The sequence below is a fragment of the Bacillus sp. FSL H8-0516 genome, from assembly GCF_038635285.1.
GTDB lineage: Bacteria > Bacillota > Bacilli > Bacillales > Bacillaceae > Bacillus > Bacillus safensis.
Map to the genome: position 1 here is coordinate 3276848 of NZ_CP152051.1, position 57671 is coordinate 3334518.

At 41.4% G+C, this 57671-nt stretch carries 65 protein-coding genes (1 of these 65 cut by a window edge); 19 read left to right on the forward strand and 46 right to left on the reverse strand.

Annotated features, from left to right (window positions below; translation table 11 throughout):
• Together MHB67_RS16645 and MHB67_RS16650 are read right to left on the reverse strand one after the other, a co-directional pair.
• Positions 1-462: the 5' portion of a Cof-type HAD-IIB family hydrolase gene (locus MHB67_RS16645; protein WP_342492934.1), read on the reverse strand. It extends 399 nt beyond the left edge of the window; the window shows 462 of its 861 coding nt (coding positions 1-462); the start codon lies at positions 460-462; its stop codon lies beyond the left edge, outside the window.
• A gap of 406 nt (positions 463-868) precedes the next feature.
• Complete coding sequence (locus tag MHB67_RS16650) at positions 869-1225, reverse strand: hypothetical protein (protein ID WP_034281192.1); 357 nt, start codon at positions 1223-1225, stop codon at positions 869-871.
• A 117-nt stretch (positions 1226-1342) separates the two neighbouring features.
• Between MHB67_RS16650 and MHB67_RS16655 the strand changes: the two genes are divergently transcribed.
• Positions 1343-1753 (forward strand): YwpF-like family protein, encoded by a 411-nt coding sequence (locus MHB67_RS16655; RefSeq protein WP_024423692.1) that lies wholly within the window; start codon positions 1343-1345, stop codon positions 1751-1753.
• Between the two features lie 27 nt (positions 1754-1780).
• Here MHB67_RS16655 and mscL read toward each other — a convergent pair whose 3' ends face one another.
• Both mscL and fabZ read right to left on the reverse strand, forming a co-directional pair.
• Positions 1781-2176 carry a large conductance mechanosensitive channel protein MscL gene (mscL, locus tag MHB67_RS16660; protein ID WP_024423693.1) on the reverse strand — a complete coding sequence of 132 codons (396 nt, stop codon included), beginning with the start codon at positions 2174-2176 and terminating at the stop codon, positions 1781-1783.
• Positions 2177-2303: 127 nt separating this feature from the next.
• A complete protein-coding gene (fabZ, locus tag MHB67_RS16665) occupies positions 2304-2738 on the reverse strand; it encodes a 3-hydroxyacyl-ACP dehydratase FabZ (protein ID WP_012011512.1) in 435 nt (144 codons plus the stop codon).
• A 219-nt stretch (positions 2739-2957) separates the two neighbouring features.
• On the opposite strand from fabZ, the gene MHB67_RS16670 reads away from it, so the two are divergent.
• On the forward strand, positions 2958-4013 hold the full coding sequence (locus tag MHB67_RS16670) for a tetratricopeptide repeat protein (protein WP_041108125.1): 1056 nt from the start codon (positions 2958-2960) through the stop codon (positions 4011-4013).
• A 14-nt stretch (positions 4014-4027) separates the two neighbouring features.
• Here MHB67_RS16670 and MHB67_RS16675 read toward each other — a convergent pair whose 3' ends face one another.
• The 4 genes from MHB67_RS16675 to spoIIID form a co-directional block, all read right to left on the reverse strand.
• The gene (locus MHB67_RS16675) at positions 4028-4846 is read right to left on the reverse strand and encodes a flagellar hook-basal body protein (protein WP_342492654.1); all 819 of its coding nucleotides are present in this window, start codon (positions 4844-4846) and stop codon (positions 4028-4030) included.
• A 30-nt stretch (positions 4847-4876) separates the two neighbouring features.
• Positions 4877-5716 (reverse strand): flagellar hook-basal body protein, encoded by an 840-nt coding sequence (locus MHB67_RS16680; protein ID WP_061110178.1) that lies wholly within the window; start codon positions 5714-5716, stop codon positions 4877-4879.
• Between the two features lie 124 nt (positions 5717-5840).
• Entirely contained in the window at positions 5841-6842 is a 1002-nt protein-coding gene (gene mbl / locus MHB67_RS16685) for a cell shape-determining protein Mbl (RefSeq protein WP_007497573.1), read from the reverse strand.
• 184 nt (positions 6843-7026) lie between these two features.
• Entirely contained in the window at positions 7027-7305 is a 279-nt protein-coding gene (gene spoIIID, locus MHB67_RS16690; RefSeq protein ID WP_008343327.1) for a sporulation transcriptional regulator SpoIIID, read from the reverse strand.
• Positions 7306-7652: 347 nt separating this feature from the next.
• On the opposite strand from spoIIID, the gene MHB67_RS16695 reads away from it, so the two are divergent.
• From MHB67_RS16695 to MHB67_RS16705, 3 genes are all read left to right on the forward strand, one after another.
• Complete coding sequence (locus MHB67_RS16695; protein ID WP_024423697.1) at positions 7653-8066, forward strand: MarR family transcriptional regulator; 414 nt, start codon at positions 7653-7655, stop codon at positions 8064-8066.
• 15 nt (positions 8067-8081) lie between these two features.
• Complete coding sequence (locus MHB67_RS16700) at positions 8082-9269, forward strand: MFS transporter (protein WP_073207698.1); 1188 nt, start codon at positions 8082-8084, stop codon at positions 9267-9269.
• Positions 9270-9383: 114 nt separating this feature from the next.
• Positions 9384-9983: an undecaprenyl-diphosphatase gene (locus MHB67_RS16705; RefSeq protein WP_024423699.1), complete on the forward strand. Its 600-nt coding sequence runs from the start codon at positions 9384-9386 to the stop codon at positions 9981-9983.
• 38 nt (positions 9984-10021) lie between these two features.
• On the opposite strand, the gene MHB67_RS16710 is transcribed toward MHB67_RS16705, so the two are convergent.
• Entirely contained in the window at positions 10022-11410 is a 1389-nt protein-coding gene (locus tag MHB67_RS16710; RefSeq protein WP_073207701.1) for an MFS transporter, read from the reverse strand.
• A gap of 199 nt (positions 11411-11609) precedes the next feature.
• Here MHB67_RS16710 and MHB67_RS16715 point away from each other — a divergent pair, with 199 nt between their 5' ends.
• From MHB67_RS16715 to MHB67_RS16735, 5 genes are all read left to right on the forward strand, one after another.
• Complete coding sequence (locus tag MHB67_RS16715) at positions 11610-12455, forward strand: transporter substrate-binding domain-containing protein (protein ID WP_225315515.1); 846 nt, start codon at positions 11610-11612, stop codon at positions 12453-12455.
• Between the two features lie 42 nt (positions 12456-12497).
• Complete coding sequence (locus MHB67_RS16720) at positions 12498-13175, forward strand: amino acid ABC transporter permease (RefSeq protein WP_080652918.1); 678 nt, start codon at positions 12498-12500, stop codon at positions 13173-13175.
• A 10-nt stretch (positions 13176-13185) separates the two neighbouring features.
• Positions 13186-13926: an amino acid ABC transporter ATP-binding protein gene (locus MHB67_RS16725; protein ID WP_034622553.1), complete on the forward strand. Its 741-nt coding sequence runs from the start codon at positions 13186-13188 to the stop codon at positions 13924-13926.
• A 192-nt stretch (positions 13927-14118) separates the two neighbouring features.
• Complete coding sequence (locus MHB67_RS16730; RefSeq protein ID WP_024426325.1) at positions 14119-15327, forward strand: ammonium transporter; 1209 nt, start codon at positions 14119-14121, stop codon at positions 15325-15327.
• 18 nt (positions 15328-15345) lie between these two features.
• Positions 15346-15693 (forward strand): P-II family nitrogen regulator, encoded by a 348-nt coding sequence (locus MHB67_RS16735; protein WP_024423704.1) that lies wholly within the window; start codon positions 15346-15348, stop codon positions 15691-15693.
• An 84-nt stretch (positions 15694-15777) separates the two neighbouring features.
• Here MHB67_RS16735 and MHB67_RS16740 read toward each other — a convergent pair whose 3' ends face one another.
• Complete coding sequence (locus tag MHB67_RS16740) at positions 15778-16674, reverse strand: peptidoglycan DD-metalloendopeptidase family protein (RefSeq protein WP_034281210.1); 897 nt, start codon at positions 16672-16674, stop codon at positions 15778-15780.
• A 116-nt stretch (positions 16675-16790) separates the two neighbouring features.
• Between MHB67_RS16740 and MHB67_RS16745 the strand changes: the two genes are divergently transcribed.
• From MHB67_RS16745 to rpsN, 5 genes are all read left to right on the forward strand, one after another.
• Positions 16791-17300 carry a GNAT family N-acetyltransferase gene (locus MHB67_RS16745; RefSeq protein WP_029706351.1) on the forward strand — a complete coding sequence of 170 codons (510 nt, stop codon included), beginning with the start codon at positions 16791-16793 and terminating at the stop codon, positions 17298-17300.
• Positions 17301-17463: 163 nt separating this feature from the next.
• Positions 17464-17886 carry a DUF5362 family protein gene (locus tag MHB67_RS16750; protein ID WP_024426331.1) on the forward strand — a complete coding sequence of 141 codons (423 nt, stop codon included), beginning with the start codon at positions 17464-17466 and terminating at the stop codon, positions 17884-17886.
• 144 nt (positions 17887-18030) lie between these two features.
• Positions 18031-18180, forward strand: a complete 150-nt coding sequence (gene rpmG / locus MHB67_RS16755) for a 50S ribosomal protein L33 (protein WP_024423713.1) — start codon at positions 18031-18033, stop codon at positions 18178-18180.
• Positions 18181-18262: 82 nt separating this feature from the next.
• Entirely contained in the window at positions 18263-19459 is a 1197-nt protein-coding gene (locus MHB67_RS16760) for a GTP-binding protein (protein ID WP_024423714.1), read from the forward strand.
• A gap of 16 nt (positions 19460-19475) precedes the next feature.
• Positions 19476-19745 carry a 30S ribosomal protein S14 gene (gene rpsN / locus MHB67_RS16765; protein ID WP_025093900.1) on the forward strand — a complete coding sequence of 90 codons (270 nt, stop codon included), beginning with the start codon at positions 19476-19478 and terminating at the stop codon, positions 19743-19745.
• Between the two features lie 254 nt (positions 19746-19999).
• On the opposite strand, the gene moaA is transcribed toward rpsN, so the two are convergent.
• Both moaA and fdhD read right to left on the reverse strand, forming a co-directional pair.
• Positions 20000-21007, reverse strand: coding sequence for a GTP 3',8-cyclase MoaA (gene moaA, locus MHB67_RS16770; protein ID WP_342492655.1), 1008 nt, complete (start codon positions 21005-21007; stop codon positions 20000-20002).
• Between the two features lie 10 nt (positions 21008-21017).
• On the reverse strand, positions 21018-21806 hold the full coding sequence (fdhD, locus tag MHB67_RS16775; protein WP_044330874.1) for a formate dehydrogenase accessory sulfurtransferase FdhD: 789 nt from the start codon (positions 21804-21806) through the stop codon (positions 21018-21020).
• A 134-nt stretch (positions 21807-21940) separates the two neighbouring features.
• Between fdhD and MHB67_RS16780 the strand changes: the two genes are divergently transcribed.
• A complete protein-coding gene (locus MHB67_RS16780) occupies positions 21941-23206 on the forward strand; it encodes an OFA family MFS transporter (protein WP_151039772.1) in 1266 nt (421 codons plus the stop codon).
• Between the two features lie 82 nt (positions 23207-23288).
• Complete coding sequence (locus MHB67_RS16785; protein WP_103131718.1) at positions 23289-25637, forward strand: FdhF/YdeP family oxidoreductase; 2349 nt, start codon at positions 23289-23291, stop codon at positions 25635-25637.
• Positions 25638-25688: 51 nt separating this feature from the next.
• On the opposite strand, the gene MHB67_RS16790 is transcribed toward MHB67_RS16785, so the two are convergent.
• The 6 genes from MHB67_RS16790 to MHB67_RS16815 form a co-directional block, all read right to left on the reverse strand.
• The gene (locus MHB67_RS16790) at positions 25689-26366 is read right to left on the reverse strand and encodes a VWA domain-containing protein (protein WP_103131719.1); all 678 of its coding nucleotides are present in this window, start codon (positions 26364-26366) and stop codon (positions 25689-25691) included.
• An 83-nt stretch (positions 26367-26449) separates the two neighbouring features.
• Complete coding sequence (locus MHB67_RS16795) at positions 26450-27148, reverse strand: VWA domain-containing protein (RefSeq protein WP_034622539.1); 699 nt, start codon at positions 27146-27148, stop codon at positions 26450-26452.
• Between the two features lie 321 nt (positions 27149-27469).
• On the reverse strand, positions 27470-28495 hold the full coding sequence (spoIID, locus tag MHB67_RS16800; RefSeq protein WP_212048018.1) for a stage II sporulation protein D: 1026 nt from the start codon (positions 28493-28495) through the stop codon (positions 27470-27472).
• Positions 28496-28754: 259 nt separating this feature from the next.
• A complete protein-coding gene (murA, locus tag MHB67_RS16805; RefSeq protein WP_024423722.1) occupies positions 28755-30062 on the reverse strand; it encodes a UDP-N-acetylglucosamine 1-carboxyvinyltransferase in 1308 nt (435 codons plus the stop codon).
• A gap of 32 nt (positions 30063-30094) precedes the next feature.
• Positions 30095-30829: a YwmB family TATA-box binding protein gene (locus MHB67_RS16810; RefSeq protein ID WP_024423723.1), complete on the reverse strand. Its 735-nt coding sequence runs from the start codon at positions 30827-30829 to the stop codon at positions 30095-30097.
• Between the two features lie 129 nt (positions 30830-30958).
• The gene (locus MHB67_RS16815) at positions 30959-31189 is read right to left on the reverse strand and encodes a DUF1146 family protein (RefSeq protein ID WP_024423724.1); all 231 of its coding nucleotides are present in this window, start codon (positions 31187-31189) and stop codon (positions 30959-30961) included.
• Between the two features lie 170 nt (positions 31190-31359).
• On the opposite strand from MHB67_RS16815, the gene MHB67_RS16820 reads away from it, so the two are divergent.
• Entirely contained in the window at positions 31360-31836 is a 477-nt protein-coding gene (locus MHB67_RS16820; protein WP_024423725.1) for a hypothetical protein, read from the forward strand.
• A gap of 41 nt (positions 31837-31877) precedes the next feature.
• Here the strand turns inward: MHB67_RS16820 and MHB67_RS16825 are convergent, their stop codons facing one another.
• From MHB67_RS16825 to prfA, 21 genes are all read right to left on the reverse strand, one after another.
• The gene (locus MHB67_RS16825; RefSeq protein WP_003214592.1) at positions 31878-32273 is read right to left on the reverse strand and encodes a F0F1 ATP synthase subunit epsilon; all 396 of its coding nucleotides are present in this window, start codon (positions 32271-32273) and stop codon (positions 31878-31880) included.
• 24 nt (positions 32274-32297) lie between these two features.
• The gene (gene atpD / locus MHB67_RS16830; RefSeq protein WP_008354929.1) at positions 32298-33719 is read right to left on the reverse strand and encodes a F0F1 ATP synthase subunit beta; all 1422 of its coding nucleotides are present in this window, start codon (positions 33717-33719) and stop codon (positions 32298-32300) included.
• Positions 33720-33743: 24 nt separating this feature from the next.
• Positions 33744-34610, reverse strand: a complete 867-nt coding sequence (locus MHB67_RS16835; RefSeq protein WP_024423727.1) for a F0F1 ATP synthase subunit gamma — start codon at positions 34608-34610, stop codon at positions 33744-33746.
• A gap of 88 nt (positions 34611-34698) precedes the next feature.
• On the reverse strand, positions 34699-36207 hold the full coding sequence (atpA, locus tag MHB67_RS16840) for a F0F1 ATP synthase subunit alpha (RefSeq protein WP_024423728.1): 1509 nt from the start codon (positions 36205-36207) through the stop codon (positions 34699-34701).
• Between the two features lie 16 nt (positions 36208-36223).
• Positions 36224-36769 (reverse strand): F0F1 ATP synthase subunit delta, encoded by a 546-nt coding sequence (locus tag MHB67_RS16845; RefSeq protein WP_151862824.1) that lies wholly within the window; start codon positions 36767-36769, stop codon positions 36224-36226.
• Positions 36766-37287 (reverse strand): F0F1 ATP synthase subunit B, encoded by a 522-nt coding sequence (atpF, locus tag MHB67_RS16850; protein ID WP_008354935.1) that lies wholly within the window; start codon positions 37285-37287, stop codon positions 36766-36768. Before atpF ends, MHB67_RS16845 begins: the two co-directional genes overlap by 4 nt.
• Before the next feature lie 120 nt (positions 37288-37407).
• Complete coding sequence (gene atpE, locus MHB67_RS16855; RefSeq protein ID WP_003214968.1) at positions 37408-37620, reverse strand: F0F1 ATP synthase subunit C; 213 nt, start codon at positions 37618-37620, stop codon at positions 37408-37410.
• Between the two features lie 48 nt (positions 37621-37668).
• A complete protein-coding gene (gene atpB, locus MHB67_RS16860; RefSeq protein WP_024423730.1) occupies positions 37669-38403 on the reverse strand; it encodes a F0F1 ATP synthase subunit A in 735 nt (244 codons plus the stop codon).
• Positions 38404-38410: 7 nt separating this feature from the next.
• Positions 38411-38794, reverse strand: a complete 384-nt coding sequence (locus MHB67_RS16865) for an ATP synthase subunit I (protein ID WP_024423731.1) — start codon at positions 38792-38794, stop codon at positions 38411-38413.
• Between the two features lie 497 nt (positions 38795-39291).
• The gene (upp, locus tag MHB67_RS16870; protein ID WP_003214553.1) at positions 39292-39921 is read right to left on the reverse strand and encodes a uracil phosphoribosyltransferase; all 630 of its coding nucleotides are present in this window, start codon (positions 39919-39921) and stop codon (positions 39292-39294) included.
• Between the two features lie 147 nt (positions 39922-40068).
• Positions 40069-41316, reverse strand: coding sequence for a serine hydroxymethyltransferase (gene glyA, locus MHB67_RS16875; protein ID WP_024423732.1), 1248 nt, complete (start codon positions 41314-41316; stop codon positions 40069-40071).
• Positions 41317-41493: 177 nt separating this feature from the next.
• Positions 41494-42033 carry a TIGR01440 family protein gene (locus MHB67_RS16880; protein WP_024423733.1) on the reverse strand — a complete coding sequence of 180 codons (540 nt, stop codon included), beginning with the start codon at positions 42031-42033 and terminating at the stop codon, positions 41494-41496.
• Between the two features lie 12 nt (positions 42034-42045).
• Entirely contained in the window at positions 42046-42495 is a 450-nt protein-coding gene (rpiB, locus tag MHB67_RS16885) for a ribose 5-phosphate isomerase B (RefSeq protein WP_003214714.1), read from the reverse strand.
• Positions 42496-42628: 133 nt separating this feature from the next.
• Positions 42629-43087, reverse strand: a complete 459-nt coding sequence (locus MHB67_RS16890; RefSeq protein ID WP_024423734.1) for a low molecular weight protein arginine phosphatase — start codon at positions 43085-43087, stop codon at positions 42629-42631.
• A 63-nt stretch (positions 43088-43150) separates the two neighbouring features.
• Complete coding sequence (locus MHB67_RS16895; RefSeq protein WP_342492656.1) at positions 43151-43705, reverse strand: manganese efflux pump; 555 nt, start codon at positions 43703-43705, stop codon at positions 43151-43153.
• A 60-nt stretch (positions 43706-43765) separates the two neighbouring features.
• Positions 43766-44818, reverse strand: coding sequence for an L-threonylcarbamoyladenylate synthase (locus MHB67_RS16900; RefSeq protein ID WP_133744471.1), 1053 nt, complete (start codon positions 44816-44818; stop codon positions 43766-43768).
• A 161-nt stretch (positions 44819-44979) separates the two neighbouring features.
• Positions 44980-45423, reverse strand: a complete 444-nt coding sequence (locus MHB67_RS16905; protein WP_044330897.1) for a general stress acyl- n-acyltransferase — start codon at positions 45421-45423, stop codon at positions 44980-44982.
• A 63-nt stretch (positions 45424-45486) separates the two neighbouring features.
• Entirely contained in the window at positions 45487-46143 is a 657-nt protein-coding gene (gene spoIIR, locus MHB67_RS16910; RefSeq protein ID WP_133744470.1) for a stage II sporulation protein R, read from the reverse strand.
• A 119-nt stretch (positions 46144-46262) separates the two neighbouring features.
• The gene (locus MHB67_RS16915) at positions 46263-46742 is read right to left on the reverse strand and encodes a hypothetical protein (RefSeq protein ID WP_122631700.1); all 480 of its coding nucleotides are present in this window, start codon (positions 46740-46742) and stop codon (positions 46263-46265) included.
• A 141-nt stretch (positions 46743-46883) separates the two neighbouring features.
• Complete coding sequence (prmC, locus tag MHB67_RS16920) at positions 46884-47768, reverse strand: peptide chain release factor N(5)-glutamine methyltransferase (RefSeq protein ID WP_342492657.1); 885 nt, start codon at positions 47766-47768, stop codon at positions 46884-46886.
• Positions 47758-48825 (reverse strand): peptide chain release factor 1, encoded by a 1068-nt coding sequence (gene prfA, locus MHB67_RS16925; RefSeq protein ID WP_024423741.1) that lies wholly within the window; start codon positions 48823-48825, stop codon positions 47758-47760. Before prfA ends, prmC begins: the two co-directional genes overlap by 11 nt.
• A 210-nt stretch (positions 48826-49035) precedes the next feature.
• On the opposite strand from prfA, the gene racA reads away from it, so the two are divergent.
• Complete coding sequence (gene racA, locus MHB67_RS16930) at positions 49036-49584, forward strand: chromosome-anchoring protein RacA (protein ID WP_197172997.1); 549 nt, start codon at positions 49036-49038, stop codon at positions 49582-49584.
• A gap of 35 nt (positions 49585-49619) precedes the next feature.
• On the opposite strand, the gene MHB67_RS16935 is transcribed toward racA, so the two are convergent.
• From MHB67_RS16935 to MHB67_RS16965, 7 genes are all read right to left on the reverse strand, one after another.
• The gene (locus MHB67_RS16935) at positions 49620-50576 is read right to left on the reverse strand and encodes an AEC family transporter (RefSeq protein ID WP_024423743.1); all 957 of its coding nucleotides are present in this window, start codon (positions 50574-50576) and stop codon (positions 49620-49622) included.
• Positions 50577-50666: 90 nt separating this feature from the next.
• Positions 50667-52367, reverse strand: a complete 1701-nt coding sequence (gene malS, locus MHB67_RS16940) for an oxaloacetate-decarboxylating malate dehydrogenase (protein ID WP_046312945.1) — start codon at positions 52365-52367, stop codon at positions 50667-50669.
• A 279-nt stretch (positions 52368-52646) separates the two neighbouring features.
• Complete coding sequence (locus MHB67_RS16945) at positions 52647-53249, reverse strand: thymidine kinase (RefSeq protein WP_024426350.1); 603 nt, start codon at positions 53247-53249, stop codon at positions 52647-52649.
• Positions 53250-53336: 87 nt separating this feature from the next.
• A complete protein-coding gene (gene rpmE / locus MHB67_RS16950) occupies positions 53337-53537 on the reverse strand; it encodes a 50S ribosomal protein L31 (RefSeq protein WP_003215407.1) in 201 nt (66 codons plus the stop codon).
• A 132-nt stretch (positions 53538-53669) separates the two neighbouring features.
• On the reverse strand, positions 53670-54953 hold the full coding sequence (gene rho, locus MHB67_RS16955) for a transcription termination factor Rho (protein ID WP_008354975.1): 1284 nt from the start codon (positions 54951-54953) through the stop codon (positions 53670-53672).
• Between the two features lie 365 nt (positions 54954-55318).
• Positions 55319-56284 carry a class II fructose-bisphosphatase gene (gene glpX, locus MHB67_RS16960; RefSeq protein WP_012011567.1) on the reverse strand — a complete coding sequence of 322 codons (966 nt, stop codon included), beginning with the start codon at positions 56282-56284 and terminating at the stop codon, positions 55319-55321.
• A 32-nt stretch (positions 56285-56316) separates the two neighbouring features.
• Positions 56317-57606, reverse strand: coding sequence for a UDP-N-acetylglucosamine 1-carboxyvinyltransferase (locus tag MHB67_RS16965; protein ID WP_024423746.1), 1290 nt, complete (start codon positions 57604-57606; stop codon positions 56317-56319).
• Between the last annotated feature and the right edge of the window lie 65 nt (positions 57607-57671).

The following is a 57671-nucleotide window of genomic DNA, read 5'->3' on the forward strand; positions in this document are numbered from 1 at the left end:
AATATAAGAAAAACCCGACTGGCTGTATTGAACTTCTGCCGCTTGCTTTAAGACATTCTGATCCGTTTCTGGATTTGCACTTTTTAAGCGGTCCATTTCAATCGCAAGAAGCTCTCTGCCGCGATTAGGTGTGAAAATAGCTTCGTTTGTAAAGACTTCATAATAATAATCACGTTCTTCAAGCCATGATAATATGTGTTTAGCCTTTTCTTCTTGTAAAGCAGCTGTATGGTACACTTGTCCCGTTGGATCATGAATCACAGCTCCATTGGCACTAATCACCCATGTATTCATACCAAGCTGATCAAAAATAGACCTCACATCAAAATACGCTCTCCCTGTTGACACGACAACCTCAATTCCATTCGCAGCTGCTTCCTTTAATGCCTGCTCGTTTTCCTGACTCACTTTGTGTTCACTGTTTAATAAAGTTCCATCTAAATCCGTTGCGATTAATTGAATGTTTGTCATCGTTCTCTCCTTTTTGTCTTTATTTTCAACCGACATACCGTTAACAAAATCCATCATCATTATGAAATGAGTATCCACTATTTGCAAGAGCTGATCGGTTAAACAGTGAATAAAAGGGTATCCGGCCACGCAAATATGACCGGATACACACAAAGGGGATTCACAAGGGGACACATGACCTATACAAAGAAGCATTGGTTCTATATTACGCAGTGTTCATATGCACAAGGCAGCATCTATCAGCTTTAGCTAGAGGGGGGCTGTCAGATGATAGACGTTACCTTTTGATTCGGGACTTGCCTCCTTTCCTTTCAGCTACCCCTAGTCTACGGAGAAAGGCCGTATGTGACAAAACAGGAAAATAGCAAAATAGGCCTTTAAATTCTCTATATCCTCATTAATTTCTGTTTTTTACCGCTTGCGTATAAAACATCATCTTGTTTTGTTTGATGAAATACTTATTTTTCATAAATTGATAAAAAATATCTGAATGAATCCAATTACTAGAAGGCATGTGAATATAATCAGATCCGTCCCACGCAAACCAATAAAAACAAAGCCGGCCATCATGAACCGACAGCTGAAACTCAAAGCAGTCCATTTGATCCTCGGTGACGTATTGAAACGTGAGTGACTCCCCTTCTTCCATATACACATCACAAAATGAAAGAATGTCTCCCCACGAATAAACACGTATATCACTCTTTGCCTTGTCGTCGCCAATATGAATGTTTCTCAATTGATAGGACTCCATAAAACATCTCCTTTCACTCATGTGCAGCTAGTTCTAAGCAGGCAGCGGTTTCATTTATACAGATGTTGTATGCTATAATAATACTTACGAATAATGAACGCTTGTGAGGTGATAAATATGAAAACCTTTAGGCTGATTGATTTAAAAATTGAACTTGATCCACAGCAAGATAAAATGTCCAGTATTCCCCTTCGTGACGGTTTAATCATTAATAAAGAAGACGGTGAAAATCACTGGATGATTGAAGCACTCATTCCAAAGAAACATAGACAGGTGTTTGAGGTACTCTTTCAGCAGCACACAGAAGTGAAGATTCTTGTAACGATCACTAAAGAAAACAACCGCCCTGTTCATCTATCTGTCCAAGTCAAAAACATCGTTGCCTTAGAAGAAAACATTTCTGTGTTACTCGATGGTAAAATGATTACAAATCGTTACAGAACAGAAACTGAAGAAGTATTAAAAGACCTCGTCAAAGAGGGGCTGTCAGGAGAAAAACTACTGGATGCTTTTAAACAAAACACATAAAAAAGAGCGGGATCAGCCGCTCTTTTTCTATTGCACATCTTTAGACTGGCTTTGATTTTTCAATAGATCTCTAATTTCAGTTAGCAGAACTTCCGTTTGATCCGGCGTTTCCACAACCTCTTCTTCCTCAACCTTTTTCCGTTTTAACTTATTCAAATAACGAATAAAGATAAAAATGGAAAACGAGATAATTAAGAAATCAACCACTGTTTGAATAAAGTTCCCATATAAAATTTGAGCAGCTCCGATTTTAATGGATAAACCGCTAAAATCATGCCCTCCAATAATAATACCGACAAGCGGCATGATTAAATCATTCACAAGAGAAGTGACAATTTTGCCAAATGCTCCCCCAATGATGACACCTACAGCCAAGTCAATGACATTGCCCTTGACGGCAAACTCTCTAAATTCTTTCAGCATCCTTTATCACCTTCATCTTTTTTTGTCTAATATGACGTTTTTTTGTCAAAATTGCAAGTCCTTATCCGTTCTAACTGAACGTTTCTAAATAAAAAAGCGATTCATGCTTAATGAACCGCCAGGAAAATCATGATACTTTAGGACCGATAGAAAATGTCAGTTCTGCTTCACATGCAACTTCGCCATCTACTGTCGCTACTGCCTTTCCTTTTGCAACCGGCCCGCGGAGGCGCGTCACTTCAACCTCTAAACGAAGCTGGTCACCAGGCTTGACCTGTCTTTTGAAGCGGCATCCGTCAATCCCTGCAAACAAACCAATCTTTCCTTTGTTTTCTTCCTTGCCTAACATAATCACACCAAAAACCTGTGCGAGTGCTTCTACTATAAGCACACCAGGCATGACTGGGTAACCAGGGAAATGGCCGTTAAAAAATTCTTCATTCACTGTGACATTTTTAATTCCAACCGCTCTTTTTTCTCCCTCAACCTCTAAAATACGGTCGACCAATAAGAATGGATAACGGTGTGGAATAATGTCTTGAATTTGCTGAGCATCAAGCATATCTTGATCTCTCCTTCTTTTCTATATCGCTGATCTTCATTTGATTCCTATAGAAGTATATTATGAATGCTGGCATTTTTCAATATTCGCCTTATGCATATGGTAAAAAATAGAATCTACTATTACCAATTGTCATCAAATATAATCCACACTACACTCATTGTTTTTTCACAAATATGGTAATATATATTACAACATTGATTGAATAAGAGGGTAAAAATGAATTTTATGAGCGATAAATCCATAAAAAAACTTCTCCATTCCTGGTATACAATGCTAAAGCATCGACATTTTTCGAAGGCTGAAGAAATCAAAAAAACACTGCTAAAATATAAACGCAAATTATCAAAAAAACAGGAGCTCTATTTCCATTATCAGCTGATGCTTTTCCGTCATCAGCTCTGGATGAATCAGACAGAGGACTTAGAAAAACTCAAACATGAACTGCTGCCCCACAAAGATGATATGAACGAAGAACTGCAATATTATTTTTATTTCTTTCTCGGATTATATGAATCTTTAAAAAGTGATCAAAATGATGCGATTCATTATCTCGAAAAGGCAGAGGAACGACTGCCATTACTTAACGATGAGCTGGAGGAAGCAGAGTTTCATTTCCGTACAAGCGGTGTTTATTATAACAACCGTTACTCGTTGTTATCGATTCGTCATATTCAAAAAGCCATGGATATTTTTGCAAAGCACGGAGATATCCATAGCATCTATCGGTGTAAAATTGTGCTCGCTCTTAACTATAGCGACCAAAAAAAATATAAGGAAGCGGAAGATATTTTCATTGAAATTATTGATTATGTGAAAAAGATTGATGATCAAGAGCTGCTCGGTATCGTTTACTATGATGCTGGCTTTATTCAGTCAAGACAAAACCGTCATAAGGAAGCGCTAGAATACTTCAAAAAAGCACTTCGTCTTCCAGCATACCGAAAGTCAGCACACTCCTATGTATCGTGCCTATACGAAACTGTGCGTTCCTGTTTTAAAGAAAATTTAACCGATGAAGGGATGAAATATATTCAAAAAGGACTGAAAGAAGCCGTTGCTTCCCAGTTTGATATATTAAGAATGAAGTTTCAAATCTTATCTCTTCTCTACAGCCAAACGCCAAAGGCAGATGAGCAGATCGCCACGCTCGTCACATGTCTTGAACGAAAAGAAGCCTGGATTGATCTTGAGGATCTGCTTGCTGATGTCTCAGATTTTTATAAAAAAAAGGGCGACTTTGAGCGAGCCGCCTTTTTTATCATGAGAGGCTGATACCAGCCTGCTGATTATCGAATTGTATTAATTAATCCCAGCATTTGATCGCCCATCGTAATCGTTCTTGAATTCATCTGATAGGAACGCTGTGTTGTCATGAGGTCTGTTAATTCTTTCGACATGTCCACATTTGACGTTTCCAGTGCGCCTTGCTGAAGCTGAATCGCCTCTCGGTTTGCTCCATTTAGTGCTGTTAATGCACCTTGATAGGTTCCGTCGACTGAGAACAAATTATCTCCTTCAGAGGCAAGTGCTGACGAATTATTGACTTGTACAACGCCTAGATTCACTTGCTGATTCGGTTGATTATCTCTTGAAATCGCCGTAAGCCGTCCATTTTTATCGATTGAAATATCACGGAAATTCGCATTTAAGACGATTGCATTTCCGTTTTCATCAAGAATCGGATAGCCTTCGCTCGTGACAAGCTGCACTTGGTTACGGTTATTGCCCGGCTGTAAGTAAAGTGAACCGTCTCTTGTATAACGGATATTACCGCCGGCGTTGACCTGCAAATACTGCGACGGCGCTCCGAAGGCAACATCAAGATCACGTCCTGTTTCTTTAATAGAGCCTTGCAGCGAGTTAATGGACGCATTGACCATTGTACCCGTTCCAAGCCTTAACCCATCAGGTGTCAGACGACTGTTTGCCACCTGCTCATTTTTTTCATCTACCTGATTAAACTGCTGTCTGATCAGCTCTGAGAAACGGGTATTTTTCGCGCGGTATCCTGTTGTTTCACTGTTCGCGATGTTGTTACTGATAATGTCAAGCTGCTTTTGCACTTCATTCATCGATACAGCTGCGTTTATCATCGTTCTAAGCATAAGAATCCTCCTTTCTTTTTCATTTCTTAATTAGTACACTCTGCCAATTTCATTCACTGCTTTTTCTAAGCTTTTATCATACGCCTGAACCACTTTTTGATTTGTTTCAAATGCTCGGTAGGCCGTTGTCATATCTGTATATGATTTCGTCACATCCACGTTCGACAGCTCCGATACGCCTTGGCTTAACGTATAGGACATTTGACCGTTATTGACTGCACTTGGCAGGGGCTGGTTATCAGCTGTACGGTATAAATCATTTCCTTCACGCGCTAGGTTTCTTGTATCCATCGCAACACGTACATCGATTTGACCAAGATTTTGGCCATTTTCAGACACAGTACCATCTGCATTCACTTTGAAGTTCTCACTCTGAACCGTAATCGGCTGACCCGTCACGGAAAGAAGAGCGCGGCCATTAATGGTCAGCTGATTTTGTGCGTTCAATGTAATGGAGCTGCTTTTCGTATAACGAACGCCTTCTGGTGTGTTGACCGCATAAAATAGCGCTGATTTCTGATTGGTCTCCGGATTGATCGGCACATTATTTTCAACTAGTGCTACATCTGTTGTTTGATCTGTTGTTTTTAAAGTTCCCTGTGTAAATTGAGGGATTAATTCCTGCATATATGTCCCAGTATTGATTCCACCAATCGGCGATTGCAGTGGAACACTAAAGCCTTTGCCTGAGGATGTTTGGAAACGTCCTGATTCCATTCGGCTCAGCAGCATTTCTGGAAATGCACGCATTGCCCCTTCATCCGCTTTATAGCCTGGGGTATTCGCATTTGCGATATTATTTGAAAGCATTTCTGTCCGCCGCTCTTGAGCGATCATGGCAGATGTTGCGGTGTATAGTCCTTTTAACACGTGCTCACCTCATTCAAATTCTTTCACATGACCTAAACACAATCTTCTATGAAATATATCGGCTGATTAGCAGGGTTCTTTAATAAAAATCCCCCATTCTTTCTAAAAAGAATGAGGGAAATCATTAGCTGAGTTTACGCTTTGGCAGCTTGTCCATATTATCAAGCATCACGCCCGTACCAACTGCTACACAGTCCATTGGATTTTCAGCAACGAAAACTGGTACTTTCAGCTCTTCTGCAAGCAATTGATCAAGCCCGTTTAGAAGAGCTCCGCCACCTGTAATGATGACGCCGCGATCGATAATATCAGCTGATAATTCAGGCGGTGTTCTCTCAAGAACTTGTTTCGCAGCCTGAACAATCGCAGATACAGATTCACGCAATGCTTCTTCTACTTCTTTGCTTGTGACGGTAATCGTTCTTGGTAATCCTGTCACCATGTCTCGTCCACGAATCGAAATCTCTTCGTGACGTGCGTCTGGGAATACCGTTGCAACTTGGATCTTAATATCCTCAGCCGTGCGCTCACCAATCAACAGCTTGTACTCTTTTTTAATGTAGTTTAGAATTTCCAGATCAAATTTGTCTCCAGCCATTTTAATAGAAGAGGCGGTTACAATGTCACCCATAGAGATGACAGCGATATCTGTCGTTCCGCCTCCAATATCTACGACCATGTTTCCACTTGGCTGAAAAATATCCATACCAGCACCAATCGCTGCTACTTTTGGCTCTTCTTCAAGAAATACATGCTTACCACCGCTTTTTTCAGCAGCTTCTTTGATCGCCTTCTGCTCAACAGATGTAATATTTGTCGGGCAGCAGATGAGCATACGCGGCTTAGAGAACAGCCCTTTCACATTTAATTTGTTAATAAAATGCTTGAGCATCGCTTCAGTTACTTCAAAATCAGCGATTACGCCGTCTTTTAATGGACGAATCGCAACAATATTCCCAGGCGTACGTCCAACCATACGTCTAGCCTCTTCTCCAACAGCCAAAACTTTCCCGCTGTTTTTGTCAAGAGCTACCACAGATGGTTCATTTAACACAATTCCTTTTCCTTTGACATGAATCAGTACATTTGCAGTACCAAGATCAATTCCAATATCCCTAGCAAACATCTATATATATCCTCCTTGAAAATCTGTTTCCATAGCAAATACCACATTCTGCCCTAATTATATATTCTATCATAATTTGCAGAAAAAAAGATATTTCTTTACAAAAGTCTTTACAAAATTTGTGGTTAGAAACTACCGATATGAGGAAGATATATATATCATGTTTATGAACAAAGAACTAAGCTTACTGTTTCACAGGTTCGCCTTCTAGAATTTCTTCTTTTTTATACTTTAACTTGGTGGCTTCTCCTCCTCGCAAGTGGCGGATTGATTTATGATAATCCAGTATCTCCTTCACTTCATTAGCCAGATCTGGATTAATTTCTGGCAGTCTTTCTGTTAGATCCTTGTGTACAGTACTTTTAGAGACTCCAAATTCTTTCGCAATAACACGAACGGTTTTCTTTGTCTCCACGATATACTTTCCTATCTTGATTGTTCGCTCTTTGATGTAATCGTGCACACCACTCGACCTCCCTAAAATGGATGTGAGAAGTGTGAAATGAGATCCGTATGAAGATTATCCATTTTCAGCGGCGCTTGTTCGTCGTAATTTCTCATCCATTAGGTAGTAAATGCCAAACACGATCCCTCACCTCAAACACTCTCTTTGTCAGGTTTGTAACAGTGTATTAGCATTGAATAGGGAATATGCTAAAAATGAAGATGGGACAAGGGATTTATCAGAAAAGGCAAAACAAAAAATCATTTCGGGGCGCGAAAATTTCCACTTTACAAGAAAGGGTTCAGCACGTAAAATAGAAAAGGTGAATTTATTTACCTAGCTAAATATTTAAAAAAGGTGAGCATATGGATACGTTAAATAGAGAGTGTTTACATCAAATACATCAAGGCGCACGGCTGCTGTCTAAAAAGGCGAACGAAGCGCTTGCTGCTTATGACTTGTACATGTCACAGTGGACTGTGCTTTTTTGTTTGGATACATTCGGCCCAAAAACCCAAAAAGACATCTGGACATATTTAAACGTCGAAGCACCGACCATTACCAGAACCGTCACCCGCTTAGAAGCAAACGGCTGGGTAAAACGTGTACAAGGCAAAGACAAACGTGAGAATCTGATCGTGATGACAGATGATGCAAAAGCCCGATTTGAAGAAATCAAACGCACGATGGAACAATTTGAAGAAGAATGTCTTTCAGATTTTACCTACGAAGAAAAACAACTCCTCCATACACTTTTACACAAATTATCTACTGAATAGGAAGTGACATACACCATGAACGAACGCATATGGACAAAAGATTTTATCATGATTGTCCTGGTGAATTTATTTACGTTCACCTCTTTTTATGCCCTTTTGACATTACTGCCCATTTACACAATGGATAAACTAAATGGAACAGAATCACAGGGCGGTCTCCTTGTGACGGTCTTCTTATTATCTGCTATTGTGACAAGACCTTTTTCTGGCGCCATTATTGAGAAATTCGGCAAAAAACGGATGGCGATTTTCTCTTCTACGGCCTTTGCCTTACTCACTTATTTATACATTCCGATTGATCAATTCCAAACGCTTCTTGTGCTGCGTTTCGTACAAGGAATCTTTTTTAGTATTTTGACGACAGTCGCCAGTGCCATTGCGGCTGATATGATCCCGAAACATAAACGCGGGGAAGGACTCGGATACTTTGTGATGTCCATGAACCTCGCTGTTGTCATCGGTCCGTTTATCGCACTAAACCAAGTAGGAAAAATAGGATTTCATTCCTTATTTCTTCTCTTTTCCATTATCGTGACGATCGGAGCCGCTTTTACAATGCTAATTAGACAGCCAGAGCCTGAAAACGGCGGAAGCATCGTCTTCCGATTCACGTTTTCTCACCTGTTTGAAAAAGGCGCATTAAAAACAGCGGCCGTCGGTATTATTATTTCTTTCTGTTATTCGCCGATTATTTCATTTATTTCAGTATATGCCAATTCACTCCATTTGATGGGTGCAAGCAGTTATTTCTTCATTGTGTTTGCGGCTGCAATGCTTGGATCACGTCCATTTACAGGCAGACTTTTTGACCGAGTTGGAGCTCACGTTGTGATCTATCCTTCGATTGCCCTTTTTGCTATTGGTTTATGGATGCTGACAGCGACACATTCAGCCACAATGCTTCTTCTATCAGGCGCTGTGATTGGACTTGGCTATGGTTCGCTCGTGCCATGTTTACAAACACTTGCGATTCAGCACTCACCAGCTCACCGTACGGGGTATGCGACGGCTACTTTCTTTACTCTGTATGATACAGGTATTGCTGCTGGCTCATTTGTCTTTGGACTCCTTGTCAGTTTCACAGACTTTTCAAATGTGTACCTCATTGCAGGCATTGTTGTCTTGCTGAGTATGGGCGTTTTTTATTGGAGCGAACGAAAACCCCAGGAAGCAAATGCACAAAAGGTCTCCCTTTCAGAATAAAAGGATACTATTTTAAACTTCGCCGGAAACATGCTAAAATATAGGATATTTCATATAGAGCATACAGGCTTTTTTGAAAAATAGTTGGCATTAAGCGAAAGTATAGGTGATGTTTTGAATTACGAATTGTTTAAAGTCATACACGGGATGGCTCACCATTCTGAGTTTTTAGATCAGGCCATGATCTTTATTACGAAAAAGGCCATTCTTGTGTACGCCCTTGTCTTATTGATTTGCTGGTTTTTAGGGAATCACAAATTTAAGAAGCATGTCTTCTTTTCCGGTGTAACAGGCATTGCAGCACTTATCGTCAACTTTGCCATTACATTGTTTCATTATGAAGAGCGGCCGTTTGTGGCGCATAAAGTCGACACACTCATCCCGCATTCAGCAGACGCTTCCTTCCCAAGTGACCATACAACAGGTGCATTGGCTCTTTCACTAGCCATTCGATCCCGTAATAAAAAGCTCGGCAACATATTGCTCGTCTTTGGATTACTTACAGGATTCTCCCGCATCTGGGTCGGTCATCATTATCCATTTGATGTTTTAGGCAGCTTGGTCGTATCGATTGTGGTTGTCTTTATCATGAATAAATTATGGAAGTTCTTTGACTCTCCTATCGATCGTATCGTGACATTTTACGAGACAATTGTAGGGAAAATTTTCAGAAGGAAGACAAAGGATCAGGGCTCAGACCTGTCCAATTCTTAAGCGGCCTTGCGATAACGTGATGAAGATTCTTCTCTCACTTATCGCGCCGCTTTTTTTATTGGCTGTCTCCCTCTAACCATATTTGAAAAATAAAGACTGACGCCAATGCCAATAAGAGAAATGATGATCAACGTCCAGCCTAATTGCGCAAAATGAGCACCAGCAATTTCATCCCCAAACAGCATACCAAGCACAGCAGACGACAGAATAGAACCAAGGTAGCGGCATGTTTGAAAAAGTCCAGAGGACGTGCCAATCATTTGCTGAGGGCTTGCCTTGAGCATCGCAGCTTGAAGCGCGACATTCCCAATCCCATAACTGAGCCCAAGCAGCGCCAGAACCAATCCTTTTCCCCATAATGGCGCAGGAATAAAAAAGAAAGTCATGGCAGACGCTCCAGCTAGCATCAATACAGCACTCGCTAAAACTGGATGGCGTTCATCCCCGCGATCCACCCACTTTCCTGTCAGCGGCGATACAATAATGCTCACCCCTGACATACACAGCATAAAAAGACCCGTCATCTCCACACGCCAGCCTAACTCATCCTGAAAATAACTCGGCAAACCAAAAAAGAGACAATAGAAAAAGATATTTAAAATGATAAATTGCACATACACAAGTGACAGCCGCTGCTCTTCTCTGAACATCCGTATTTGAATAAACGGTTCATCCACCTGATACTCCCACCAGATAAAAGCGCCTGCACTCAGGAGACAAAGAATGCCTTGAACATATTGAATGCCATCACCCAGTGATAATAAAAATGAAAGCAGGAGAACAATGCAGACGGTAAAAAGAAGCATCCCTGGCAAATCGAGTGTTCGCACAGTTTCGCCTATGCGCAGCTTTCTTTTTTTCTGCTCCTTCGGAAACAACAATAAACCGAGAAAGAAACTGATCAAAATAAACGGCAGATTCACTAAAAAGATAGCCGGCCAGCCGCCAATGGTCATCAGAAATCCGCCAAGCGTCGGTCCAAGCGCCGTCATCGCTGAAGCAAAAATGGATAATACCGCTAACGCCGAAGCCTGTCTTTCTTGAATATGATCCCGAATGAGTCCGACCCCAGAAGGATAAATGGCACTGCTTCCAATCGCCTGTAACAAACGGATCACAATCAGCACCGCAAACGTTGGGGCAAACGGCGCGCAAATGGCTGAGACTGCGACAAGAACGAGACCGAATAAAAATAAGGTTCTCCGGCTCATCACATGATCCCCAATCCGGCCGCTCACTGGCTGTGTTACTGCACTGGCTAAATAAAAAGAAGAAATAAGCCAAGATACGGTCGTAAACGACAAACCGAATTCATGCTGAATTTGATGCAAGGCCAAAGAAATCATTGATGAATTCAGCGGATTCAACATCGTTCCAAAGGCAATAGCGGTTAAAAAAACTTTTCGATTGTCTCTCCACTTGTTCATACACTGACCTCCTTTTTGCAACCCTTTCGTTATTATGAGATTCATTTCCCTTTTTTACCCTAATCAATTCAAGTTCTCTCTTAGAAAAGCAAGACATACATTCTAAAAAGGACGATTGTTGGAATAACACATATAAAATTGAGAATATGAGGAACAAATGGTAAGATGCTACACATATTGAAAAGCCTACTTTCTCCTTATATGGAGAACGGCTGAAAAGGAGGAGAAGCTTATTATTAAAAAAAGACGGTTTTGGGTCCCAGCCCTTTTCTCGGTTGCAGTATTACTTCTGTCTTCGTGTGGTTCAAATGAAACAAATGGGAACGGAGATAAACGTAATTCTACAGCGAAAGGGTCGCCAATTTTGGAGGATGGAAAATTTATTTTTGCAGCATCAGGTGAATTTCATCCGTTTAGTTACATGGATGGAAATCAGATGTCCGGCTTTGATATCGACGTAGGCAATGCGATTAGTGACAAACTAGGTCTCGAACCTATACAGAAAAAATATAAATTCGCAGGCATCGTCGAAGGCGTGAAAGCAGGTAAATTTGATGCGGCAGTTGCAAGTCATACCATCAATGAGGAACGAAAAAAACACGTCCTTTTTTCTAAGCCCTATTACTACTCTGGTCCGCAAATTTTCACAAGACCCGGATCAGACATTCAGCATGCTGATGACTTAAAAGACAAAGAAATTGCTGTATCCAAAGGATCGTCCTACGCTGATATTGCTAAGGAACATAGCGGGCAAGAACCAAAATATTATGATAGTGATGTCGTCGCCTTAGAAGCACTGGCCAACGGAAAACACGATGCAGTCGTAACAGATTTCGCCACAGGTGCAGAAGCGATGAAGAAAAAATTGAACATCACAGCGCAGGAAAGACTCGGACAAAGTGAGCAGGCAATTGCTGTATCAAAAGAAAATGAACAGCTCATAAAAGAGATCAACGATGCGATTGACGCACTAAAAAAAGACGGAACATTAAAACAAATTAGCGAAAAGTACTTTGATGAAGACATCACGGTCAAACAAGATTAAAACCACGATTGTGCGCCCTTTTTATAGGCGCACTTTCTTCAAATGGAGATGATTGTTTTGCCTACCCTATCACACTTTTTTCAGACACTGATTGATTCTAGAGGTATTTTCTTAGAAGGAATGCTGATCACCTTACAGCTGACGGTGATCAGCATCTTCATCGGTATGTTCATCGGGCTTTTCTTTGCTTTATTGAAAATATCCCGCATAGCCGTTTTCGGTTATATCGCCAATGCCTATATCTTTCTTGTACGCGGAACACCACTGATTGTTCAAATTTTCATCCTATACTTCGGCCTCACAGAATTGAATATACCCGACTTCTGGGCTGCTTCCATTGCGCTCGCCTTTCATAATGGCGCCTATATAGCCGAAATATTTAGAGGTGCCATCCAATCCATCGATCAGGGGCAAAAAGAGGCAGGACGATCTCTTGGGATGGGTCGTTTTTTAACAATGAGACGCATCATTCTCCCTCAAGCGATGCGGCGCGCCCTCCCCCCTCTTGGCAACCAGTTCATTATCGGCTTAAAAGATTCATCACTCGCCGCCTTTATCAGTGTCAATGAACTATTTAACGTCGCCACCACGCAAGGCTCCAACAGCTTTGATAATATGACGTATTTACTTGTTGTCGCCGTCTATTACTTAGTTCTTGTCCTGCTGTTAACATTCGCTGTCCAAACCTTTGAGAAGAAACTATCAGCCAGTGACCAATAGGAGGAGAAGCATGACAGAATCAAAGGAAATCATTCGTGTTGAAAAACTCAATAAATATTTTGGAGAGCTTCATGTTTTAAAAGATATCGATCTCACTGTTTATGAAAATGATGTGGTCGTCTTAATTGGCGCAAGCGGTTCTGGAAAAAGCACCCTGCTCCGCTGTATGAACTTTTTAGAAATAAAAAATGATGGAGATATTATCATTGATGGCAGCCCTGTTCATCCAAAGCGCGATCAATTAAACGAAATGAGACAAAAAATAGGGATGGTGTTTCAGCATTTTAATCTTTTCCCGCACAAAACTGTGCTTGAAAATATCATCGAAGCGCCTGTTATGGTGAAAAAAACAAAGAAAGCGCAAGCCATCGCTGAAGCCAGCGCCTTGCTAGAAAAAGTCGGACTTGCGGATAAAGCCAACGTATATCCTTCTAAACTATCAGGCGGCCAAAAACAGCGTGTAGCCATAGCCAGATCTCTCGCCATGAAGCCTGATGTCATGTTATTTGACGAACCTACGTCTGCCCTTGATCCAGAGCTTGTAGGCGAAGTGCTGCAAACGATGAAAAGCCTCGCAAAAGAAGGCATGACCATGGTCATTGTCACACATGAAATGGGCTTTGCGAAAGAAGTTGCCGATCGTGTCGTCTACATGCACGAAGGCCGCATCGTCGAAGAAGGCGTCCCTTCGGAATTGTTTGATTCTCCTAGGGAGGAACGTACAAAACTGTTTCTCAGCTCCATTTTATAGGTCAAACGCCCTTCATTTTTAGTGCTTAACTTACGTTTTTGCTCATTTTTTACGAACTTTTCATCCATTTATATTGAACTTAACCAAAAAACCATGTCAGATAAACTTACATGTATATGTTATATATGACTTTTCTCTCTATAATGAAGAATTAAGAAAACAATAATTCTGAATGATTCGGGGGAATGCAGCATGCAAATGGGTGATACAGTATTTATGTTCTTCTGCGCACTACTCGTGTGGTTAATGACACCGGGTTTAGCTTTATTCTACGGAGGACTCGTGAGAAGTAAAAACGTGTTAAGCACAACCATGCACAGCTTAACGTCACTAGCGATCGTTTCAATCGTATGGATCGTATTCGGTTATTCCTTAGCTTTTGCACCAGGCAATGCATGGATCGGAGGATTAGACTGGGTGGGCCTGAAAGGCGTAGGCTTTGAGCCTGGTTCCTATAGTGAGACCATTCCACATTCATTGTTCATGATGTTCCAAATGACCTTTGCCGTCTTAACAACAGCCATCATCTCAGGGGCCTTTGCTGAACGGATTCGCTACTCAGCAGTCGTTGTATTTACACTCCTTTGGGTCACATTTGTATATGCTCCAGTCGCACACTGGGTATGGGGCGGCGGTTGGATTGGCGAAATGGGTGCTCTTGACTTCGCAGGCGGAAACGTGGTTCACATCTCATCCGGTGTTGCGGGTCTTGTCGTGGCAATTGTGCTCGGGAAGCGTAAAGAAGCGGCAAGCTCTTCTCCGCATAACTTGATCTACACCCTTCTTGGCGGAGCAGTCATCTGGTTTGGCTGGTTTGGTTTTAACGTGGGTAGTGCTCTTACATTAGACAGCGTGGCCATGTTTGCCTTTATTAACACCAATACAGCTGCTGCTGCAGGAATCATCGGCTGGCTGTTAGTAGAGTGGATGATCAACAAAAAACCAACCATGCTCGGCGCGATCTCTGGAGCCATCGCAGGTCTTGTCGCCATTACACCTGCCGCAGGCTTTGTTACACCGTTTGCTTCTATTATAATAGGAATCATTGGCGGGATCGTCTGTTTCTGGGGAGTCTTTTCACTCAAAGCCAAATTTGGCTATGATGACGCACTAGATGCATTCGGCCTTCACGGAATTGGCGGTACTTGGGGAGGAATTGCAACAGGACTTTTCGCCACAACTTCTGTCAATGACGGCGGAGCCAATGGTTTATTTTACGGAGATCCCAGCTTACTTTGGAAGCAAGTGGTCGCGATTGTCGCCACGTACGCTTTTGTTGCCGTTGTGACATACGTGATCATCAAAGTGGTCAATGTCTTCTTCAAAATTCGTGCAACCGAAGAAGAAGAATCAGTGGGTCTTGATTTAACCATGCACGGTGAAAAAGCTTATCAAGATTAAAGAAAAAGGGGTGTCTCTATGAGCAAAATGTATAAAGTGGAGATTGTCACACGTCCAGCTAATTTTGAAACATTAAAGGTGGAGCTTGGAAAGATTGGTGTCACCTCGATTACCTTTTCAAATGTACACGGCTGCGGCTTACAAAAGGGACATACAGAGCTATACCGCGGCGTCAAAAAGGAAAGCAACGTGTACGAACGATTAAAGATCGAAATCGTCCTAAGCAAAGTACCTGTCGAACAGGTCGTAGAAACAGCTCAAAAGGTACTTCGTACAGGCGAACCAGGGGATGGGAAAATTTTTATATATGAGGTAGCGAATACAATCAACATCCGGACAGGTGAAGAAGGACCTGCCGCCCTATAGTGTATCCTCCGCCGAGTGGCGGGGGATCTTTTTAAGCAGAAAAAACCTCTGCATATTCATATACGCAGAGGACCTTGTAAGTCATTAAGATTGTTTTGTTTCTTCTGACTGACTGCTGTCTTTAGAGGAATCAGAAGACTTTTCTTGATCAGAGGATTTCCCCTTCTCATCAGACTTTTCTTCAGATTTTTCTCCAGCTGGCTCTTTGGCTTTATCTTCAGCAGCAGGTTCTTTCGTTTTTTCCTCAGTCTTTGGCTGAGCAGGTTCTTTTGCTTGTTCCGTCACTTCTTGCGCTGCTTTTTCAATTGTAGAAACAGGCTTGTCAATGAAGCTAAGTGGATTAAGCGCTAAACCTTCCATACGAATTTCAAAATGCACATGGTTGCCGCTTTCAGCACCATATAGATTTTTACCAGAAGCACCGATGACATCATTCTGCTTGACTTCATCGCCTTCTTTGACACTCACTTGTGACAACGATTGATAAACAGTCGATAATCCATCTTCATGTTCAATTTCAACAACGTGACCAAGAACTGGATCTTTTTTCGCTTGAACCACTGTTCCACTAAGAGCAGCTGTGACATCAAACACTTTGCCATCTTTATCTGCAAGATCAATACCTTTGCTCAAGGTATAGGTGTTATTATAGTTTACAAGTGCTGCTTCTTTCTCTTTTTGGTCAGCATCTGCTTCATAGAACTTTTTCACGACAGAAACATTATCAGAATTCTGGACCGGCATTGCGACATTTTCAATTGGCTTTCCAACTTCAACGGCATCATCGCGCTGTTCTTGCCCTGTTTGATTTCCATCAGATAGTTGGTCTTTCACATCTTTTGATACAGCTTGATACCAAAGAACGGCTGTTAACACGACCGCTGCGCTGACCAAGTAAATAGCAGGGAATACCCAGCGCTTACGGAAAAATTGCTGAACTTTTGTGATTTTGGAAGTACGTTTCTTTTCTTCCTCTCTCATTTTTCATCACCTCAGCAACATTCTGAACACTTTTCAAAAAATATATACACACGAAATCATTTTTCTTTTTATTTTGCGCAATCGCATCAATAATATGTATGATAAATGAAAAAAAGATGGGAGACTTAATTGTGAAAACTTTCAACCGTATAGCAACAGAAGATGACCTCAAAGCGATCGTTGATATCTACAATTCAACCATTGCTTCAAGAGAAGTGACCGCTGATACAGAACCAGTTTCTGTCGAGGACCGCCGGCAATGGTTTTTGAATCATTCCGAGAAAAGACCTCTCTATGTGAAAACAGATGAGGATGGAAATATATACGGCTGGCTGAGCTTTGAAACGTTTTACGGAAGGCCTGCATACAACGGGACCGTTGAAATGAGTATCTATTTAAACCAAGACTATCGAGGAAAAGGCTTAGGATCACTTTTCTTGCAAGAAGCCATTGATTTAGCACCCTCATTAGGCATTCGAACGTTACTTGCCTTTATTTTCGGGCACAACGAAGCCAGCATTCGACTATTTAAAAAGCACGGCTTTGAGACATGGGGCCACCTGCCACGCATCGCAGAAATGGACGGCAGCAGATACGATTTAGATATCCTAGGAAAAGAATTATAAAACAAGCGTCTCCCTGAAAAAGAGACGCTTTTTTATAGCGCAAGTCACAGCTGTAAAAAGTGAAGTGAAGAGAGAAACAATTTAATCAATCAACATTCACTCTTCCTAAAGCACTACTTACTCAAGTATGATAAAGAGTGAATACATAAAGGAGTGAACACCATTGCAACAAACTGAGAAAATCATTCAATCTCTTCATTCAATCGTAAAGTGGGGAAAGGTTGGTAGTATCTTTCTCTATATTTCAGGCGGTCTGGCTATTCTTATTGGTTTTTGGCTTGTTCTTCCTGCAGCCCTTGGCGTCTTCCTCATTATGATGGGAATTCATGTACAAAAATCTGTAAAAGCAGCTGAACACTTGATTCAGGCTCCAGATACTTCTTACGAAGAATTATTAGAACAGTACGCTAAGATGATGAAAATGCAAACACTGTTTGCCATTTCAAGTATTGCCGCAGTTATTCTTTCATTCATTGCTATCGTTTTGATACTTATACTAGGCGGGTTAGCCTTCCTCCAAGAAATTCCTTATGATGTCCAGCAGTATGAAGGTGATTACGAACAAGAACTCGGTGACTTTTATTAATGGAGAGGGGTATCAATAGTCATTCGATACCCCTTTTGTTTTTATCATTTGACTTGGATCATTCTCCTATGCTTGACATTCAGTCTTGATCATTTTAAAATACAAATCGTAACTATTACGAATTAAAGGAGGATCCTATTACTTATGCGCGTGAATATTACGTTGGCCTGTACTGAAACAGGTGACAGAAACTACATCACAACAAAAAATAAAAGAACGAATCCTGACCGATTGGAGTTAAAAAAATATTCTCCTCGATTAAAGAAATATACCCTTCATAGAGAAACAAAATAAATTTTTTAGATTACAAATCGTAATGATTACTTTTTAAGTGAGGCGGAAAACAAAATGATCGTTTTCAAAAGGACAAAAACAAATGAATAAGCGTATACCTGTTACAGTATTAAGCGGCTTTTTAGGAGCAGGAAAAACAACGATATTAAATCATGTTCTTCAAAATCGCAAAGGATTAAAAGTGGCTGTGATCGTCAATGACATGAGTGAAATTAATATTGATGCAGAACTAGTCAAACAAGGCGGCGAGCTTTCTCGATCAGATGAGAAACTCGTTGAATTATCTAACGGCTGTATTTGCTGCACTTTGAGAGAAGACTTGTTAATCGAAGTAGAACGCCTTTGTAAAGCGGGTAATATTGATTATATTGTCATTGAATCAACCGGAATTAGTGAACCAATTCCCGTCGCTCAAACATTTTCTTATATTGATGAAGAAATGGGTATAGATTTGACCCGCTTTTGCCGTCTAGATACGATGGTCACAGTAGTAGATGCAAATCGTTTCTGGACTGATTTCCAGTCAGGAGAGAGTTTATTAGATCGTAAAGAAGCGGTTTCCGATGACGACGAGCGAGAAATTTCCGATTTACTCATTGATCAAATTGAGTTTTGTGACGTTCTTATTATCAATAAATGTGATCTAGTATCTCCCTCTGAATTAGATCGACTTGAGCATGTGCTGAACAAACTACAACCAGAAGCATCTATCATCAAAACCTCAAAAGGTATAGTACAGCCAGATGACATTTTGAATACTGGTTTATTCGACTTTGAAAAATCAAGTGCTTCTGCTGGGTGGATCAAAGAAATCAACGCAGGACATGGTCAGCATACACCGGAAACAGAGGAATACCAAATTTCATCTTTTGTTTACGAAAGAAGACTCCCTTTTCATACCGGCAGACTGAATGCTTGGTTAGATCAAATGCCTGAGCAGATCGTTCGTGCGAAAGGTTTTACTTGGCTTGCCACACATCATGATTTAACCATTTTAATTTCACAAGCTGGGAAATCTGTTGCGATTGAACCAATTGCATACTGGATTGCTGCTTTGCCTGAACAAGAAAAAGCACGGATATTAAATCAGGAACCAGAGCTTCTAGATGAGTGGGACGCAGAGTTTGGTGATCGCCATACAAAACTTGTGTTTATCGGTGTAGATTTGCCTAAAGCAGAAATCATTCGTACTCTTGATCAATGCTTGCTCACACCTGAGGAATTTGATCAAGATTGGACTACATTTGAGGACCCCTTTCAATGGAAAATACAAAATTAGGCCAGGAGGGTTTTAATTGGCAAAGAAATCTAAGATTGCTAAAGAAAAAAAACGACAGCAGCTTGTATTGAAATATGCAGAATTAAGGAAAGAGTTAAAAGAAAAAGGTGACTATGAAGCTTTACGAAAATTACCTAGAGACTCTTCCCCTACCCGTTTAAAAAACCGCTGTGAATTAACGGGCCGTCCTAGAGGTTATTTACGAAAATTCAAAATGTCTAGGATTGCTTTTCGTGAGCTTGCCTATAAGGGTCATATCCCTGGAGTGAAAAAATCGAGCTGGTAAAGAATGCTTTGATCTTATCACAGCACTCGTAAAAGTAAAGTCGCACACAATGAGAGAAAATCTATTTTCCAATCTTATCTCAATCTTTTTGAGGTACAAAATAGCAATTTAAAAACCAGCAGAGATTCTGCTGGTTTTTTATAGTGACTGAGTTCATAAGATAAAAAGACCTGTTTTCAAAAAAGGATTTTCAACCACGATTATGACATTTTCTCTTCTTTTCAAAAATACATGATCATGATACTTTATTGTCATTACCCACCGATGTATGACATCTCAACCTTTTTCTGATCTTTTTTCTGCTCTCTCTCGGCTGAATATTGGTCATGTCTATTCGACCATAATTCCATTAACCTGTTCGTTAATTCTTCATTATCTTTTGTCGTACGAATCATCTGTTTCAGATCAAAACCCGATGATGCAAACAGACATGTAAATAATTCCCCCCGTGCAGACAGCCTTGCTCTGTTACATGTTCCACAAAAAGCATCTGAAACGGAAGAAATAATGCCTATCTCTCCTGAACCATCTTTGTAAAAAAATCGTTTGGCTACTTCACCTGTATATTGAGGAGGTTCTGGTTTGATAGGATATGTTGAATCAATTAATTCAATTATTTCTTTCTTTGTCATGACATGTTCTAGATTCCATTTATTCGTATTACCGACATCCATAAATTCAATAAATCTGAGAACGTGTCCTTCTTTTTTGAAGTAAGCTGCCATTGGTAAGACATCCTGATCATTCACACCTTTTTGAACCACCATATTAATCTTGATAGCAAGTCCAGCCTTTTTTGCAGCCTCAATACCATCAAACACTTTTTGGATAGAAATATGCCTTCCGTTCATTTGCTTAAAACGGTCGGGATTTAATGAATCTAAACTAATGGTGACTCTATTAAGACCAGCTCTCTTCAACTGATCAGCATATAAAGGTAAAAGCGTTCCATTGGTTGTCATCGCAATGTCTTCAATCCCTGGAATGTTTGCGAGCTTTTCTATTAAGACAGGCAGATCCTTCCGCATTAAAGGTTCTCCGCCCGTGATGCGTATTTTTACCACACCTAGGTTCTTTACAAAAAGGGTAGCAAGTCGGTCAATTTCTTCGAAACTAAGCAGTTCTTCTTTTTTCAAGAAAGGATAATCCGGTCCAAAAATTTCAGCAGGCATACAGTACGTACATCTAAAGTTACAACGATCAGTTACTGATATTCTTAAATCGCGCAATGGTCGATGTCTTTTATCTAAAATACTGACCATACTTTGCCTCCTATTCTGTAATACGCTGAGGATGCGTGTAAATGTTAAAGGATTTCCCTCTGACGAATCCAACTGTCGTAATATTTAATTCTTCTGCCATTTTAAGCGCCAGCTCAGTAGGTGCTGATTTTGAAATGACGATAGACACTCCTAGTTTTGCTGCCTTCAATAGAACTTCTGACGATATCCGGCCGCTGAAAACAAGGATTTTATCTCTAAGTGGAATTCGCTGAAGTAAACAATATCCATAAATTTTATCTAAAGCATTATGTCTTCCTATATCAGTTCTAGTGATGAATAGCTTCTCTGTGTCACACAGTCCAGCATTATGCACTCCACCAGTATGTTGAAATAATTGGCTTTCTTCTTGCAAACACTTCATGAGATGCATACAGGTTTCAGCAGAAATACTGATTCGATCAATGGCCGTTTTTGCCGTCTTCACATCTTGAAGGAAATAAAAGTGTCTTCCTTTCCCGCAGCATGAACCAATCACTCGTTTTGTAAAATCTGATGAATCAAATCCACTTGAGTGAACTAAATCAACATAGGCAAAACCCATACTTTCATCTATTGTAAACCTTTTAATCTCATTTTCAAATCGAATGACCCCTTCTGAAGCCAAAAAGCCGATAACCAATTCTTTCAGGTGCTCTGGTGAACAAACAAGCGTCACAAATTCTTCTCCATTCACCATCACAGTTAAAGGATATTCTTCTACAATTTCATCAGTTTTGCAGGTAAACTGGCCTTCACGGTATTGGTGTATGACTCGTTTCTTTTTAACAGAAGAATTCATTGTATGATCTTCCTTTCAATGCAAATTTAGTTATATGATCCAATCAAATTGTGATATTATTTTAAAAAGTCATAAAAATGTAACATATTTCTATCTTATCAAACTTCTTGATTGCTTTATATGGGGGGAACAAAATGAACAAATCGAAAAATCGCTGGCTCATCGCAGCAAGTGCTGTAGGAATTCATTTATCTATTGGGTCTGTTTATGCTTGGAGTGTTTTTACGAATCCTTTACATGAAGCCTTTCAGTGGTCATTAACAGAAATAAGTCTCACCTTCAGTATTGCTATTTTATTTTTAGGTTTATCTGCTGCTTTTATGGGACATTTCGTTGAAAGGTATGGTCCAAGGGCATCGGGGCTCTTCTCAGCTATTTTCTTCGGCATCGGAATGACTGGGTCAGGATTCGCTGTCCACATGTCCTCACTGCCTCTCCTCTATTTATTTTATGGTGTACTCGCTGGAATTGGTTTAGGGGTAGGCTATATTGCACCTGTATCAACTCTAGTCAAATGGTTTCCGGATCGAAGAGGTCTTGCAACCGGCTTAGCCATTATGGGGTTTGGGTTTGCTTCTCTTATTTGCAGCCCAATTATTCAATATCTCATTGAAAAAATGAATATCGCAAATACTTTTTATATTCTTGGAATCTCCTATTTTATCATCATGGTGATCTCATCTCTTTATTTATCACCACCAACACCTGATGACGTCAAACAATTTGATGTATTTAAAACAAAGAAAAGAAAAATCCCTCAAGATTTATCACAGCTTACAGCAAATGAAGCGATCAAAACAAGACGTTTTTATTATTTGTGGCTTATGCTTTTTATTAATATCACATGCGGAATCGCTATTATTTCAGTAGCGTCACCTCTTGCCCAAGAAAGTGTTGGGTTCACTGCAGGTGCTGCAGCTACTCTTGTGGGCATTTTAGGTGCTTTTAATGGTTTAGGACGCATTGGCTGGGCATCGTTTTCAGATTATATAGGAAGACCGAATACGTATACGATTTTTTTCAGTATCCAGCTCATTGCTTTTCCATTACTCCCCTATTTAAAAGAACCGCTCATCTTTTCAATCGTTATGGCAATCATTTATACGTGCTATGGAGGAGGATTTGCTTCAATTCCAGCCTATATTGGGGATTTGTTTGGTACAAAGCAGCTTGGTGCCATACACGGTTATATTTTGACTGCTTGGGCCGCTGCGGGATTAGCAGGACCACTATTTTCATCCTTTATCCGAGATATAACAGGTAATTATACACAAAGCCTTATGGTGTTCTCTGGCTTATTTTTCATTGCTTTTATCATATCACTTCTCATTCGAAAGGATATTCAGCAGCTAAGAGAAAAAAACCTAACTGCTGCTTCCTCTGTCTCAGCCCGATCTTAATTTGAATTTGACAGAATCACAATCTAAAGGTAATTTTTAGATATGAAAACGCTTTACAAAGTAATAGGAGGGTGATGATCTCATGGGGAAAACAAAACATAAGGGGCCTGTTAAACTCAATAAAAAACCCTCACCAAAGCTATGGACCTCTTTTGTACCAATGGGGCTTGGCAAAGTGAAACCGAAACACATTCGAGATACGATGAAAGTGGCATGGGAGAACAAAGATAACCTTCCCTACGCGTACCGTATTTTAACGCAGGGTGTTTGTGACGGCTGTGCCCTTGGCGTCTCAGGACTGTATGATCAAACGCTCGCAGGACCTCATATATGCACCACAAGACTAAATGTGCTTCGTCTTAACACAATGCCAGCTATTGATCCAAAATGGTTTGAAGATATTCAGCAGCTAAAGCAAATGGACAGCACCTCTCTTCGCAAGCTTGGTCGGATTCCTTATCCATTGATTCGAAAAAAAGGTGACAATGCCTTTACACGTATTTCTTGGGATGATGCACTAGATCAAATCGCAGCTAAAATCCAATCAATTGATAAACGGCAGCTTGCTTTCTATTTAACCGCCAGAGGAATTACAAATGAAGTTTATTATACGGCTGCAAAGGCTGCTCGATTTATAGGGACGAATCATATTGATAATGCTTCTCGCATTTGCCATTCACCAAGTAAAACCGCTCTTAAACGGTCCCTTGGCATCGGTGCTTCCAGCTGTAATTACAGTGATTGGATTGGAACGGATGTATTAATTTTTTGGGGATCTGTTGCAGCAAACAATCAGCCTGTTTCCACTAAATATATGTACGCTGCTAAAAAGAAAGGGACAAAAATTATCGTCATCAATCCGTATAAAGAGCCTGCCATGGAAAAGTATTGGGTTCCTTCTATTCCAGAGAGTGCTTTATTCGGTACAAAAATTGCAGATGATTTTTACCAAGTCAATATAGGCGGAGATATTGCGTTTATGAACGGCGTCATCAAGCATTGGTTTGACATGGAGCAGCATGCTCCCCATTCGGCTCTTGATCACGAATTTATTCAAAAACATACAACAGGCATACAGGATTTAAAGCAGCATGTCGCACAATTGAAGTGGGAAGACCTAGAAGCATCATCAGGTTTATCAAAAGAAAGAATGAAGGAATTTGCGACACTGCTTGCCAATGCTAATTCAGGCGTTTTTATTTGGAGTATGGGCCTTACTCAGCACCGCTTTGCAACTGATAATATATCACAGGTTGCCAACCTTGCCATGCTGCGCGGATTTATCGGCAGAAAACATTGTGGTGTCATGCCAATTCGGGGGCATAGCGGCGTCCAAGGTTCTGGTGAAATGGGTGCTGATCCATTCGTTTTGCCGGGTAGTGATTTTGATGACGAGAATATTGAAAGAATCGAACGTATATGGGGGTTTGACATTCCTAAATGGCATGGTGACACCATTGGGCAATCCTTTGAGAAGATGGCTCTCCCAAAAGACCATCCACAAAAACTCAAAATGCTGTTTACGAGTGGCGGAAACTTTTTAGAAACGATGCCAAATCCGGAAGCGATCGAAAAAGCATTATCTGAACTTGAACTCCGTGTTCACCAAGATATCATTTTGAATACCTCTACGCTGGTAGACGCTGAAGAGGCGGTGATTGTGCTGCCTGCTATGACAAGGTATGAACAACCTGGCGGCGGCACATCAACCAGTACGGAACGCATGGTATATTTCAGTCCAGAAATTGAAGGACCTCGTATTGAGGAAGCCAGAGCGGAATGGGACATTTATGTTGATCTTGCGAAAAGAGTCCGGCCAGAAGATGCCGAGCTGATACATTTTGAAACAGCTGAAGACATTCGTCGTGAGATTGCGGTCGCCAACCGAAATTATGATGGCATCCAGCATTTACGTCACAAGGGAGACGTTTTTCAATGGGGAGGCGCATGGCTTTGTGAAGATGGCGTGTGTCCAACACCAGACGGCAAGGGACATCTTCTTCCTGCCCAGCTGCCTCAATATCGAAAAACCGAAGGACATTTCAATATCACGACAAGAAGAGGAAAGCAATTCAACTCCATGATCTACAGTGAAAAGGATGCCTTTAATGGTGGAAAACGTCATTCTATCCTAATGAATGAAGAAGATGCAAAAGAGCTTTACGTCCAAGAAGGTGATCCAGTTGTTCTCTTTAATCAATATGGATCCTATCAAGGAGTGGCTCAATTCGGAGAGTTGAGACGCGGCAATATCGCAGTTTATTGGCCGGAAGGGAACGTTTTAATTCCTAAAGGTGTGTATGAGAGCTACTCACAGATTCCCGAGTATAATACGGCTGCCATATTAGAAAAAGCCGAAACCTTCCATGCAAGAAAGGATCAGCATTATGTGGAGAAACGAATTGATGAATTAGAAACGACTTTGAATTAATCGTCAACTTAAAAACAGCTGGGGTTGTTTTCCCCAGCTGCCATTCACTCTCTACCGACCAAAAGTGCTCGCTTCCTGTTGAAGAATATGGTTCAATTCTTCGGCATTTGCAGCCGGTTGATATTGTCCTCCACCCGCTTTTGCAACAGATTTAAGACTTTTTGCTTCCTTTTCATTCACATCGAAGCCAATGATATTGACGATTGTATCTATTCCGTCTTCATGTAATTCCTTTGCTGCTTGTGAAGGGCTTCCACCACAAGTTTCTTCACCATCACTGACAACATAGACAATATTTTTCCCTTCAGCCTGGTGATCTTCAAAATCTTGTTTCGTATCCGTTAATGCTTTTGCAAGTGGTGTCCAGCCAGTTGGCTTATACACATTTAGTGCTTGCTGAAATGTTGATGGCTCATATGAACCAAATCCGTAAACGGCTTCAGAACTTGAACAAGAAATGGCTTTCCCTGCATTTTTATTGGTTCCTTCATGACCAAACACACGAAGCAGAACTTGTGTATCTTCTGATAAAATGCTCGCAAAGCTTTGAATAGACCGTTTGGCGATTTCAATTTTCTTTTCACCTTCAACTGACTGTGCCATGCTGCCGCTTAAATCGAGTAATATCACCACATGAGCAGGCGGCTCCTGTTTTGTTACAGCATGAGCTGGTGAAGAAAGAAGCAGGACAAGGCTAGCCAAAATGGTTAATACGATATTTTTTTTCATCAATAAAGACCTCCCTTTTTTACTTTTGTACAGAAAAAGAGAAACGAAAGCATGAATCAATCGTTTCCCTTTTGTTCAGCAAGTTATTCGTGTAGTTTTAATGATTCTGCTGAAAAGATAGATCCCATTTCTTTACCTGTACTTGCTTGGTAGTAATGGCCTTTACCAGCTTTGGCTACTTGCTTCAATTGACCTTCATAGCCATCGTTAAAGTCTAACCCGATCACATTTACAACAGTTGATCCTTTTGAGTTATGCAATTCTTTTGCTACTTTTACTGGATCTCCGCCACAAGTTTCCTCACCATCAGTGATTAAGTACACAATATGCTTTGTTCCCTCAGTAAGCTGCTCATCCGCTTGCTTTGCATTTTCAAGTGCACGTGCAATCGGTGTCCAGCCAGTTGGCCCAAGTCCGTTTAAAGAGTTCTCAAAGCTGTCTTTTTCATAAGGCTGTACGCCGTAAACGCCTCTAATGACTTCACATGATTGAGCTTTACCTGAATTTTTGTTATTTCCTTCAGAACCAAACAAGCTCATACGAATTTTAGCGTCTTTTGGAAGTGACTGAGCAAATTTAAATACCTCTTGTTTGGCGAGATCAAATTTGCGCTCTCCCTCTACTTTTCTTGCCATACTTCCGCTTGCATCAAGTAAGATTGTCACTCTTACATCTTTGTTATGTTTTTTAACTGTAGATGCTTCTGCAAATACTGGTGAAGAGATTGACATAGATAATGTCAATACAGCTAAGGTTACGAGTGAGAATACTTTTTTCAACATAATTTTCCTTCCTCCTTATGTATTTAATTGAAACACCTTAATCGTAAATTATTCTGTCTTGGAATGGTATAGGACTCGGTCCCTTTTTCTCTTTCATCAAAATCACTAAAATTCTGTCAGATGTCTAGATATTTTCACCTAACACACCCATTATCCTCTCGTTTTCTCTGTCTTTCGAGGGACTTTGTATCGGCCATCGGTTCTTATCGGGACGTAAATGTTTAAGTTTTCCTTCGGTGCGTCTTAAGTCGCAATTTGTCACATTCTGTTCAAACCTCTTTGAACACAAAAAAAATGCCTCATTTCTGAGGCACCGTTGATTTATTTTTTAGCCATATACGTGTTGAGAAAACGATCGGCTGATTCGATTTGAATTCCTTTATAATAATGTTTCACGATGGCATCTACTTTCTTGCCTGACTGCGCCATATAATGTGCACCATATTGACTCATGCCTACACCATGACCATATCCTTTTGTTGTAATCACAATCTGCTGGCCTTGGCGTTCCCATGTGAAGTCCGCTGAATGAAGGCCTAGTGATTCTCGAATGTCTCGGCCTGACAGTGTTTTACCGTTGATCACGGCTTTCGCTACTTGGTTTCCTGGTGTCCGTTCTACAATCTGTCCGACCTGAGCCTGCTGAGTGAGTGTCACACCTAATTTTCGCTGAAATTCACTGACCGAGATGGTTTTCTTATTTTGAAATTTTGGCGATTTTTCGTCCCATTTACTTGAGACACTTTTCAAATAAGGGATTTCGTTTTTCCAATAGGCTTCGGCATTTTCCGTTTTTCCGTTACTTGTTGAAAAGAATGAAGCATCAATTGGTTTCTCGTCATAAGTCAGCACTTTTCCTTGTGTGCTGGCGACAGCTTCCGTGACCTTTTTTAATTTCCAATTGTACGCTTTCCCCCAAATTTTCTTGAGTTCCTGTTTGTTTTTGTAAACTTGGAACATTTGGGTATCATCTACAAGAGAGCCCTTAGGTGATTTGACAGTCTTATCACTGATCATTTGTCTGACGATATACGTTCTTGCTGCGAGCGCCTGTGCCTTGAGTGCTTCCATTTCAAAATCAGCTGGCATTTCAGATGCTACGACACCGATCACATACTCTTCTAAGGGGATGTTTTCTACCTGCTGATGAGCTGAGCGATAGACGGGGATAGCGACGGGTGATTGCTTCAATTTGACTGAACCCTTCACTTCTTTTTTAACTGATGGTTCTGCTGCTACGTGCTGGCTGGCCGCCGGTTTCCCTTGGAACGTCGGCAACACAAGTAATGTTGGAATCATTAAAATGATGATGCATATTCCTGCGATTGTCCATATCATTGGTTTCATATTTGGCTGCCCCCATTTGTCATTGAATCTCTTTTATCTTATGGGCAGGGACAAGCTAATATGACAGCTTCTTTCATTTAGTGGACAAGTCTTTTATGAAAGCTATGGGCCTGTTCTTAGAATGGATTTTACTGTTCGTCTGTATGAATAAAATTTAAGATGGTTGGATACACTAAAGATAAGCTTCGTGAAATGAGGCATTCTATGATTCTAAAAAAAAATCAGCATGCCCCAATGGACACACTGATTTCTTTCATGATTAAGCGTTCAGATCTGATACAACTTGTTCTTGTGTCACATCTGCCGATTCATCGTTTACTCTTTCAATATCTGCACCGATTGCTGCAAGCTTTTGGTGGAAGTTCACATAACCACGGTCAATATGCTTCAACTCAGTGACACGTGTATGACCTTCTGCCACTAATCCAGCAAGTACAAGTGCTGCTCCTGCTCTTAAATCAGTCGCTGCCACTTCAGCACCTTGAAGTTGAACCGGCCCATTGATAATGACAGAGCGACCCTCAATTTTAATATCGCCATTCATGCGGCGGAATTCTTCAGCATGCATAAAGCGGTTTTCAAACACCGTTTCTGTGATCATGCTTGTTCCGTTCGCACGAAGCAATAGCGCCATCATCTGAGATTGCATATCCGTTGGGAACCCAGGATGCGGCATTGTTTTTAGATCGATTGGCTTGAGCTCAGATGGTCCAATGACTCTTAAACCTTCTTCTTCTTCAATGATCTGAATACCCATTTCTTCCATTTTTGCAACAAGTGATGTCATGTGCTCTGGCACTGCGCCTTTTACAAGAACATTTCCTTCTGTAATGGCTGCTGCCACCATGAAAGTACCTGCTTCAATTCTGTCAGGGATGATGTTGTGTTTTGCACCGTGAAGTGTTTCCACACCTTCGATTTTGATTGTACCAGTACCCGCACCGCGAACCTTACCACCCATGGCATTGATGTAGTTTGCTAAATCAACAATTTCAGGTTCTTTTGCTACGTTTTCTAAAATCGTCGTTCCTTCAGCTAATGCTGCTGCCATGATGATGTTTTCAGTTGCCCCTACACTTGGGAAATCCAAATAGATTTTTGCACCTTTTAAACGGCCTTTTACTTCAGCCTCGATGAAACCATTACCTACTTGAATTTTAGCTCCCATTGCTTCAAAGCCTTTTAAATGCTGATCAATTGGTCTTGAACCAATCGCACAGCCTCCAGGTAATGCAACTCTTGCATGACCTGTTCTTGCTAAAAGTGGTCCCATGACAAGCACGGATGCTCGCATTTTACGGACATACTCAAACGGAGCCTCAGTTTCTAGTGCATGTGATGCATCAACTGATACTTCGTTATTTTCAAAATGTACTTCTGCTCCTAAATGACGTAACACTTCATTGATTGTATATACATCGGAGAGCGTAGGTACATCACAAATTACGCTTTTTTCTGTACTTGCTAACAAAGATGCAGCGATAACTGGTAAAACGGCATTTTTTGCGCCTTCTACTTTAACTGTGCCGTTTAACTTTTGACCGCCGCGGACGATGATTTTTTCCAAGGTCTTCCCCTCCGCGTCCCAAATTCTCTATATTAATATTCAGTCGTTACGATTGGTGTGCCAACCGTAATCGTATGATTTTCGTTCATTTCCGAACTTCTGATGGCAATTTGAACATTCATTTTATCATTTGAAGTCATAATGAACTGTTCCCACTTATCTGTGTAAGCGGAAAGCGACACAAAATTAGACTCAACGAGATACTCAACTGGTTTTGCTTGAAATTCATTTGCTAACATTTCAGCTTTTTTTTGCAAAACAACATCCATCATACCATTTACATGACCATCGAGACAAGTAAAAATTACAATTTTCTCTTGTAATATGCTTTTTGCATGACGTACGAACTGATCATATGTATGCTCCCAGGTATTCAGTGGGCGAGCACCTTTTTGCTCATATAATAAATACGACTTTTGATTTGATTTTGTGTCGGTCTTCACGAGTAAAATTTTCGATTCTGTATCATTTTTTTCATCTTTGTAAATTCCTGTGACTTTGGTGACATGTTGTTCTTTTTTTTCGGTCCACTCATACTGTCGTAGTTCGTCTTTCAAACGTTTCACTTTTTTTGAAAATTGTTCGGATGAAATATCTACATTTGTTTTGGCATGAAGGGTCCACCCATCGACTTCGATTTGCTGGTTTTTTAGACCTTCTGCTATTTGAGCGAGCGGGGAAGATTCTTCCGCACGAACACCTTGAATCATCAGAACAAAAAAAAGAATAAACGCAAATAATGGCCAACCTTTCAAATACTTTCTCACTTGTCATTCCCCCTTGCTACAAGTGTTGCCGCAAGGAGGGCAATGCATACGTGGAAAAGTCAACAAAAGGCGAGCCTTTTGACCCTTCTTTTTACGTTCCCGCAGAAGGCCGTGACCAAACCTTTTATGTTAGAACATATAAGGAATTTGTCTCGAGAAATTTAAGTAATCAAGAAAGAAATTGCTGACCGCAGATGCGATAGCAATGGTAATGAGCATCATCAGCAGCCTTGCTTGAACGATTTTCCCTTTTTTAATGAGTGGATCAATATTTACAGCAAGCAGTGCCCACCATGTAACCGCGATAAAAAATAGGTGGATCACAATGCCCACGATTGCTTGTTGTCCTACGTCTTCCATACAGTTGAATCCTCCTTTTATTTATTTCTGTAAAGGAAAACTCCCTTTCATTATATCCTCGAAAATCGGAAAGATGAATCATTTGGAAAAAAGAGCTACATTTAGTGTGAATCCCCTCTTATCCTGATGCCAAGGAGATGATATACTGCGTGTGGAAGGAGCTGAACACAATGAAAGATTCTTTTCCTGACTTTGTTGATTTGTACGGAGAATTGGTTCCCTCATTTGATCATGAATGGGAGGCCATTGCTTTCTACTTTGATTATAGACAGACACAGCTAGAAGAATTAGCACAATTGTGTCATTTTCATAACATTTCTTTGGATCACTCTGAGGAAAGCCTGTATCAGTTAGAATCACTATACTTCGATGCATTGACCAAGCAGCTGTTCGCTGAGTGGAAAATGCCAATAGATGCATTAGAAGCGATGATGAGTGTGTATTTAGGTGAGGTTGTCATCCGTCATCATTCAGATGCTGACTGGGTGGTGCGGCCTTATATGGACTCTCCGCACAAATATACGCTTGGTTTACGCAGAAACAATAAAACATGGCATTGCAGTACGCAATTTTGCGAGAACTTATATCTAGAAAAGCAAGCATCTCATCCTTATGTGTCGATGTATCAATCTCTCATGTCATCCTAAAAAAAACCTTCTTATCATTGTGATAAGAAGGTTTTTCTGTTTTATTTCCCTGCTACATTTAAACGGTTTAACGCCCGTTTTAATGCGAGTTCCGCCCGGCGTACATCACTTTCATTCGGGTGGTTCAAATGCTCTTCAGCACGCTGTTTCGCTGATTTAGCACGATCGACATCAACTTTATCTGATGTTTCAGCGGCCTGAGCAAGAATCGTTACTTGTTCAGGGCGGACTTCAACAAATCCGCCACTTACTGCAACCAATTCAGTTGATCCACTATGTTTTAAGCGAACTGCACCGATTTTTAGCGGAGCAACCATTGGAACGTGGCCAGCTAAAATACCAAGCTCACCGCTTTCTGCTCTTACACTGACCATTTCCACATCCGCTTGATACACTGGGCCGTCGGGAGTAACGATATTGACTTGAACGGTCTTCATGCTTTTACCCTCCTAAGGACCAGATTAGGCCTCTACACCCATCTCTTTGGCTTTTTCAACCACTTCTTCAATGCGTCCAACTAAGCGGAATGCATCTTCTGGAAGGTGATCGTATTTACCAGATAAGATTTCCTTGAAGCCTTTAACAGTTTCTTTCAATGGCACATAAGAACCCTTTTGGCCAGTGAACTGCTCTGCTACGTGGAAGTTTTGAGATAGGAAGAATTGAACACGACGCGCTCTGTGTACCACAAGCTTATCGTCCTCAGATAATTCATCCATACCTAAAATGGCAATAATATCCTGCAGCTCTTTATAACGCTGCAATGTTTGCTGCACTTCACGCGCAATCGCATAATGCTCTTCACCAACAATCTCAGGTGCAAGTGCACGAGATGTTGAAGCAAGAGGATCAACTGCTGGGTAAATACCCATTTCAGTCAGCTTACGCTCAAGGTTTGTCGTTGCATCAAGGTGAGCGAACGTAGTTGCTGGAGCTGGATCCGTGTAGTCATCCGCAGGTACATAGATCGCTTGAATCGATGTAACCGATCCTACGTTTGTAGACGTGATACGCTCTTGCAGCTGACCCATTTCTGTTGCAAGTGTCGGCTGATAACCTACCGCTGAAGGCATACGTCCAAGAAGGGCTGATACTTCAGAACCTGCTTGTGTAAAGCGATAGATATTATCGATGAAGAACAATACGTCTTGACCTTGTTCATCACGGAAATGCTCTGCCATTGTCAAGCCAGTTAGGGCAACACGCATACGTGCACCTGGCGGCTCGTTCATTTGACCGAAGACCATGGCTGTTTTTTCGATAACGCCAGAATCTTTCATTTCGTAGTAAAGGTCGTTTCCTTCACGTGTACGCTCTCCAACACCAGCGAATACAGAAATACCGCCGTGTTCTTGTGCGATGTTGTTGATCAATTCTTGAATCAGAACGGTTTTACCTACACCAGCTCCACCGAATAGACCGATCTTTCCACCTTTGATGTAAGGAGCAAGCAGGTCAACAACTTTGATACCTGTTTCAAGAATTTCAACTTCTGTAGAAAGTTGATCAAAAGAAGGCGCTTGTCTGTGGATTGGATCTCTTTGAGCTTCCACACCAAGTGGCTCATCTAAGTCAATGTTATCTCCCAGTACGTTGAATACACGTCCAAGTGTTACGTTACCAACTGGTACTGAAATTGGTTTTCCAAGGTCTACAGCTTCCATACCGCGCTTCACACCGTCTGTTGATGCCATTGCGATGGTTCTCACTGTATCGTCACCTAAATGTAGTGCTACTTCTAAAGTTAAGTCGATATCAACTTCACTTTCGCTTTCCGCTTTATGCGAAACTTTGATCGCATTATAAATCTCAGGCAAGTGACCGTCTTCAAAACGAACGTCTACGACTGGTCCCATGATCTGACTGATGCGTCCTGTTTTCATTGCATTCCCTCCTGACAATTATTTCTATTCTAAGGCAGCTGCTCCGCCGACAATTTCTGTAATCTCTTGTGTAATCGCTGCTTGACGAGCACGGTTGTAAGAGAGTGTCAGGCTGTCGATCAATTCTTTTGCGTTGTCTGTTGCACTCTTCATTGCTGTCATTCTTGCAGCATGTTCACTTGCTTTGCTGTCAAGAAGCGCACCGAAAATCAAACTCTCTGCATATTGAGGAAGGAGAACTTCAAGAATCTCTTCTTCAGAAGGCTCAAACTCATAAGATGCGGAACGTTTATTTGGTGTCGCTGCGGCCGAAAGGTCCGTTAGCGGCAATAATTTCTTCTCTGTTACTTCTTGTGAAATCGCACTGACAAAGTGGTTGTAGAACATGTAAAGTTCATCAAACGCTTCATCAGAGAACATTTGAACTGTACTGCTTGCTAATTCTTTAATATCAGCAAACGCTACTTCGTCTCCAAGCCCTGTTACTTCAGAAATAACTGGAATACCACGCTTTTTGAAGAAGTCGCGTCCGATTTTACCAATGACAATCACCGCATATTCATCAGCGGATTGATGACGAGATTGAATGGTTTGGTAAGCTGCACGCAAAATCGAGCTGTTAAAAGGTCCTGCAAGCCCTCGATCAGATGTAATAACGAGATACCCTGTTTTTTTGACAGGTCTTGAAAGAAGCATTGGGTGCTTAGCACTTGTTCCAGTTGCGATTGCAGCAACCACTTCCTGGATTTTCTCCATGTAAGGAACAAAAGACTTCGCATTGTTTTCAGCACGATTCAGTTTCGCAGCTGATACCATTTGCATCGCTTTTGTGATCTGACTCGATTTTTTCGTTGACGTGATCCTTGACTTTATATCGCGTAATGAGGCCAAAGATTTCACCACCTTTTTTCAGGAATCCGTGTTCATTTACGTGAAAAGAGAGAAAAAGAGAATCTTTTTCTCTCGGAAAGATTACTAATTAGTTGCTTGGTGCAAACGTACGTTTAAAGCCTTCGATTGCTGTCTTCCACTCTTCATCAGCAGGCATATTTCCTGTTTGAGAGATTGTGTCAAACAAGCCTTTATGGTTTTCTTCAATGTACAAGAATAACTCAGCTTCAAAACGTTTAACATCAGCAATGGCTACATCGTCTAAGTATCCTCTTGTTAGTGCGTAAAGAATCGCTACCTGTTTTTCAACTTTAAGCGGTTTGTTCAAGTCTTGTTTTAAGACTTCCACTGTTCTTGCACCACGGTTTAATTTCGCTTGAGTGGCTTGGTCTAGATCAGATCCAAACTGAGCGAATGCTTCAAGCTCACGATAAGAAGCAAGATCCAGACGAAGTGTACCTGCTACCTTTTTCATCGCTTTGATTTGTGCAGAACCACCTACACGGGATACAGACAATCCTGCGTTTACCGCTGGACGTACGCCTGAGAAGAAGAGGTCAGATTGTAAGAAAATCTGTCCATCTGTGATGGAAATAACGTTTGTTGGGATATATGCAGAGATATCGCCAGCCTGCGTTTCTACGAAAGGCAATGCTGTGATAGAACCGCCACCCTTTTCGTCACTAAGCTTCGCTGCACGTTCTAATAAACGAGAGTGAAGATAGAAAACATCACCAGGGAATGCCTCACGACCTGGAGGACGACGAAGCAATAATGAAAGCTCACGGTAAGCTGCCGCTTGTTTAGAAAGGTCATCATAGACAACAAGTACGTGCTTGCCGTTATACATGAATTCCTCACCCATCGTTACACCTGCATAAGGAGCAAGGTAAAGAAGTGGAGCTGGCTGTGATGCAGAAGCTGTGACAACGATTGTGTAGTCAAGCGCACCATGCTTACGAAGTGTTTCAACAACACCACGAACCGTAGATTCTTTTTGTCCGATAGCTACATAAATACAGATCATGTCTTGATCTTTTTGGTTTAGAATCGTATCGATTGCAACAGATGTTTTACCTGTTTGACGGTCACCAATGATCAATTCACGCTGTCCGCGGCCGATTGGAATCAAGGCATCAATTGCTTTAATTCCTGTTTGAAGCGGCTCATGTACAGATTTACGATCCATAACGCCAGGTGCTTCACTTTCGATTGGACGTGTTTTGCTTGTTAAGATCGGACCTAGTCCATCAACAGGCTGACCAAGCGGGTTCACAATACGTCCGATTAACTCTTCACCTACTGGAACCTCCATGATACGACCTGTACGTTTTACGTCGTCACCTTCGCGGATATCTTTGTAAGGTCCTAAAATAACGATACCTACGTTAGACTCCTCAAGGTTTTGAGCCATACCCATTACACCGTTAGAGAACTCAACCAGCTCTCCTGCCATAATGTTGTCAAGGCCATGTACACGCGCGATACCGTCCCCTACTTGAATGACTGTACCGACATCTTTTACTTCAATTTCTGATTGATAGTTTTGGATTTGCTGCTTTATCAGCGCGCTAATCTCTTCAGCTTTGATACTCACTAAGGTTTCACCCCTTCTAACGATTTTCGCCTGCAAGCTGACGTTCAATGCGGGAAAGCTTTCCGCTGACACTGCCGTCATAAATGCGGTTTCCGATACGGATTTTCACTCCGCCTATTAGATCCTTGTCAATCACATTTTCAACACGCAGTGATGTGACTCCGGCTTTTTTGGCAAATACTTCAGATAAAGATTGAATTTCAGCACCGCTCAGCGGTTTCACTGAATACACGACCGCATCGTCTATTTGTTTCGTGCGGTTTGCAAGTTTCACAAACTCAGACGTCATTTCAGAGAAAATATTCGTGCGTCCGCGGTCAATCAGTAAATACATTGTGTGCAATACATAAGTAGAAACACCTTTGAAAGCTTCGGCAATCAAATGTTTCTTTTTGTCTGCCGTAATCTTTGGATGAACAAGAAAGTCATTGAGCTCTTGATCAGCCTTTAGAACTTTTTTGATCTCATTCAGCTCTTTTTCAGTTTCGTCTACTGCCGAAGAAGCAAGAACGATGTCAAAAAGAGCAGAAGCGTAACGCTTAGAGACAATAGTTACGCTCATCGGCTTTCGCCTGCCTCTTTAAGGTACTCTTGAATCAATTTCTCTTGTGCCTGCTCATCAAGTTCTTTTTCAATCACTTTAGATGCAATCAACACAGATAGTGATGCAACCTGCTCACGCAGTGCAGCCACAGCTTGTTCTTTTTCTTTCACGATTTCAGTTCTAGCAGACTCTTTCAAGCGCTCTGATTCTTGACGTGCTGCTTGAATGATCTCTTCTTTTTGTTTCTCACCAATCTTTTTCGCATTTTCGATGAGTGTATGTGATTCTTCGCGTGCTTCTTTCAATAAGACACGTTGTTCTTCAAGAAGCTTTTCAGCTTGAACGTGCTTTTGTTCAGCACTTGAAATTTCATTTCCTATATAATCTTCACGCTGCTTCATAATACCTAATAAAGGTTTAAGCGCAAATTTCTTTAAAAGTGCAAGCAAAATGAGCATAGCGATAAGCTGGAATAACATATCACCGGCGTTGAAACTTAAGCCCCCTGCTCCTAAAACCACTGGTAACTGAGACATTTAGTACGGCAACTCCCTTCTTTAAATAATATGTTAAGAAACAAAACATAAAGGAATGGCGAAGTTTCGAACTAATCTGATCTTCGCCATTAAAATTCATATTAGAACGCTTCTCACATATTAACCAAAGAATGCCAAGAATGCGATAACGACAGCGATAATTGGAAGTGCCTCAACTAAAGCGACCCCGATGAACATAAGTGTTCTTAGTTCTCTACCAGCTTCTGGCTGACGAGCGATTCCTTCAACTGTTTTAGATACGATTAGACCGTTACCAATACCTGCTCCTAGTGCTCCTAAACCGATTGCAATTGCTGCTGCTATTAAATTCATTAAAAAGCTCCTCCTTTAAAATAACGTCCTTTTTGGACTCTCAATTTTTTAGTGTTCGTCGCTGACTTTATGGGAAATGTACACCATTGTCAGCATGGTGAAGATAAATGCCTGGATTGTTCCGACAAACAAACTGAATGCCTGCCATACAATCATCGGCACGATGGCACCTAATGTACCAACGATACCAAGCGCAATATTTTGCGTGTAGAAATTGGTCGCAAGTCCTGCAAGTAACCCAAGAAGAATCTCTCCAGCGAAAATATTTCCGTAAAGACGCAAACCAAGTGTTAGCGTGTTTGCAAATTCTTCAATGATTTTCAGCGGCACTAAATATGGGATTGGCTTGAAGAAGTCTTTCGTATATTCCTTGACTCCTTTTGCCTTGACACCGTAGAAGTGTGTAAGTCCCATGACCATAATTGCTAGTGTCATTGTGATTGCAGGATCAGCAGTTGGTGATTTCCACCACAAGTTGTGATCGACCGTAATCGAGAACGGCAGTCCAAGCATGTTTGAAACAAATATGTACATGAGTAATGTAACGCCAAGCGCTAGAAATGGGGCTCCTGTTTTCATGTCCATCGAACTACCTATGATATTTCGAACAAAATCAACGATCCATTCCATGAAGTTCTGCGCCTTAGTCGGACGAATAGACAGAACACGAGTAGTCAGCACCGCTATGAGAAGAACGATGATACTAGCAATCGTAATCATGAGAACATTGGATAAGTTGAACGTTAACCCTAAAAATTCTGTAGTTTTTGAACTGTGACCCAAAGAGTATTCACCTCTCTTCCATAGTAGAACGTTTAAGTTGAATGAAGGAATCTATCATAATGACAGGATATATTGTCATTAATCCTATAACAACACCTGCCAGATGAACTTCATTAGGGTAACGCCAAGCAATCGCTACTGCGAGAATCGCGTTGGCCCACCTGGCTGTACTTCCCATTGAACGAATGGATTTTCCTTTTTTAACCGCTCGATCAAAAGCGTGCATTCTCCGTATAAGTAGGAATAAATTAAAGAAAGCAAAAATTGTGCCGATAATGAAACCAAGAAACAATGGTTTAAAACCAGGCATGGCATAGCCAAACACAAAAATTGCCAATAGATAGAACATGTATTTACTCTGTCTGCGGAAAATCGCGTTTGGATCGTTCATTCATCTGACTCCCGATGAAAAGTATTGTAAAAAAGGTGATAAATGGTGATGAAAACTGCGTAGAAGACGCTGATGATAAGCCGTCCTATTCGAAAAAAATCAATCACCCATCGGTCTAATTGCACAATCAGACTTGAAATCTTTAGATCTATGGGATGCTGCTTCATTCGTTGATACAAACCCTGATTATTAAAGGGTTCACAATGAGGATTAGTAGAGTGCTATAGGCTATGAAAACCTTACCATAATACCCTCGTTTAGCATACAATAGCGTCTATGATGTGTCAATCGGTTGAAAGTTAAAAAACTTTTCTATAGTGATAGAGCACACAAAATGTTCACAATTTCATCAAACTTTAGGAGAGATGTGACATTCATTGAAAAAAACAGCCAATGTTCAGTATACATTGATTTTTCTAAGAACGGTATCAATCCTTTGTCATATATTTCAAAAAGCCCACATGCACGTTTGCATGTGGGCTTTTATTAAGACTTTCTTATTTCGTTCCGTACATACGGTCACCAGCATCCCCAAGACCTGGGATGATGTAACCTTTTTCGTTTAGTTTCTCATCTAATGCTGCAATGTAGATATCAACATCTGGATGATGCTTTTGCATTTCTTCTACACCTTCAGGGGCAGCAATCAGACACATAAAGCGAATGTTTTTCGCACCGCGTTTTTTCAAGCTGTTTAACGCTTCGACTGCTGAACCGCCAGTTGCAAGCATTGGGTCTACTACGATAAATTCACGTTCTTCCACATCTGATGGAAGCTTCACATAATATTCAACAGGCTTTAATGTTTTCGGATCGCGGTATAAACCGACATGTCCCACTTTAGCAGCTGGAATGAGTTTCAAAATCCCGTCTACCATTCCAAGACCTGCTCTTAAAATTGGCACAACCCCGAGTTTCTTCCCTGAGATCACGTTTGATTTCGCTACTTGTACAGGTGTTTCTACATCTACCTCTTCAAGCGGTAAGTCTCTTGTGATTTCAAATGCCATTAATGTTGCGACTTCATCCACTAGCTCTCTAAATTCTTTAGTTCCTGTATGAACGTCACGAATATATGTAAGTTTGTGCTGAATAAGCGGGTGATCAAATACATAAACCTTTGCCATTGCTTGCTACAACTCCTTTTCTGTCATCTTCCGGTGAACTTTGCACACTTCCTACAATTCTACATAAAAAGACATCATCTTTCAATATGATTCGCAAATCCTACAAAAAAAACCCACATGCCAAAAATAGGCAAATGGGTCTGTTTTTTAATAATCTAATTCGTTATATAGAGGGAAACGGGCCGTAAGATCAGATACACGCTTTTTCGCCTCTTCTAATTTCGCTTCATCTTCATGATGTTTTAGCGCAAGTGCAATAATGGAACCGACTTCTTTCATCGCTTCTTGATCAAAACCGCGGCTTGTTACTGCTGCTGTACCTACACGTACACCACTTGTGACAAATGGTTTCTCTGGATCATAAGGAATTGCATTTTTGTTCACTGTAATACCGATTTCATCAAGAACGTTTTCTGCAATTTTTCCTGTGATGCCAAGAGAACGCAAGTCGATGAGAACAAGATGGTTATCTGTTCCGCCAGATACAAGCTGAATATCTTCAGATAAAAGTGTTTCAGCTAGTTGTTTTGCATTATTAATGACGTTTTGTGCATATGTTTTGAAATCTCCGTTCAATACTTCACCGAAAGAAACAGCTTTTGCAGAGATGACATGCATCAGTGGGCCACCTTGAATACCAGGGAAGATCGATTTGTCGATCTTTTTACCAAACTCTTCACGGCATAGGATCATTCCGCCGCGAGGTCCGCGTAATGTTTTGTGAGTTGTTGTTGTCACAAAATCTGCGTAAGGAACTGGATTTGGATGAAGACCTGCTGCAACAAGACCAGCAATGTGAGCCATGTCGACCATAAAGTAAGCACCGACTTCATCAGCAATCTCACGGAACTTTTTGAAATCAATTTGGCGTGGGTATGCACTTGCACCCGCAACGATGAGTTTCGGCTTATGTTCACGTGCTTTTTCAAGTACATCTTGATAGTCGATATGCTGAGTTTCTTTATCTACACCATATTCTACAAAGTTGTACTGTACACCACTAAAGTTTACAGGGCTTCCATGTGTTAAATGCCCGCCATGTGATAAGTTCATGCCAAGTACTGTATCGCCATGCTCAAGAATTGTAAAGTATACGGCCATGTTCGCTTGAGCACCTGAGTGAGGCTGTACGTTCACATACTCAGCGCCAAAAATTTCTTTTGCGCGGTCACGTGCGATATCTTCCACAACGTCTACATGTTCACAGCCGCCATAGTAGCGTTTACCAGGATAGCCCTCAGCGTATTTGTTTGTTAATACAGAGCCCTGTGCTTCCATGACTGCTTCGCTTACGAAGTTTTCTGATGCAATTAATTCGATTTTGTCCTGCTGGCGTTTCCGCTCTAGTTGAATTGCTTTGAATACTTGTGCGTCTTGCTCAGGTAAATGTTTCATCAGCGAAATCCTCTCCAATCTATTTCCATTCGATGTTTTCACCATCTCATTGTACACGGTTTTTGAGTAAAATGTAAAAGTTTTTTTTGGAAAATCGACTTCTTTTTTATGAAAACCCGAATATTCAAGTGGTAAAGCGTCTTCATCATTCAACATTATATTAGAAATATATCGAAGCTATGATCTTGTATAAACGGCTCGTTCTCCGCCAATCAGCTTCGGACGCGTTTTCGCAAAAGTCACATGTGCATGTCCTAATCGATGACGACTGAGGCGGACAGGTACAGCGACTCTCTTTAAGTGCATCCCAATTAACGTATCGCCGATATCAATTCCAGCATGTGCCTCAATGCATTCGACTAATACAGGATGTTCCATTTGCTGATATGCATGAGCCGCCATCGAACCACCCGCTTTACGGACAGGTACTGCAGCTACGATCTCCAGGTTAAAACGGAAAGCCACTTCTTCTTCAACAACAAGGGCACGATTTAGATGTTCACAGCATTGAAAGGCGAGTTCAATCCCGGTCTCTCGTCTTAACTGATCCAATTCTTGATAGATAGAGGCAGCAATTTGCTCACTTCCTGCAGTACCAATATGCTCACCAGCCACTTCTGACGTACTGCAGCCAATGACTAAGATTTGCCCGGCACGCAATTCAACTGTTTGATGAAACTCTTTTAACATTTCAAGCCAATCTTGACCAATGTTCATGTTAAGCGCTCCTTATAGGTGCTTTTCTTCGTAATCAGCAATTTTGCCAATCCGCACAGCATGGCGTCCTGCTGTAAACTCTGTCGTCAGCCAAATGTGCGCAATCTCACGTGCTAATCCTGGTCCAATCACTCGCTCTCCCATTGCAAGAACGTTCGTATCATTATGTTCTCTCGTTGCTTTCGCACTAAATGTATCATGAGCCAATGCACAGCGAATTCCTTTTACTTTATTTGCTGAGATGCTCATGCCGATGCCTGTCCCACAAATTAAAATGCCGCGGTCGACTTCTCCGTTTGCCACCATATTGGCTACAGGGAAAGCATAATCTGGGTAGTCTACAGAACCTGATCCGCATTCACAACCCATATCAATGTATTCAATCTTCAATTCATCCATCAGTTGTTTGATTTCTTCACGAATATTCGTTCCGCCGTGATCGGATGCAATGGCTACTTTCATCGGGCAATTCCTCCTAAGGGTGAGTTGATCTGTTATGTCTTACATTCATTCTTTATTCACAGTTATATTTTAACCTCTACCTAGTGATTTGCAAACAATAGCAGAAAAACCGTTGAGGCAACGGTTTTACAGGTTATCTATTATGATGATCTTTTTTCAGCTTCTCAGCGAGCTGATACAGTAAGGCTTCTAGTTCATCTCGAGTTTCCTGATAAACAGAAAGACTTCCTCCAAACGGATCGGATACATCGCCTTCTGTTCCTGTCGCAAATTCCTTTAAAGTGAAGACCTTGCCTTTTGCATGCGCATATTGCTCTGCAATCAACTGTTTATGCTGCATCGTCATCGTGAAGACGTAATGAGCTTCGCGCAGAAGATCCTCTGTCAATTTTGATGATGAGTGATTCAGTGGAATGCTTTTCTCAAATAATGCTTCGATCGCTTGAGGAGAAGCCTTCCCTTCATCGGAGGCAAAAATGCCCGCTGATTTTACAGTGACCTCTAAACCTTTTTCATCTGCAATGGAAGCAAAAAGGGCTTGAGCCATTGGACTTCTGCATGTATTTCCCGTACAAACAAATAAGATTTTCATCTTTCGCCCTCCTTTTCTTCTATTATATAGCATTTCATTCTACATGTTATGTAAGGAGACTGGCTAGAGCGGAAATAATAATTTGATACCAAAGGCTAGTAAAATGATTCCGCCAAGCGCACCGCTATATGAACCAACCCATGACCGAACCTGTTTACCGAGTAATAATCCGAGCCATGTGAGGAGCATACTAAAAAAACCAAACAATAATATAGTCATCCACACCTGGGAACCGTAAATTCCGAGGCTTAAACCAACGGAGAAGCTGTCTAGGCTTACACTTGTCGCAAAAAGAACGAGACCAGCCCCAACTGGTGCGATAAAGGGCTTATCCTCTTTGCGGATAGAAGCAACAATCATTTGCAGTCCCAGCACCAAAAGCAGCGTCCCGCCAATATAGGTGGCAAGAAGACCAAGCCATCCAGATAAGAGCTGACCTGTCAGCATGCCAAAAAGCGGCATAAACATATGAAATATCCCAATAACAAGTCCAATATAAATGATCTGGCGGAACCTCAGCTGAATCATTCCCATACCAAGTCCAACCGAAAAAGCATCCATCCCAAGTGCAAAAGCCATGATGCTGAGTGTCAGCAATTCGCCAGCTAGTTCGTTCATGTAAATCCCCCTTGGACACACATTCTTCTTTAACCTATGTTTGTCCAAGAAAGGTTAGAACTATTGGAACGAAGGGAGTGTACGCCCTCCTGCGGCTTTTTGCAGACGGTTCATAATGGCAGAACCGACTCCCTGCTCTGAAAAGGCTTCTGAAATGATCAAGTCTACATCTGTTTCATCAAATTGTCTCAGTACACGATAAAGGTTTGCAGCAACCGTTTCAGGTTTTTCTCTCCATCCACAGCTGTACACAACATCTGCCGCAAACAGCGATTTCTTTTCTTCTGTTGTCAGCACTCCGACTTTTAAACCTTCAGCTCTGTATTTCTGAATGTGACACTGCATGTCTTCATCACTTCCATGAAAGATATACATCTTGGCTTCAGGTGCATAATGTGTGTATTTCATTCCCGGCGATACAGGCGCTTCGTCCTTTTTTGTCAGCCCTGGGTCCACACTCACCGTCCCCACGACCTCTTCTAATGCTTCTTTTGTAATTCCGCCTGGTCTTAAAATCACTGGGGTCTCACCGATACAGGATACAACCGTTGACTCAACGCCAATACCTGTTGAACCGCCATCCACAATCCCAGCGATTCTTCCTTCGAGATCACTGGCTACATGGTCAGCTTGAGTTGGTGAAGGCTTTCCCGAACAATTGGCACTTGGTGCAGCAATTGGCAGACCCGCTGCTCGGATCAGCTCAAGCGCAATGGGATGGTCAGGCATTCTCACACCTACTGTGGATAAACCTGCTGTAACCTGCTTTGATAAAGTGCCCGGTTTACACGGAAGAACAATGGTTAAGGCGCCCGGCCAAAAGGCATCCATCAGCGCCTTCGCTTTTTCGCTTTCTATTTGTGCAAATTCGTGAAGCTGCTGAACCTCCGCAATGTGAACAATCAACGGATTATCACTCGGACGCCCTTTCGCTTCATAAATTTTCATCACGGCTTCTGTCTCTTTCGCATTTGCCCCGAGTCCGTAAACGGTCTCTGTCGGGAAAGCAACCACTTCATTTTGCTTCAGCAGATCGGCCGCCTGTTTAATTTGTGGATAGTATGTGGATAAATCCTTTTCTAAATCCACAGACCACCTTTTTGTATTTAACATCATACAAACTCCTTTTAAAAAAGATAAAACTGTTGATATATCTCAATTATCCTTTTGAAAGTATAAAAGATGATGATCAATAAAACAAGCGTTGTCCACAATTTGTGGATAACGCTTGTTTTATAGTGGATAAGTATGTGTATAAGTCCATCATTTTGTGATTAACTGCCTTTTTTTTGCAGGACCACAGCCTGTTCTTTCCCCAATGTCTCTTTCGCATGTGCAGAGCTCCATATGCTTTCTGGAATTTCCTTTAAAGGCGTAAAGCCCATTAATGCCAAAAAATCATGGGAAGAGGAATGGTTTGCGACAACATAAAAAGTATCCACACCCATTTTTTCACCGAGCGTTTGAACACTTTGGAACAAAGAGACAATGTGTCCCTGACCGAGCTTATCTGATATGACAAGAGACCGCAGCAATCCCTCTTGTTCATTGAGCTGTTCAAGACCTAAGCAGCCTGCCAGCTGACCATCCGCATCTTCCATCACTACAAATGCCGTTCGCTCTGCAAGCGTTACTCCGCCTTTTGCTTGTCCCTTTTCAAGAAAAGCATTGATCGCCGGGACATCTTCTTCTGTAGCTATTCTTAATTGATAATACATGCTTTCACCTCTTTTTGATCTCTTACTTCAACTCTATGAGGCAAAAACCGATTTATACCTTTTTTAAGAGAAAAGACTAGAGACCCATTCGAACAGAAAGAACTTCACTTCACCTGTCTCTTCTTCCTCTTCTTTCACCACTTCATTAACAGACTCTTTCGTTTGCTGCGCTGTCACTTGTTTATCATCATCCCCTTCTGGTGAGGCGATGGCTTCTCCGTTTGAAAAATCGATAAAGCAGAGCGGTGGAAATAACACACACCACCAGTTGGCACCGTCTCCTTCTCCAAGCGTAATTAAAATGGCTTCATATTTCCCAGCAGGGTAGACGAAATTTCCATAGAGTTTTGTTGGAAATGAAGCTTTTTGGAAACTGACCGATACAGATTGATCAATATGCTGTTCCTTCAATTTCGCTTTGGCGATACGATTGATTTCTGGCAGCTTTGATCGAATGACACGTCTTGCTTCTTCAATGGATGTGAGGTCTTTGACCCACTCCGTCATATTCGCATTGACCTCGTCACGAATACTTCTTTTCACATCCTGATCAGCTGAACGATCACTATTTGCTAAAATGCGTAATCGAATCGCTTCATCTGGTATAACAACAGGCTGATTTGCAGAAGCAGCCGCCGTCTCCTCTCTGCCAAGGTTTGCAAAAGCACCGCATAATAATAGAAACATATAAAGATAAATCATCGTTTTACTTTTCAACATTGTGTGTTCCCCCCACTTTTTCTCTTCGCTACAAACATTGTGTCCAGGAAACTCATTTCATAAACAGTCAATATGAATTTTTTAATAGATTATGAGTCAAAACAAAAAAGCCGTTCTCATTAAGAACGACTTTTGAGTGAGGATTGGTAGTCAGAAGGGTATAGTCTCCCATCCCAATCTCGGCTGATTTTTAAACCAGATTCTGTTTTGATGACAGTCATGGCTCCTTTTTTCTCGATTTCTTTTTTGACTTTTCCTTTTTGATCGATAAATTGGATCACCATTTCATAGTTAAATTCAATTCTGTCATCGCTTTCATCTGAAGGCGAAAACATAATTTTTTTCAGCTTAATTTGACAATCTTGATCCTTCGCCGCTTCTAATATGCTCGGGAACATGCTGTCTTGTGTATATTCTTGATATTCATGTTCGGTTAAATAAACCTTCAGCTTCTCTTTCATGTCAGATAGGTCATCCGTTCGATTCACTGTGTATTGTGCTTTTTTATAGCTTTCTCCAAATGCTGCTGCCTCTTTTTTAAAGCTCGGTTTACCACAAGCACTCACAATCAATAGTACACTGACGATGACCAACACCATCGCATACCTTTTGTTCACACCATTCGCTCCTTCAAAACAAATTTATGTAAAAAATCATGATCAGAATGTTCATTCTTCTATATATACGTTTCTCTTTTACCATAAGTTTCATCTTTACATAATAAAATAGTCCGGCTTTCTTCAGCCGGACTTTCCGTTTTGAATGTATGCGCAAACAGCTCGATCTTTTCCGTTAATATCTTTGACGATGCAGACATCCGCTTTAGGAAATGCCTGCTCAAGTAGCGCTGTGACATCTTGACCTTGCGTATGTCCAATTTCAAAGACAACAACTGCTTGATCACTCAGCACGCTGGGAAGATCATGAACGAGACGCTGATAAAACCACAAGCCATCGCGTCCGTCCGTCAGCGCATTCACCGGCTCATGCTTCGTCACAACCTGAGACAGACTGTCCATTTCTTCCGCCGCAATATAAGGTGGATTGGAAATAAATACATCTACTTTAATGCCTTGAGCTATAACCGGTTCAAGCAAATCCCCATGTAAAAAATGAACGTCTGCACCGAGCGCTTGTTGATTGCGTTTTGCTACCGCAAGCGCTTCTTGTGAGATATCAGTCGCTGTGACAGATAGTGATTTTTTTTCAAGAGCCAGCGTAATCGCAATGGCTCCGCTTCCTGTGCCAACGTCAACTGCTTTTAGTGGCTGATCAGGCGGGAAAACGTCACCTACCAAATTGAGCGCCGCCAGAACAACTTCTTCCGTTTCAGGACGAGGAATAAGAACATGCTTGTTCACCTCGAAAGGACGTCCGTAAAAGAATTCAATACCCGTTAAATGCTGAACAGGAACACCCGCCTTATGCTGCGTCACAAATTTGCTGAACAGTTGATCTTGCTCCTCAGGCAGCGCATCATGAAATCGTGCAAGAAGCTCACTTCTGCTCCAGCCGAGCACATGTATCAACAGGAGTTCTGCTGCATTTTGGTCTCTGCCAGCTTCCGTTAACAAAGAAGAAGCCCATTTAAGGGCTTCGAAGATTGTTCGCTCTTTATTTTGCATCTTGAAGCTTTCTTGCTTGGTCTTCCATAATTAGTGCATCAATGACCTCGTCAAGTTTTCCTTCTAAAATTTGATCAAGCTTTTGAATCGTCAATCCGATGCGGTGGTCTGTTACACGGTTTTGCGGGAAGTTGTACGTACGGATACGCTCTGAACGATCCCCTGTTCCAACCGCAGATTTACGTGTTTGATCATATTCAGCCTGTGCTTCTCGCTGGAATTTATCATAAATTCTCGCACGAAGTACTTTCATGGCTTTTTCTTTGTTTTTAATTTGTGATTTCTCATCCTGACAGGACACAACAACACCTGTTGGAAGGTGAGTTAATCGAACAGCAGACATGGTCGTATTGACACTTTGTCCGCCAGGTCCGCTTGATGCAAATGTATCCACACGGATATCTTTTTCATGGATATCAATTTCAACTTCCTCAGCCTCAGGTAATACAGCGACTGTCGCAGTAGATGTATGGATCCGTCCGCCTGATTCTGTTTCTGGAACACGCTGCACGCGGTGTGCACCATTTTCAAACTTTAGTTTGGAGTATGCGCCTTTCCCGCTGATCATAAAGATGATTTCTTTATAACCGCCTGTGCCAGTGACACTCGCTTCCATCACTTCCGTTTTCCAGCCTTGCATTTCAGCATAACGGCTGTACATACGGTAAAGGTTTCCTGCAAAAAGAGCAGCTTCTTCTCCACCCGCTGCACCACGAACCTCCACAATAACGTTCTTATCGTCATTTGGATCTTTCGGGATCAGCAAGATTTTCAGCTCGTCTTCTAAACGTTCCGTTTCTTCTGTGAGCTCTGAAATTTCTTCTTTGACCATGTCGCGCATCTCGGCATCCAGCTTCTCTTCGAGCATTGCTTTTGCATCATTCAGCTGATCGTATGCCGCACGATATTGTCTATATACCTCAACAGTTTCTTGAATATCGGATTGTTCTTTCGAATATTCACGAAGCTTCTTAGGGTCGTTCACCACTTCAGGGTCACTTAAATATTCATTTAGCTTTTCATAGCGTTCTTCAATTGATTTTAAACGGTCTAACATGGTCTTCACCTCTGTTTTGTGCGTAACAGTCTAATTATAGTATAGCGGGGTATGACAGTCAAAAAAATTTCCAAAACAATTGACTTCCTGCAATTTTTCGCTAGAAAACACGATCTTTGGCGATTGGTTACTTGTTTTGTCTAACGCGAAGGAACAGGAACTCTTAAAAGAGAATGGTACTTGTAATTGAAAAAAGGGAGGGCATTTGGTTTGAATACAAATGAGGTTGCAAAAGAAATTGGTGTTTCTTCAAAAACGATTCAGCGTTGGGTCAAACAGCTAAACATCCCTGTCGCCCGGAATGAACTTGGACATTATGAATTTCATGAAGATATCGTACAGCTGCTCAAAGAGGTCAAACACCAAATGAGTGAAGGTGTGATCCTCCAAGACATTCAACTGCCAATCCATAAGGAAACCGTTCGTCAATCAGCACCTGCTGCCGAAATTGATGTCTCCATACAGCGGATTGAAGCATTAGAAAAGCAAGTAAAAGAGCTTATTCAACAGCAATTACACGTCACTGATGTAGAAGACCGCCTGCAAGAGCTTGAACGGAAATTGGCTAAAAAAGCAGATGAAGGTGTATCGTATCAGCTGCTTCAGCACCGCAGAGAAATTGAAGACTTATCCACAAAATTTGACCGCCTCGCCGCAGCCTTGAAACAACCGTCACAAGTAGAAGAAAAAAAGGAAACCGCACACCCCGACATCAAAAAAAAGCGTGTACTCTTCCCTCTGTTTCATTCATTTCGCTAAGAAAGGCTGCCTCGTTTGGCAGCCTTTCTACTATATTATACGGTAAGTGCAATAATGATCGGTAATGTGATGAGTGACATGATGGCACTGATCACAAATGCGGATGCAGTTTCCGCCTCTTGTTTTTCAAATCGTGTTGCGATCATTGCTGCAACAGCTGAACCTGGGAAGGCAACAAGCAATACAGCTTTTGTAATTTCATCAGCCGAAAGACCCATAAGAACGGCAATAAAATACATAAGTAATGGTTGTACAGCTACTTTTAGCAATGCAATACTGAAGGCTGGCAAGCTTAATTTAATTTTGCGGATACCAACAGTGACACCGACTGCGAATAATGCCACACCTGATGTGACGCTGCCAATTTCCTCTAACATTTCATGTCCGATTGCAGGAAGTTTAAATCCTAAAAGAACAAGAATGATACTGGCTAACGGTGCAAGTGCAAGCGGCTCTGATAAACCGTGTAAAATTGCTTTTGTCGTCATTTTTAGGAAGCTTTCGCCTTCTTTGGCTTTTCCTTTTGTTTTTTCACCGACAGTTGACACAATAATAGCAATTGGATCAAGCAATGCATTTACAACTATTCCGGTAATCGCAATCGGAATTGCAACCTCTTGAGCTCCAAATAAACTGCCCAAGACCGGAATCCCCATAAATGCAAAGGTCGGTTGTGCTGAGTTTAACGAGAAAACAGAAGAATCTGTTAAATCATATTTAAAAGCAAATTTCGTAACTAAAAGGATAATGATATAAAAACCAACGATTCCGAAAATCAATGCAACGAAAAATGGAATTTGACTATAGAATTTATCTTTTGGTGTTGACAGAATACTGGCGATAAAGTGCGCTGGTAAAGCATACTTTGTAACAAGTGTACTTACACCTTTTGCAGATTTAGCGTCATAGCTGCCGAAGTTCCCTGCGAACCAACCCAGCGCGATAACGAAAAAAATCGGTGCTAGGAGGATCAAAATATTTAAAAAGTCCATCTTACTCTTCCTCCTTAAATCCTTTACATGTTTCTTATTTATTGCGGCATTGCTTAGATTACCCGAAGCAATGCCGCGTTACACATTTTATTATGCTCTTACAATTTTTTTATATTCAGGAATCCACATTGCGTCTTTCACAGCTTGTTCGATGTTGTCAGGCGTTCTTCTAGCGACTCCATCTTTGATTGCTGCTTTCGCTACTTCAACAGCTACATGAATTGACACTTCTTGCAATTTATCAATACTTGGAAGAAGACCAGCACCTGGTTTCTCATGATCAACCATTTCAGCAATTGCATTCGCAGAAGCAACGAACATGCCTTTTGTGATGATTTTTGATTCTGTTACGATTGAACCAAGACCAAGTCCAGGGAAAACGAACGCATTGTTTGATTGGCCGATTTCATGTTCAATTCCGTTATACTCAACGTTTTCAAACGGGCTTCCTGTTGCAACAAGCGCACGGCCGTCAGTCCATTTGAATAGATCCTCTGGCACAGCTTCAGCAAGCGGTGTTGGGTTAGACATTGGCATGATCACTGGACGCTCTGTATGAGCTGCCATTTCTTTAATGATTTCTTCAGTGAATGCGCCGCCTTGACCTGATGTACCGATAAGGATGGTCGGCTTCACCCTGCGAACAGTTTCAGCAAATGAGATTTGTCCTTTTTCATCGCGTGCCCAGCCTTCGACTTCATCAGAAGTACGCAGGTACGGTTTTTGGAAATCAAGCACTTCATCTTCAAATTGATCTGTTAGCAATCCTCTGTAGTCTAATGTCCAGAATGCATTGTTTGCTTCTTCTTCTGTTAGACCTTCAAGAACCATTGTGTCACGCATTTGATCTGCAATTCCGATACCAGCTGATCCAGCTCCGAAGATGACAACACGGTGATCTTTCAATTGAGTACCAGTTTTCTTGACAGCTGCAAGAACACCCGCTAAAGTAATGGCACCAGTACCTTGAATATCATCGTTGAACGTTAAGATGTTATCGTTGTATTTTTTCATGATGTTACGCGCATTTTTGTTTCCAAGGTCTTCCCAGTGAAGCAATGCTTTCGGGAAGAATTTAAGTGCTGCTTTCACATAAGCATCAATGAATTCTTCGTATTTTTCACCTTGTACACGTTTGTGATGGTTCCCAATGTATAATGGATCATTCAATAATTTTTCATTGTTTGTTCCAACATCTAATACAACTGGAATCACACGGCTAGGATCAATACCTGCTGCAGCCGTGTAAACAGCTAATTTACCGATTGCGATGTTGATACCACCAACACCCCAGTCACCAATTCCAAGAATACTCTCAGAGTCAGTTGCAACGATGAGGTCAATATCTCCAGCAGTTGCGTGCAAGTTTTCAAATGCTTTCTCGATTCCGTCAATGTCGTCAATTGAAAGATAGACACCATGAGGTCTTCTGTATTCATGGCTGTATTCTTGAATCGCTTCACCAACAGTTGGTGTGTACACAACTGGAAGCATTTCACGAAGCTTTTCTGTTAGAAGCTTGTAGAACAATACTTCGTTACGGTTTTGCAAATCACTTAAGTATACGTTTTGACGAAGACGATCCGGCTGAGCTAGAAACTGCTTGTACGCTCTTTCCGCTTGCTGTTCTAAAGTTAGAACCGTTGGAGGAAGTAAACCTTCTAGTCCAAGCTCTTGTCTTTCTTCTTCAGAGAAAGCAACGCCTTTGTTCAACGTTGGAATCGATAATACATCTTTACCTGTCAAAGTGGTTTCGAGGTACCCTTCTTTTGTTTTCTTCACGTTGTTCATCAAAAACTACCCTCTTTCTAAAATATAAATAAAGTGAACTATTAATCCAAAGAACGATTAAGGAGAAAAATCCTTAATCAAAAAAATTATGACAAGAAATCGAACTTTTCGTTTAAATGCTTTACACTACAGTTAGTCATTTTATGCCTGCTTATGACAAAACGCAAGCGTTGAAAATTAGATAATTTAATCGTAGTGTTATTTAATTTATTTAAGTACAAATGATGGGTGTTCAGCCAAAATCTCGAAAAACGAAACACAGCGGCATTTGCTATTTTTTTATTTGTCAAGTGTTGTACCAACATCAAGTCTTGGTACTTCATGGTGATGTCTGCATCGTGCTTCGTATGATTCCTGCGCACCTACTAAAATAATAGGATCATCATAGGATGCGGGTTTACCGTCGATCAAGCGTTGTGTTCTACTCGCTGGGGAGCCGCATACCGAACAAACTGCTTGAAGTTTTGTTACAAGCTCTGCACATGCCATTAAATGCGGAACAACACCAAATGGCTCTCCTCTGAAGTCTTGATCCAGGCCTGCAACAATGACTCGATAGCCTTGGTCAGCCAATTGAGTGACAATGTCAATGATTGTCTCATCAAAAAATTGCACCTCATCAATGCCAATGACATCGGTTCTTTCTGATATGTGCGTTATTATGTCTTTTGGTGAGGCTACTGCAATCCCATCTAATGATGAACCGTTATGTGACACAACTGAGCTTGTACTATATCGGTTATCAATCGATGGTTTGAATATTTTTACTTCTTGTTTGGCAAAGGTGGCCCTTTTGGCTCTCCGAATCAATTCTTCCGACTTTCCAGAAAACATACTGCCGCAGATGACTTCAAGCCAACCGCTTTGTTTCATCACATACATAAGGTCTTCTCCCCCGTTTTAAAGTTCCATCAATCCACGTAAAAAAACAGGCAAGAACGGATTCCTGCCTGTTTATTGTATCTATTATTACTTAAGACCGTATTTTTTGTTAAAGCGGTCAACACGTCCATCAGCAGAAGCGAATTTTTGACGGCCTGTATAGAAAGGATGGCACTCAGAGCAAATCTCGATGCGTACCTCTTCTTTTACTGATCCAGTTTCAAACTCATTTCCACAAGCGCATTTGACTGTAGCTTTTTTGTAGTTAGGATGAATTCCTGTTTTCATCTACTGTCATCTCCTTCCGCCCTGAATCCAATTCGGAAACAGAGTTAATATCTCAGAAATAAATTCTGAAACGCACATGATAAAATTATAACAGTGTGAGTCTATGATTGCAAATGTATTTTTCCAGAGAAACTATCTTCTTGATGCAGACATATTGGCTTGTTTCCATTCTTGCGTTAAAATATCGAAAAATTCTTGGTTTGTCTTTGTTTTTCTCATTTTGCGCATGAACTTCTCAGCGAAGTCAGGTGTATCTGACATCGATTTTCTCATCGCCCATAAACGATCAAGATGCTCTTTTGGCACAAGCAGTTCTTCTTTTCTCGTACCAGAACGGCGAATGTCGATCGCAGGGAAAATTCTTCTTTCGGCCAAAGAACGGTCCAAATGAAGCTCCATGTTCCCAGTTCCTTTAAACTCTTCATAAATTACGTCATCCATACGTGATCCTGTATCAACAAGTGCAGTGGCTAAAATCGTCAAGCTTCCGCCTTCTTCAATGTTACGTGCAGCACCAAAGAAGCGTTTTGGACGATGGAAAGCCGCAGGATCAATACCGCCTGAAAGCGTTCGGCCGCTTGGCGGAATCACAAGGTTGTATGCACGAGCAAGCCTTGTGATGCTGTCCATTAAGATGATGACATCTTTCTTATGTTCAACAAGACGCATCGCACGCTCTAAGACAAGCTCTGCTACTTTAATGTGGTTTTCCGGTACTTCGTCAAAGGTTGAACTAACAACATCCCCTGCAACAGAACGTTCGATATCTGTTACTTCTTCTGGGCGTTCGTCAATCAAAAGGACAATCAGCTCTGCCTCTGGGTGATTTTCAGAAATGCTGTTGGCAATTTCTTTAAGCAAAATGGTTTTCCCAGCCTTAGGCGGTGCAACGATTAAACCACGCTGTCCAAATCCAACTGGCGCCATCATGTCCATAATTCTAGTAGACAGGTGATTAGGCTGTGTTTCAAGAATCATTTGACGGTCAGGAAATAGCGGTGTGAGTGCAGGAAAGTGAACACGTTCCTTTGCTGATTCTGGGTCGTCCCCATTTACCGCTTCTACATGAAGGAGGCCATAGTAGCGTTCATTCTCTTTTGGAGGTCGTACCTTTCCAGACACTTTATCTCCATTTCGTAAATCAAAGCGTCTGATTTGTGAAGCTGAAATATAAATGTCTTCAGAACTTGGTGAGTAGTTAATCGGTCTTAAGAAACCAAATCCCTCAGACTGAATAATTTCAAGAACCCCTTCCATAAATAAGAGATCCTCTTGCTCAGCGTTCGCCTTTAAGATGGCAAAAATTAATTCTTTTTTTGTTAGTTTGCTGTAATAAGAGATTTTGTATCGTTTTGCTAACTCATACAGCTCTTTTAATTTCATATTTTCCAAAGATGAAATCGATACATCTTTCAATATGGACACCACACTTTTCTAGTCAATGTATTTCTTTACAAATGCATGACCATTGTATTTGATTAGCTTTTAATTCCGTTGTTGTTGGAATGACCTCGCTCTGATGGTAACGCTCCCACTCGTTTTATCGTGAAAGATAGGAACAATGTGAAATAGAGCTTTGTCAACATAGAGAAGGATAATGAGTATATCGTCATGATGCGGCAGTATTTAAACTTGTTGAAGCTTAAAAGAAGTAAATTCGCAGAAAATTTCGCAGCACTCTTTAGTTTTACCTCATTTGCAGAGAATATTCAACTTTTAAAAGAAAATGATATACATTTGACACCTATATGAAAAGCGGGTAATGAATACCCGCTTTCAGATTACGGACGAATGACAAGATTCGGTTTTTTCTTTAAGCTGTGTCTGCCGTCTACGAAACGAACCGTACCTGATTTCGCACGCATGACAACACTATGTGTTGTTCCAACAGAGCCTTTGAATTGAACACCTTTAAGTAATTCTCCGTCCGTTACACCTGTCGCTGCAAAAATGGCGTCATCTCCTTTTACGAGATCTTCCATTCTGAGGACTTTCCCAACATCCAGCCCCATTTTCTCACAGCGTCTTAGTTCTTCTTCACTTTGAGGAAGAAGCTTACCATGAATTTCACCACCAAGTGCCTTTAACGCAACAGCAGAAAGGACACCCTCAGGCGCTCCGCCTGAACCAAATAGAATATCAACACCTGTGTGATCAAATGCTGTATTAATGGCTCCTGCAACGTCACCATCGTCGATCAGTTTAATTCTTGCTCCTGCTTCTCTCAGTTCAGCAATAATTTTCTCATGTCGATCTCTGTTTAAAATCGTTGCAACCACATCTTCAATATCTTTGTTTTTTGCTTTTGCAACAGCGCGAAGATTATCAATGACAGGCGCTTCAATGTCGATGCAGCCTACCGCTTCTGGACCTACTGCGATCTTATCCATGTACATATCAGGTGCATTCAGCAGGTTGCCATGATCTGCAACTGCAATGACAGCTAAGGCATTCCAGCCGCCGCTTGCCACAATGTTTGTTCCTTCTAATGGATCAACAGCGACATCCACGCGAGGTCCATATCCGTTCCCAAGCTTTTCCCCAATATAAAGCATTGGTGCTTCGTCCATTTCTCCTTCGCCAATGACCACTGTCCCCTTCATCGGAATGGTGTCAAATACATCACGCATTGCACTTGTTGCAGCATCATCCGCTTCGTCTTTTAATCCTCTTCCCATCCAACGGGCAGATTTTAATGCAGCTGCTTCTGTCACCCGTACTAGTTCCATCGATAAACTTCTTTCCATTTTTGTCCAAATCTCCTCTCACAGTCAAAGCCTTATGAATTTTGAAGTTCTTCTATTTCTTGGTCATTCAGCTTTTCACGCCAGATGGTTGCACCCAAGCCTTCAAGCTTCTTCTCAAGCAAACTATATCCTCTGTCTATATGTTCAAGCCCTGTGATTTCGGTCACACCGTCTGCCATTAACCCTGCGACAACAAGACAAGCGCCTGCACGCAGATCACTTGCTTTAACCTTTGCTCCTTGGAGCTGTGTTTGTCCGGTAATAATAGCAGATCTTCCTTCGACCTTCATGTTTGCACCCATTCGACGCAATTCGTCAATGTGCTTAAAGCGTGCTGAGTAGATCGTATCTGTGACCACACTCGTGCCTTTTGCTTTTGTTAACAGCGCCGTCATCGGCTGCTGAAGGTCAGTCGGAAAGCCCGGATACACAAGGGTTTTGATATCGACAGGCTTGAGTCCTTCGTTTCTGCCAACGATCAGCATCTGATCGTTGCTCGTTTCAATGGTGAACCCCATTTCTCTAAGTTTCGCCGTAATTGATTCTAAATGAGTTGGGATCACATTATCAAGTACAACTTCATCACCCATCGCTGCACCAGCTATTAAAAATGTTCCTGCTTCGATGCGGTCAGGGATGATTGAATGCTTACAGCCATGAAGAGATTCTACACCTTCGATTCGAATGACATCGGTACCCGCACCTTTGATTTTGGCTCCCATGCTTGCAAGCAGTGTCGCTACATCAATAATTTCGGGTTCCTTTGCAGCATTTTCAATCACGGTTTTTCCTTCAGCCAGTACGGCTGCCAGCATGATGTTGATCGTCGCACCTACACTGACAACATCAAGATAAATCCGGGCTCCGACTAATTTTTCAGCGCGCAAATAAATCGCACCCTGCTCGTTTGTCACCTCGGCTCCAAGTGCTTCAAAGCCTTTGATATGCTGATCGATCGGCCTAGGTCCTAAGTGGCATCCTCCTGGCAGTCCGATGACAGCCTGCTTAAATCTGCCCAGCATGGCGCCCATTAAATAATAGGATGCACGCAGTTTCTTCACTTTTCCATTAGGAAGCGGCATACTGATCATGGAAACAGGATTCACAACCATTTCACCTTTTTCAAAAGTGACCTTTCCGCCAATTTCTTCTAACAGATCCCGTAATGTGTCGATATCTGATATATGCGGAAGGCCTTCAATGGTTACTGGAGAATCAGCAAGAATTGTGGCAGGAATCAGTGCCACAGCACTATTTTTCGCACCACTAATATGTACGGTCCCGCGCAAGGGATCACCGCCGGCAATGTTTAACTTTTCCATATTTGTCTCCCTTCTTAAAGAAGATCACTGTTGGAGTTATACTGTTTGTGGATGTCGCGCTTTAA

Excerpts from the sequence above, each read along its gene's own strand:
- MHB67_RS16655 (WP_024423692.1), top strand. The coding sequence starts at position 1,343 with ATGAAAACCTTTAGGCTGATTGATTTAAAAATTGAACTTGATCCACAG.
- spoIID (WP_212048018.1), bottom strand. The coding sequence starts at position 28,495 with ATGAAACCAATGATATGGACAATCGCAGGAATATGCATCATCATTTTA.
- malS (WP_046312945.1), bottom strand. The coding sequence starts at position 52,367 with ATGAACAACGTGAAGAAAACAAAAGAAGGGTACCTCGAAACCACTTTG.
- atpE (WP_003214968.1), bottom strand. The coding sequence starts at position 37,620 with ATGAATTTAATAGCAGCAGCAATTGCAATCGGTTTAGGAGCACTAGGA.
- MHB67_RS16720 (WP_080652918.1), top strand. The coding sequence starts at position 12,498 with ATGGAGATGATTGTTTTGCCTACCCTATCACACTTTTTTCAGACACTG.
- MHB67_RS16790 (WP_103131719.1), bottom strand. The coding sequence starts at position 26,366 with ATGAAAAAAAATATCGTATTAACCATTTTGGCTAGCCTTGTCCTGCTT.
- MHB67_RS16820 (WP_024423725.1), top strand. The coding sequence starts at position 31,360 with ATGAAAGATTCTTTTCCTGACTTTGTTGATTTGTACGGAGAATTGGTT.
- MHB67_RS16785 (WP_103131718.1), top strand. The coding sequence starts at position 23,289 with ATGGGGAAAACAAAACATAAGGGGCCTGTTAAACTCAATAAAAAACCC.
- MHB67_RS16760 (WP_024423714.1), top strand. The coding sequence starts at position 18,263 with ATGAATAAGCGTATACCTGTTACAGTATTAAGCGGCTTTTTAGGAGCA.
- atpD (WP_008354929.1), bottom strand. The coding sequence starts at position 33,719 with ATGAAAACAGGACGCATCAGTCAGATCATGGGACCAGTCGTAGACGTT.
- MHB67_RS16780 (WP_151039772.1), top strand. The coding sequence starts at position 21,941 with ATGAACAAATCGAAAAATCGCTGGCTCATCGCAGCAAGTGCTGTAGGA.
- MHB67_RS16710 (WP_073207701.1), bottom strand. The coding sequence starts at position 11,410 with ATGAACAAGTGGAGAGACAATCGAAAAGTTTTTTTAACCGCTATTGCC.
- atpF (WP_008354935.1), bottom strand. The coding sequence starts at position 37,287 with ATGTCTCAGTTACCAGTGGTTTTAGGAGCAGGGGGCTTAAGTTTCAAC.
- MHB67_RS16825 (WP_003214592.1), bottom strand. The coding sequence starts at position 32,273 with ATGAAGACCGTTCAAGTCAATATCGTTACTCCCGACGGCCCAGTGTAT.
- MHB67_RS16730 (WP_024426325.1), top strand. The coding sequence starts at position 14,119 with ATGCAAATGGGTGATACAGTATTTATGTTCTTCTGCGCACTACTCGTG.
- MHB67_RS16880 (WP_024423733.1), bottom strand. The coding sequence starts at position 42,033 with ATGAACATTGGTCAAGATTGGCTTGAAATGTTAAAAGAGTTTCATCAA.
- MHB67_RS16905 (WP_044330897.1), bottom strand. The coding sequence starts at position 45,423 with ATGTATTATCAATTAAGAATAGCTACAGAAGAAGATGTCCCGGCGATC.
- moaA (WP_342492655.1), bottom strand. The coding sequence starts at position 21,007 with ATGGTCAGTATTTTAGATAAAAGACATCGACCATTGCGCGATTTAAGA.
- mscL (WP_024423693.1), bottom strand. The coding sequence starts at position 2,176 with ATGCTGAAAGAATTTAGAGAGTTTGCCGTCAAGGGCAATGTCATTGAC.
- rpiB (WP_003214714.1), bottom strand. The coding sequence starts at position 42,495 with ATGAAAGTAGCCATTGCATCCGATCACGGCGGAACGAATATTCGTGAA.
- MHB67_RS16650 (WP_034281192.1), bottom strand. The coding sequence starts at position 1,225 with ATGGAGTCCTATCAATTGAGAAACATTCATATTGGCGACGACAAGGCA.
- rpmE (WP_003215407.1), bottom strand. The coding sequence starts at position 53,537 with ATGAAAACAGGAATTCATCCTAACTACAAAAAAGCTACAGTCAAATGC.
- MHB67_RS16945 (WP_024426350.1), bottom strand. The coding sequence starts at position 53,249 with ATGTATGTGATGAAACAAAGCGGTTGGCTTGAAGTCATCTGCGGCAGT.
- MHB67_RS16740 (WP_034281210.1), bottom strand. The coding sequence starts at position 16,674 with ATGAGAGAGGAAGAAAAGAAACGTACTTCCAAAATCACAAAAGTTCAG.
- MHB67_RS16865 (WP_024423731.1), bottom strand. The coding sequence starts at position 38,794 with ATGAACGATCCAAACGCGATTTTCCGCAGACAGAGTAAATACATGTTC.
- glyA (WP_024423732.1), bottom strand. The coding sequence starts at position 41,316 with ATGAAACATTTACCTGAGCAAGACGCACAAGTATTCAAAGCAATTCAA.
- MHB67_RS16795 (WP_034622539.1), bottom strand. The coding sequence starts at position 27,148 with ATGTTGAAAAAAGTATTCTCACTCGTAACCTTAGCTGTATTGACATTA.
- MHB67_RS16675 (WP_342492654.1), bottom strand. The coding sequence starts at position 4,846 with ATGCTTAGAACGATGATAAACGCAGCTGTATCGATGAATGAAGTGCAA.
- glpX (WP_012011567.1), bottom strand. The coding sequence starts at position 56,284 with ATGGAAAGAAGTTTATCGATGGAACTAGTACGGGTGACAGAAGCAGCT.
- MHB67_RS16695 (WP_024423697.1), top strand. The coding sequence starts at position 7,653 with ATGGATACGTTAAATAGAGAGTGTTTACATCAAATACATCAAGGCGCA.
- MHB67_RS16745 (WP_029706351.1), top strand. The coding sequence starts at position 16,791 with ATGGGAGACTTAATTGTGAAAACTTTCAACCGTATAGCAACAGAAGAT.
- MHB67_RS16735 (WP_024423704.1), top strand. The coding sequence starts at position 15,346 with ATGAGCAAAATGTATAAAGTGGAGATTGTCACACGTCCAGCTAATTTT.
- prmC (WP_342492657.1), bottom strand. The coding sequence starts at position 47,768 with ATGCAAAATAAAGAGCGAACAATCTTCGAAGCCCTTAAATGGGCTTCT.
- MHB67_RS16895 (WP_342492656.1), bottom strand. The coding sequence starts at position 43,705 with ATGAACGAACTAGCTGGCGAATTGCTGACACTCAGCATCATGGCTTTT.
- fdhD (WP_044330874.1), bottom strand. The coding sequence starts at position 21,806 with ATGAATTCTTCTGTTAAAAAGAAACGAGTCATACACCAATACCGTGAA.
- MHB67_RS16815 (WP_024423724.1), bottom strand. The coding sequence starts at position 31,189 with ATGGAAGACGTAGGACAACAAGCAATCGTGGGCATTGTGATCCACCTA.
- MHB67_RS16845 (WP_151862824.1), bottom strand. The coding sequence starts at position 36,769 with ATGAGCGTAACTATTGTCTCTAAGCGTTACGCTTCTGCTCTTTTTGAC.
- spoIIR (WP_133744470.1), bottom strand. The coding sequence starts at position 46,143 with ATGTTGAAAAGTAAAACGATGATTTATCTTTATATGTTTCTATTATTA.
- MHB67_RS16935 (WP_024423743.1), bottom strand. The coding sequence starts at position 50,576 with ATGGACTTTTTAAATATTTTGATCCTCCTAGCACCGATTTTTTTCGTT.
- MHB67_RS16700 (WP_073207698.1), top strand. The coding sequence starts at position 8,082 with ATGAACGAACGCATATGGACAAAAGATTTTATCATGATTGTCCTGGTG.
- MHB67_RS16890 (WP_024423734.1), bottom strand. The coding sequence starts at position 43,087 with ATGAAAATCTTATTTGTTTGTACGGGAAATACATGCAGAAGTCCAATG.
- mbl (WP_007497573.1), bottom strand. The coding sequence starts at position 6,842 with ATGTTTGCTAGGGATATTGGAATTGATCTTGGTACTGCAAATGTACTG.
- MHB67_RS16965 (WP_024423746.1), bottom strand. The coding sequence starts at position 57,606 with ATGGAAAAGTTAAACATTGCCGGCGGTGATCCCTTGCGCGGGACCGTA.
- fabZ (WP_012011512.1), bottom strand. The coding sequence starts at position 2,738 with ATGCTTGATGCTCAGCAAATTCAAGACATTATTCCACACCGTTATCCA.
- MHB67_RS16670 (WP_041108125.1), top strand. The coding sequence starts at position 2,958 with ATGAATTTTATGAGCGATAAATCCATAAAAAAACTTCTCCATTCCTGG.
- MHB67_RS16900 (WP_133744471.1), bottom strand. The coding sequence starts at position 44,818 with ATGTTAAATACAAAAAGGTGGTCTGTGGATTTAGAAAAGGATTTATCC.
- MHB67_RS16915 (WP_122631700.1), bottom strand. The coding sequence starts at position 46,742 with ATGGTGTTGGTCATCGTCAGTGTACTATTGATTGTGAGTGCTTGTGGT.
- prfA (WP_024423741.1), bottom strand. The coding sequence starts at position 48,825 with ATGTTAGACCGTTTAAAATCAATTGAAGAACGCTATGAAAAGCTAAAT.
- MHB67_RS16725 (WP_034622553.1), top strand. The coding sequence starts at position 13,186 with ATGACAGAATCAAAGGAAATCATTCGTGTTGAAAAACTCAATAAATAT.
- upp (WP_003214553.1), bottom strand. The coding sequence starts at position 39,921 with ATGGCAAAGGTTTATGTATTTGATCACCCGCTTATTCAGCACAAACTT.
- rpmG (WP_024423713.1), top strand. The coding sequence starts at position 18,031 with ATGCGCGTGAATATTACGTTGGCCTGTACTGAAACAGGTGACAGAAAC.